The following is a 56,190-nucleotide window of genomic DNA, read 5'->3' as shown; positions in this document are numbered from 1 at the left end:
GACGATGGTGCCGATGCTCATGCGATGGCGCCGCGCCAGACGCGCATCCGGCACGCGCCAGACGCCGTGTTCGTCCGGCTCGACCCGGCGGTAATCCGGATACGCTGTAAGAGACATCCCGCCATGGCGTACGAATGCCAGCGCCCAGGCCCAATCCGCCGCTGTCAGGTCCCGATAGGCCCAGGCGCCGCGGACTTCTTCGTACAAGTCTTCAGGAATAAAGCCACCGCCAAGGGCCATGCTGACCAAATGCTGGACCAGTACATCCAGCGGCTTGTGCGGTGACAGCCGCGGCTCGATGCGCCGTTGCTCGACGGCATCGCGGGCGGCGACCGCTTCGATCAGTTCAAGGCTGTGGGTCGGCACCAGCGTCACCCGCGAGGTGCGCCCCGGCGCGTGGCCGGAGCGCCCGGCACGTTGCATCAAACGCGCGACGCCTTTTGCCGAGCCGATCTGCAGCACGCGCTCGACCGGAAGAAAATCCACGCCCAGATCCAGGCTCGAGGTGCACACCACGGCTTTCAATTGGCCATTTTTCAGCGCCTGTTCGACCCAGTCGCGGGTCTCACGGGACAGTGAGCTGTGGTGCAGCGCGATCAATCCGGCCCAGTCCGGCCGCGCTTCGAGCAGCGCCTGATACCAGATCTCCGATTGCGCGCGGGTGTTGGTGAACACCAGGCTGCTGGCGCAGGCGTCAAGTTCGGCCACCACTTGCGGGAGCATCTTCAGACCGATGTGCCCGGCCCACGGAAAACGCTCGGTGGCGGGTGGGAGCAAAGTGTCGACCTGCAGGGTTTTTTCGCTTTTGCCCTGAACACTCACGCCGCCGCCCTGTGGGATCAGCACTTGCTCGGCGTGGGATTGATTACCGAGGGTGGCGGAAACGCCCCAGACGATCAGTTCCGGCTGCCAGTGACGCAGGCGGGCGAGGGCCAGTTGCAGTTGCACGCCGCGTTTGTTGCCGAGCAATTCGTGCCATTCGTCAACGACGATCATGCGCAGGGTCGACAACGCCGTGCGCGCATCGGCGCGGGCGAGCAGCAGGGTCAGGCTTTCGGGTGTGGTGATCAGCGTGGTTGGCAGACGCCGGCCCTGACGGGCGCGTTCGCTGCTGCTGGTGTCGCCGGTGCGCAGGCCGATGGACCATGGAATCTGCAAATCATCGACCGGGCTTTGCAGCGCGCGGGCAGTGTCGGCGGCGAGGGCGCGCATCGGCGTGATCCACAGCACCGTCAGCGGTTCGGCCGGCGGTTTGCGTTTGCGTGGCGTGGCGACGGGCGGCTGCAAGCGGGCGAAGCGATTGAGCGCGGCAAACCACACCGCATAAGTTTTGCCGGCGCCGGTGCTGGCGTGGAGCAAGCCGGATTCGCCGTTTTTCACCGCCGCCCACACCTGTTTCTGAAAGGCGAACGGCTTCCAGTCGCGGGCGCTGAACCAGGTTTTTGCAAAGTCGGGGGATTTCGCCATGCCGGCTGCGTGCGCTCTGGAGGTGTTGTTTCAGAGACAGCGAAGCGGGGCGACAAGTTTAACTTTGTCGGTCGATGGAATTCCCCCTGTGGGAGCGAGCCTGCTCGCGAATGCGATTGCACATTCAACAATGATGTTGACTGATAAACCGCTTTCGCGAGCAGGCTCGCTCCCACACAGGGTCGGGTGCCAACCTTATTTAAGGTTACCGCTGAGGAACTGCTTCAGGCGTTCACTCTTGGGATTGCCCAGCACTTCCTCGGGCGCGCCTTCTTCTTCCACCAGACCCTGATGCAGAAACAGCACCTGATTCGACACCTTGCGCGCAAAACTCATCTCATGCGTCACCATGATCATCGTCCGGCCTTCTTCGGCCAGGCCCTGAATCACTTTCAACACTTCACCGACCAGTTCCGGATCGAGCGCCGAGGTCGGTTCGTCGAACAGCATGACTTCCGGTTCCATCGCCAGTGCCCGGGCGATCGCCACGCGCTGTTGCTGGCCGCCGGAGAGAAACGCCGGATATTGATCGGCCACCCGCGCCGGCAAGCCGACCTTGTCCAGATAACGCCGGGCGCGATCCTCGGCCTCCTGCTTGCTGCAACCCAGCACCCGGCGCGGCGCCATGGTGATGTTTTCCAGCACGGTCATGTGGCTCCACAGATTGAAATGCTGGAACACCATCGCCAGCCGTGTGCGCAGGCGTTGCAGTTCGTTGGCGTCGGCGACGTGCATGCCGTGGCGGTCAGTGACCATGCGGATCGCCTGGCCATCGAGGCTCATGGCGCCATCATTCGGTTGTTCGAGAAAATTGATGCAGCGCAAAAAGGTGCTTTTGCCCGAGCCGCTGGCGCCGATCAGGCTGATCACGTCGCCGGTTCTGGCCTTGAGCGAAACGCCTTTGAGCACCTGATGATCGCCATAGCTTTTGTGCAGGCCTTCAACGGTCAGTTTGTACATGGACGAGCATCCTCAAGGCGAAAGTAGGTAGCCGCTGCGATAGGCTTCGGCGCCCGCGACGTGGGCGATGACCATGCCGGCAGTGGCCATGCGCCGCAGCGAGCGCGCGTACAGCAGGCCGGCGGCGGTGCAATGAATGGGGGTGACCTTGTCGTGGATCGGGTCGATGACTTCGGCGATCTGCTGCCCGGCTTCCAGGTATTGACCGGGCGTGGCGCAGTACACCAGCAGGCCGCCGACGGGCGTCGTGACCGGTTCGACACCGGCCAGCGGCGTGGCCGGGTACGGCAGCGGCGGTTGCGGTTTGGTCTCGCCGACGATAGCGTCGAACTGGATCAGGTAATCGATCAATGCCTGACAATCGCGGCTGGCCAGCGGGTGATTGACGTCACCCTGGCCGCGCAATTCGACGGTCACCGAGAAACTGCCCAGGGGAATCTCGAAGTGCTCGCCGAAGCGCTCGCGCAATTGCCACCAGAGCAGGGTGAAGCATTCGTCGAAGGATTGGCCGCCGGAGTCGGTAGCGAGCAGGCTGGCCTGGGCTTCGATGTAGCGCGCCAAAGGTTCAACCTGCGGCCATGCCTCGGGCGTGGTGTACAGGTGCACCACCGATTCGAAGTCGCAGTGCAAATCCAGCACCATGTCGGCATCGCAGGCCAGGCGTTGCAGGGTCAGGCGCTGGGACTGCAGTTGCGTGGTTGGCGTCTGGCGGGCAAGGGCGTTGCGCAGGCTGGTGCGGATCAGTTCGAGGTTGTGCTGCGCATCGTCATTCAGTTGGCCTTCGATAGCGTTGCCGATTTCTTCGCTGAGGTCGACGAACCAGCGGTTGAAATTCTGCCCGCTCTCCAGTTCGTAACGGCCCAGCGGCACGTCCATCAGCACTTGTTCGAGGCCGACCGGGTTGGCCACTGGCACCAGGACGATTTCGCTACGCAGGCGGCCAGTGGCTTCCAGCTCGGCCAGACGCTGCTTGAGGTGCCAGGCGACCAGCATGCCCGGCAGTTCATCGGCGTGCAGCGAAGCTTGAATGTAAACCTTGCCCTTGGCCTGCTGTGGGCCGAAGTGGAAGCTGTGAATCTGCCGTGCGGTCCCCGGCAGCGGGGCCAGCAAGTCATGGATCTGGTGGCGCATTTTTCTCTCTTTATCTCTGAACCCGGTGCTAGTGAGTTGGCCCGAGGAAGGCCAGCCAGCGGCGTTCGGCGAGGCGGAACAGGCCGACCAGCGCAAAAGTGATGGTCAGGTAGATCAGCGCGGCGATGCCAAACGACTGGAAGGTCAGGAAGGTTGCCGAGTTGGCGTCCCGCGCGACTTTCAGAATATCCGGAATGGTCGCGGTGAATGCCACGGTGGTCGAGTGCAGCATCAGGATCACTTCGTTGCTGTAGTAAGGCAACGAACGGCGCAGGGCTGACGGCATGATCACGTACGCGTACAACTTCCAGCCGGTCAGGCCGTAGGCCTTGGCCGCTTCGACTTCGCCGTGGTTCATGCTGCGAATCGCCCCGGCGAAAATCTCCGTGGTGTACGCGCAGGTGTTGAGAGCGAAAGCGAGGATCGTGCAGTTCATCGCATCGCGAAAGAAGCTGTCGAGGATCGGCTGTTCGCGCACGGCGGCGAGGCTGTAGATGCCGGTGTAGCAGATCAGCAACTGGATATACAGCGGCGTGCCACGGAACAGGTAGGTGTAGAACTGCACCGGCCAGCGTATGTAGAAGTGCGGCGAAACCCGGGCGATCGACAGCGGAATCGAGACGATGAAGCCGATGCCGATCGAGGCGGTCAGCAGCCACATCGTCATCGCCAGCCCGGTGATGTTCTGGCCGTCGGTATAAAGGAAAGCTTTCCAGTATTCCTGCAGGAGTTCGATCATCGTACGGCCTCCCGGGCACCGGCGGCGTAGCGGCGTTCGAGCCAGCGCAGGATGAAGTTCGAAGCACTGGTGATCAGCAGATAGATCAAGGCGGCGAGAACCAGGAAGTAGAACAGTTGATAGGTGCTTTTACCGGCATCCTGGGCGGCCTTGACCAGATCGGCCAGGCCAATGATCGACACCAGCGCGGTGGCCTTGAGCATGACCATCCAGTTGTTGCCGATGCCCGGCAGGGCGAAGCGCATCATCTGCGGAAACACCACGAAGCGAAACCGCTGGCCGCGTTTGAGGCCATAGGCGGTGGCGGCTTCGACCTGACCTCGCGGCACCGCGAGGATCGCGCCACGAAAGGTCTCGGTGAAATACGCGCCATAAATGAAGCCCAGCGTCAGCACGCCAGCGCTGAACGGGTCGATCTCGATGTATTCCCATTCCATGTAGTCGGTCAGCGAGGTCAACCAGGTTTGCAGGCTGTAGAAGATCAACAGCATCAGCACCAGGTCCGGCACGCCGCGAATCAGGGTGGTGTAGAGCTGCGCGGGCAGGCGCACCAGTTTGACTTTCGACAGTTTGGCACTGGCGCCGAGCAGGCCGAGCAACACGGCCACCAGCAGCGACATCGCCGATAATTTGATGGTCATCCAGGTGCCTTGCAGCAGCAACGGGCCGAAGCCCTGCAGACTGAACGAGGCCAGCCCCAGATTTTGCAGGAGGGTTTCAAACATAAATCAGCAACCTGAGCGGATGGAAAAGGCGCCCATCGAGGATGGGCGCCGGGGCATTATTTGCCGCTGTACAGATTCAGGTCGCCAAAGTGTTTCTTTTGAATCTCGGCGTATTTGCCGTCGTCGTGTAACGCTTTGATACCTTTATCCAAAAGCGCCTTCAGCTCAGTGTTACCTTTCTTGATACCGACAGCCGTCTTGGCGGGCAGCAATTCGCTGTCGACAGGCTGGCTGATTTCGTAATCGGCGCCTTTCGGCGACTTCAGAAAGCCCAGTTCGGCTTGCAGCATGTCCTGGATACCAGCATCGAGACGGCCGGAAGTCAGGTCGGAATACACCTGATCCTGGTTCTGATAGGCCTGGGTTTTCACGCCGGCCTTGTCCAGCACGGCTTTGGCGTAGGCTTCCTGAATGGTGCCTTGCTCATAGCCAACGGTTTTGCCCTTGAGCGAAGCGACGTCGGCGGTGATGCCGGAGCCCTTTTTGAATACGTAAGCGGTCGGGCCGGAAAACAGCTCGCTGGAGAAGTCGATGACCTTCTCGCGGGCCGGGGTCACGGTCATCGACGAGATCACACCGTCGAACTTGTTGGCCTTGAGGCCCGGAATCATGCCGTCGAAATCGCTTTCGACCCACTTGCACTTGACCTTCAGTTCGGCGCAGATCGCGTTGCCCAGGTCGATATCGAACCCGACCAGGCTGCCGTCGGCCGCTTTCGACTCGAACGGTGCGTACGAAGGGTCAACGCCAAAGCGCAGCTCTTTGTATTCCTTGGCCAGCGCCGAGCCGGCGGCCATGCACAACGCCAGTGCAGAAAGGGTCAGCAATGCTTTTTTCATTATTCAATCCCTAAGAACCAATATGAGCGCTTGTGGCGCAGAATTAATGTTACTGCAACGCTTACGACCTATAGAAAGTAGCAATTTCCGAACCAGAGTGCCGAACAGGTGTTTTAAAAGGTTGTAGCACAGGGGCAGGAGAGTATTTGGTGCGGCGGGAAGGTTGACTGAAAATTTCTGCACTGTTTTGGCGCCCGGATGACTGATCGTTCCCACGCAGAGCGTGGGAACGATCCATTGCGTCCAGCGTTGTCTGGGATATGGATTACGCCAACAGGTCTTGCAGGGTAGCGAGGCTGTCGGCTTCTTCGACGGTCTTGTCCTTGCGCCAGCGCAGCATGCGCGGGAAACGCACGGCGATGCCGCTCTTGTGGCGGCGCGACAGGGCGATGCCCTCGAAGCCCAGTTCGAATACCAGACTCGGTTTCACGCTGCTCACCGGGCCGAATTTCTCCACCGTGGTCTTGCGCACGATGCTGTCGACCTGGCGCATCTCTTCATCGGTCAGCCCCGAATAGGCCTTGGCGAACGGCACCAGCGAGCGTTGGCTGGATTCGGGCGGGCCATCCCACACGGCGAAGGTGTAATCGCTGTACAGACTGGCGCGGCGGCCATGTCCGCGCTGAGCGTAAATCAGCACGGCGTCGACGCTGAAAGGATCGACCTTCCACTTCCACCACACGCCCATGTCCTTGGTCCGACCAACCCCATACAAGGAATCGCGCGCCTTGAGCATCATGCCTTCGACGCCGAGTTTGCGTGACGCCTCGCGCTGGCGGCCGAGGTCGAGCCAGTCTTCGCCGGTGAGTACAGGGGAGGGCAGCAGCACCGGGCTGTTGCAGCGCGCGATCACTTCCTCGAGTTGCGTACGGCGTTTGACCTGCGGCTGATTGCGCCAGTCCTCGCCCTGCCATTCCAGCAGGTCGTAGGCGAGCACCACCACCGGCACTTCTTCAAGAATCTTCTTGTCCAGCGTCTTGCGACCGATGCGCTGTTGCAGCAGGGCGAACGGTTGCACCGCTGGCGGCTCATCGGATTGCGGATCGAAGGCGTCTTCGGTGGTCGGATGGGTGCTCTTCCACACGACGATTTCACCGTCGATCACCGTGCCATCGGGCAAGCCGTGCACCAGCACATCGAATTCGGGGAAGCGCTCGGTCACCAGTTCCTCGCCGCGCGACCACACCCACAGCTTGCCGTCGCGTTTGACCACTTGCGCACGGATGCCGTCCCACTTCCATTCCACCTGCCAGTCGCTGGCCGGACCGAGCAGGGCTTCGAATTCCTCGACCGGTTGCGCCAAGGCGTGGGCGAGAAAGAACGGGTAGGGCTGACCGCCGCGCTGGGCGTGTTCGTCAGCCGATTCAGGAGCGATGAGTTTCAGGTAACTCGCGGCGTTCGGCCGGTTCGACAGATCGGTATACCCGACCAGACGCTGGGCCACGCGTTTGCTGTCCAGTCCCGCCATTGAGGCGAGGGCGCGGGTGACCAGCAACTTCGACACGCCGACGCGGAAGCTGCCAGTGATCAGCTTGATACACAGCATCAGGCTCGGCCGATCCAGCTGTGCCCAAAACATCGGCAGTTGCCGCGCCAGATACTCCGGCGTTTCACCGCGCAATGGCAGCAGCTTGTCTTCGATCCATTCGGCTAGACCGGCCTCGGAGCTGTGCGAATTTTCCGGTAGCACCAAGGAAATCGTCTCGGCCAGATCGCCGACGGCCTGATAGCTTTCTTCGAACAACCACGGCTCCAACCCCGAAACTTCCACCGCGAGTTCACGGAGGATGCGCACCGGCACCAGCTGGCGCGGCCGACCCCCGGAGAGGAAATACACTGCCCATGCGGCATCTTCCGGCGCGGCCTGCGCGAAGTAGGCCTGCATTGCCGCCAGCTTGGCGTTGCTCGACGTGGTCGCATCGAGTTCGGCATATAACTCGGCGAAGGCTTTCATGGGGAAGTCTCGGCAACGGTGGGTTCGACGGCGATGTCTTCTTCGTCATCGCCGTATTCGGTGGTGAAGCCTTGGGCATCGAGGCCCTGTTCGCGCAAATGGCGCACGAGCACGCCGATCGAGCCGTGGGTGACCATCACCCGTTCTGCGCCGGTCTGGTTGATCGCCCAGAGCAGACCGGGCCAGTCGGCGTGATCGGACAGCACGAAACCGCGATCGACGCCGCGCCGCCGCCGGGTACCACGCAGGCGCATCCAGCCGCTGGCAAAGGCATCGCTGAAATCGCCGAAACGGCGCATCCACGTGCTGCCGCCCGCCGACGGCGGAGCGATGACCAGCGCCTGACGCATGATCGGATCGCTTTTTTTCACGTCACCGGCGTAAAGCGTCGGCGGCAGGTACACGCCAGCGTCGCGGTAGACGCGGTTCAACGGTTCGACCGCACCGTGGCTGAGGATCGGCCCGAGGGTTTCGTCGATGCCGTGGAGAATCCGCTGGGCCTTGCCGAAGGAATAGCAAAACAGCACGCTGGCCTTGCCGGAGGCGATATTGGCCGCCCACCACTGATTGATCTCATCAAAGATCTGCGCCTGCGGCTGCCAGCGATAGATCGGCAGGCCGAAGGTCGATTCGGTGATGAAAGTGTGGCAGCGCACCGGTTCGAATGGGGTGCAGGTGCCATCCGGCTCAACCTTGTAATCGCCCGATGCGACCCAGACTTCGCCGCCGTATTCCAGACGCACCTGCGCCGAACCGAGGACATGCCCGGCGGGGTGAAAGCTCAGGGTGACGCCGTGGTGGGTCAGGCGCTGGCCGTAGTCGAGGGTTTGCAACTGGATATCCTGACCCAGACGCGCACGCAGAATCCCGGCGCTGGCGCTGCTCGACAGATAATGCTGGTTGCCGGTGCGCGCGTGATCACCATGGGCATGGGTGATCACCGAACGCTCGACCGGCCGCCACGGATCGATATAGAAATCCCCGGCGGGGCAGTAGAGACCTTCAGGTCGGGCGATAACAAGATCCATGTCGTGACCGGAATGGGGGGCTTGTTAGCTATGAGGCGGGCGTGAGGCTGGAAGTTCGATCGGCTTTGAAGCGCTACCCTCACCCCAGCCCTCTCCCGGAGGGAGAGGGCTGGGGTGAGGTGTATAGCGAGTGATATCGACCTGAAAAACCGAGTCGATTATGGCTTCGGCACGGCAAGAGCCGAGCAAATCCGGATGTGGAAAAACACGAACCGAGCCAGTTCCGGATTCGGCGCTGCACGTTCAGGTCGGCGTAAGTCTGCAGCATCCCCCAATCAGTCCCCTCTCCCTCCGGGAGAGGGTTAGGGGCTGTTGATCTTCGCTCTATTTTCCAGGAGTCAGGGTCAACCGCGTCTTGCCATACACCCGATCAAAATTCTGCGGCTGCATCGGCAAGCCGATGTACTGACCCTTGAGCCAGGCATCGATCCCGTTCAGGTAATTCGGACTCAGCGGATTGCCCGACTGACCCGTTCCGTTCTGCGCCATCAGTGGTTCGCTCTGGCCGAAGTCGACGATAAAACGCATCGACGGCGCACGCGTGGTGACGAAGTCCTGGCCCCAGGCAAACGCCGAGCTGTTCAGCGTGGTGTGATCGCCGCCGGCCGCCAACGGCCCGCGCACGGTCTGGCCATTGCTGTTCTTCCACGCGTAGCTGTGCAATTTGCCCCACTGCCAGGCGCGATGATCGCCGCCCAATTGACTGTCGCCGGCAGTGATTGCCGCAGCGAGGCTGCGGGCAAGAATCACGGATTTGTCTTCTTTCTGCGGCGTACGGACATCGTCCCAGAACGGACTGTCCTCACGACCCAGCAGATGATCGGCCTGCGCCGCGTACGACAGATCGCTGCTGGCAACAAAGGCTTTCCACGCCGGGCTCGACTTGGGCCCCAGTTCGTCGAGGAAAATCTGCTTCATGCTTTCCTGCAGAAACAGTTCATAAATCGCTGCATCAGCTGAGGTCGGGCTGAGCTTGCCGTCGAAGGCCATCAAGCGCGTGAAGGCTTCGCGAGCCTTGCTGCGTTCGGCGTCCGGCAGGGCGTCGATCGCCTGTTTCAGCGGTTGCTTCATCCCCGGTGCTTCGAAGACTTTTTTCAGCTTGGCGGCGAACGTGGTGGTCTGGTCGTACTGCATGGCGATCACGCTGCGGCTGTCGTGCTTGCCGCCTCCCGCCATTTCCGCCAGGCGTTCGCCGCGCTCCGGTGCCGCCCAGGATTTCGACAACTGCATGCCGTAGCCGTCGGGGATCACACGCTGGTTGGCGGTGCCGAGCCAGCCTTGGGCCGGGTCCTGATCGTAGGGGTGCAGCATCGGGTCGGCGTAACCGTCCCAGTCGTAGCGACCGTCCCAGCCCGGCGAGGGCAGCAGGCCTTCGCCTTCGCGACGGTTGGGGAAGCGCCCGGTGACTTGCCAGCCGATATTGCTCGCATCGGCAAACACCAGATTCAGGGTAATGGCACGGATTTCGCGGCTGGCGTCCGAAGCGCGCTCGACATTCTGAGCGCGGGTCAGATCGAAGAAGGCATCCAGCGTTTTGTCGTCGGTGAAGCTTGGCGTCTGCAAGGCGAGGCCGAAACCGCTGCCCTGCGCCGCTGCCTGGGCACTGTTGAGCAGGGCGCCGTGGCGGGTTTCGTAAACGGCTTCGCGAATTGGCCGCTGGCCTTTGACGAAGTAGGTTTCGTTGCGCACGCCCAGCGGCTGCCATTTGCCGTTGACCTCGTAGGTCAGGCTGCTGCCCTGACGGCGGATTTTCTCCAGAAACAGGTCCTGATTGTCGCCGAGCACGCTGGTCATGCTCCACGCCACTTTGCCGTTGAAGCCGCCGAGCACCATTGGCAAACCGGCCACGGTGACGCCGGCAGCCTGATATTTCGGCGCGCGGATCTGCACGAAACTCCACAGCGACGGCGCGGCCAGTGGCCCGTGCGCATCGCTGGCCAGCAGGCTTTTGCCGCTGCGGCTGCGTTGCGGGGCGATCGCCCAGTTGTTCGCAGTCGGTGTGCCGAGCAGGTTCAGCGCCGACAGTTGCTGGCTGGCGCTGCTCAGCTCTGTCAGGCCGGGAATCTGTCCGTTGAGCTTGAGGCCTTGCAGCTTGTCGGCCTCAGCCACGGGCAGATTTTCGTCAGGCGCCGATGGGCTCAGCCAGGCGAGTTTGTCAGTGGTCACGGTTTGCGCGAGCACCAGCGACTGGATTTCCTCCGGCAGGTTGGCCGACTGGCTGAAATTCAGCAGGGCAAAGATCAGCGCGGAATCTTCCGGTTTCCAGTATTCCGGCTTGTATCCGCTGGCGGCGAGGTCGCCCGGCAACTTTTCGGCGTAGCGGAACAGGTAGGCATTGACGCCCCGTGCGTACACCTCGAAGAAGCGTTTGAGGCGTGGCGACGAGGCCTTGTACAGCTCGCCGGCGCTCTTCTTCAGATTGACCGCGCGCATGTAGCGGTCGGCATCGAGCATCGACGCGCCGGACATTTCCGCCAACCGGCCCTGAGCCAACAGGCGCAGGGTGACCATCTGGTTGATGCGGTCACTGGCGTGAACATAGCCGAGGCTGAACAGCGCGTCATGGAAGCTGTTGCTTTCGATCAACGGCATTCCCATCGCATTGCGCCGCACCGACACGTTCTGCGCCAGCCCCTTGAGCGGTTGCACGCCCGAGGTCGGCGGCAGGCTGTCCTGGGCATTCCAGGTCTGGCAACCGGACAGGCCGAGGACACCGGCCACTGCTGCGGCAACGCCGAACCGGGGAAGAAAATGTGTAAGGGCTGGCGAGGCCATGGCGAAGCTCCTGCGGGGGTATAAGGCTGGGGGCGCAATAAAGCCGCTACGTTAGTGACGGCGCGAGGGCCGCGCAAGCGGGGCGAGTGGTTATTTGTGCAGTTGTCGGCTGATCGGTCAGAGGCTTGGCAGTTGCCTGTGGGAAAGCGCTGATGGTGAACTGCAGAAAAATCCCGATACCTTGCAGGAGAAAGATTGTCATGGAGCTGCAAAGCAACGCTGCGCTGATCATCATCGACCAGCAGAGAGGCATTCTGCATCCGCGTCTGGGGCGGCGGAATAATCCTCAGGCCGAAGAGCGAATGCTTGAGTTATTGACGCTGTGGCGCCTGCGCGGGCGCCCGGTAATCCACGTGCAGCATTTGTCGCGCTCACCAGATTCGGTGTTCTGGCCGGAGCAGGACGGGGTGGAGTTTCAAGAGCGATTTGTTCCTCGGGACGGGGAATGGCTGGTGCAGAAACAGGTGCCGGATGCGTTTTGTGTCAGTGGGCTTGAGGCGCAGTTGCGTGAGGCTGGGATCGGGCAACTGATCATCGTTGGTGTGGCGACCAATAACTCTGTTGAGTCGACGGCGCGCACTGCGGGCAACCTGGGGTTCGATACGTTTGTGGCGGAGGATGCGTGCTTCACCTTCGACAAGGCTGATTATTTCGGCACGTTGCGTACCGCTGAAGAGGTGCACGGGATGTCGCTGGGGAACCTGCATGGGGAGTATGCGACGGTGGTCGGCTCTTCGCAGATTCTGGCGGCGGGCTGAAGTTTTGTAGTGGAGGCGCCGCCGCCTTCGCGAGCAGGCTCGCTCCCACACTCGACCGCATTTCGTCAGAATAAATGCAATTCACTGTGGGAGCGAGCCTGCTCGCGAAAGCGGCGTGTCAGGCGCCAACAATGTTGAATGTGCCGGCCCCATCGCGAGCAGGCTCACTCCTACAAGGGATCGCATTTCAAATGACGGAACGCGGTCGAATGTGGGAGCGAGCCTGCTCGCGAAGGCGATGTGTCAGGCGAAGACGATCTCCGCCCGAACCATCAAGCGCCGTGGCACTTCTTGAATTTCTTGCCGTTGCCGCAGGGGCAAGGGTCGTTGCGGCCGACGTCTTTCAGGGCGTTGCGCACCGGTTCCTGGTGGGCGTGGCCGCAGTTCGGGCCGTGGACATGGCCATGGTCGTGATCGTGATGGTGGTCATGATCGTGGTTGCAGTCAGGGCCATGGACATGAGGTTGCTGGGTCATCGAGGTCACTCCGGAGTTAGATCGGCGGGGATTATCACGCCATTGCGCTCCAGGTGCACGTAGTGGGCGATGAATAAACCGGTTTCCATTTCCCCCTGCAATCGATAGGGAATCTGCTGGTTAGGATTTTTCAGCAGTTTCACCACCTGTTTGACCTTCGGCCACAGGTTGGTGCGGATCGGTACTTTGAAGTAAGCGCTGCGCTTCGGCCCCACGGTAAACCAGTGCTCATGCTCGCCCTCGGTGAGCAGCATGTCGGCCAGGTGAATCCGGTATTCGAGGCCGCGCACGGTCAGATCGCTGTCGTTGGGATTGTCGACGCGAAAGTGCAGGATGAATTTCTGTTCGAGCAGCTTGGCCCGCACTACTTCGACTTTCACCAGATGCACGGCGGGCTCGACGCTGTCATCGCTGAACCACGAGGCACAGCCGCCGAGGTTTCCGATCAGCATCAACAGCAGGAAATGTAATGTGCGCCGGCGACCGAGCATGGTTGTACTCCCTTTGTTGCCAGTCTAGACGCTAAAAGATCGCAGCCTTCGGCAGCTCCTGCAGAGCGACCGCAAATCCCGCGTAGGAGCTGCCGAAGGCTGCGATCTTTTGATCTTCAGCTCAAGCGCCGAAATAACCCGCACAGCATTTCTTGAACTTCTGCCCGCTGCCGCAAGGGCAGCCGTCATTGCGCCCCAGTTTCATCTGCACCGTCGGATCGATGAAATACCAGCGTCCGGCGTTCTGCACGAATGATGAGCGCTCGCGATGGCTGTGCTCGCCCTGGCTGTCATGCCAGCGCGCGGTGAAGGTCACAAAAGCGTGCTCCGGCTGGCCGCCGAACACTTCCGAGCTTTCAACCTCAAGGCCGAGCCAGGTGCTCTGCGCACTCCAGTCACTGATCGATTGTCGGTTCAAACCCTCTTGTTGCGCGGGCAGGGTAGTCGCCACCAGATAGTCGACCAGGCCCAGCACATAAGCGCTGTAGCGCGAGCGCATCAAGGCCTCGGCACACGGTGCCGGGTGGCCGTCATGATAAGGGCCGCAGCAGGCATCCAGCAGATTGCCGCTGCCGCATGGGCAAATGGCTGTACTCATTGCATTACCACCAGTATTTCCCGAAGTTTTCCGGATTGGCCCAGAAGCGTGAGTTGAGCCAGTCGGGGACTTGTTTGTAATCAAGCAGATCGTAGGTGAACAGGGTCAGCACCTGCGCGTCGCGCTGGAAACGCTCGCTGGCCTGCAGTGCCAGCGAATAGAAATCGGTTTCCTGCCAGCCGCTGGCCGCAAGATCGGCCAGCACCGCGATGCGACTGGCGTTGAGATTGCGGATCCCGCCCAACAGATTCAGGCCATCGCGCTTGGGCAAATGTTCCAGGCAATCGACCACCAGCGCCAGATCGAAACGTTGCGCGGCGAGTTCGGCGGGCAATGCGCCGGGCGCGGCATGGGCGACTATGGTATCTGGATGCGCGTCCTTGAAAGCGCTCAAGGCGGGAAACTCGCTGGCACCGATCAGCAGCAGACGGGCCGGGGCGTAGCGATCCAGCAAAGCGGCCAGCGCCTGTTGTGGCGTGCGCGAAGAAATGGCGACGTTCATCGAAGCTCCTCAGTCAGACCGCCAAGACTAGCCTGCCAGACTGCGGCGGCAAAGCGCCCGGTTGCGTTGGTTTGCGCTGAATGTGGCAAACCCCTGTGAACACGGTCGCAAACAGCGGTGGCCTATTGCTGGCGGAGATTAAAACTCCGGTCTTTACTCCCTGAATCGGTTTTAAGCCGATCCCTCAGGAGAAAACTAGATGAGCATAGTTCGGACAGCATTACCCTTGGTTCTGCTAACCAGTGTGTTGACTGGTTGTGCAGGTTTGCAGAAAACCGACTGGCCGACCTGTGCGGCGGTCGGTGGCGTGGTCGGCGCCGGTCTCGGTGCAACGGAAAGCGCTTCGTGGGCCGGTTACGGTGCGCTGCTGGTCGGCGGTACGGCGGCGGCTTATTGCTGGGTGCATGGTGATGGCGATGAAGACGGCGATGGCGTGCCGGACAGTCGCGACAAGTGCCCGGGCACGCCAAAAGGCGTGCAGGTCGACGCTGACGGTTGCCCGCCACCAACCCCTGCGCCAGTGGTCGAAGAAGCGGTTGTGGTCAAGGAAGAAACCATCGTGATTCGTGATGTGCACTTCGAGTTCGACAAAGCCACGCTGACCGGCCCTGACAAGCAAGTGCTGGACAAGGTCGCCGATCGCCTGAAACAGGAATCCTCCACCGCACAATTGACCGTGACCGGTCACACCGACAGTGTCGGCAGCGATGCCTACAACAAGAAACTCTCGGATCGGCGTGCGCACTCGGTGGTGGAATACCTGATCCAGCAGGGCGTACCGCGTGCCAGCTTCGTTTCGGTGTCGGGCCTTGGTGAAAGCCAGCCTGTCGCTGACAACAAGTCGGCCGATGGTCGCGCGCAGAACCGTCGCACCGAAATCAAAATCGTCCGCTAGCCCCTCTCGCATCCGCGGCTTGTGCAGTCGCGGATGCGGGTCTTTACTCCTGAGTAACCGGTATGGGCCGGTACACAGGAGCGTTCACAAATGCGTGTTTTCTCAAGGTCCGTCTTGCCGGTGCTGCTGCTTGGCAGCTTGCTCACCGGTTGTGCCACTCACAGCGATGGCACCGCCCCCCTCAATCAACGTACGTGGCCGATTTGCAGCCTGCTTGGCGGCCTGGTCGGCGGCGGTCTTGGCGCCATTGAAAGCGCCGGCTGGGCCGGTGGTGGCGCGGCCTTGGGCATCGTCACCGGTGGCCTGATCTGTTACGCCCAGGATGGCGACGAAGACAGCGACGGTGTATTCGACCGCCGCGACCGCTGCCCGGACACCCCGGAAAACACCGAAGTCGATCACCGTGGCTGCCCGCGGCCGCAATATCCGGTCGCAGTAAAACCGGTCGAACCGGCGCCGCAAACCGAAGTGATCACTCTGAGCGATGCTGGCAACGTGTTGTTCGATTTCGACAAATCCGATCTGACCCCTGCGGCAAAAGCCCAGCTCGACACCTTGATGGAGAAGCTGCGCAACGCCGATGTGGTCAGCATCAAAGTCATCGGACATACCGACAGCAAAGGCTCCGACGCCTATAACCAGGCATTGTCGGAACGCCGCGCGAGCAGTGTCGCCGCGTACCTGCTGAGTCAGGGACTGGCGCCGAACAAGCTCACCAGCGAAGGACGAGGCGAGAGTGAACCGGTGGCCGATAACGCCAGCGATGAAGGCCGCGCGGAAAATCGCCGGGTCGAGCTGCACATCAATCGCTAGGAAAGGTCTGTAGTCCGCAGGCTAGAGCTGCCGGGCCAAAATCATCGGCTCGGCAGCCTTTTACCCGGTGTTTGTGGAAATTTCATTTTTCCCTCTGGCTTATCCCCCGCAGAAGCCGGTACTGTGCGTGCAAAGAATAATTCGCAACACGGGGGAGCGTATGAAGGTGTTCTGGGGGCTGGGGCGTTTGCTGACCCTGCTGTTCTGCTGCGTGGTGCTGGCCAATCAACTGGTGCCGTTCGTCCATCCGCTGCATCTGCTGGTCAATCTGGCCGGCGCTCTGTTGTTGCTGATTCATGTACTCGAAGTGCTGCTGTGCAATCGCAGTCTCAAGGGGCGTCCGCATCCTTGGCGTGATCGTGGGCGCATTCTGTTGTTCGGCGTTTTCCATCTGCAAACCATCCCGGCCCCGGCCGCTCCGGAGGCTTCTTCCCATGCGTAAACTCTGCCTGCTCGCTGCATTCATCAGTCCACTGGCCTGCGCCCAGGTGGTCAACGTGCAAAGCAATTCGCTGATGCGCTTGCCCAATACCACCAGCACTCTGCAACTGGAGAAGCTGGAAGTCGCCGATTACGGCACCTTGCTGATCCCCTCCAACGTGACCGAATTGAACATCGATGAACTGCGCCTTGGCCATGAAGCGCGCATCGCCATCGTTCCGGCCGAGCAGGCTCTGGAGCTGAAGGTCAAGCGCGCTGAATTGAGCGACGGCAGCCAGATCACCGCACGCGGCGCCCCCGGCACTTATGAAAAAGCTGCCCGCGCCGGGCGCAATCTGAATCTGCAATTTCAGGCCCTGACCGCGCCGCAACTGACCGTCGATGCCCGTGGCGGCACCGGCGCGCCGGGTTTCGTCGGGCTCGACGGCGGCAACGGTGAAGATCCGGGCTGCACCTATGGCTCGGCCGGCCACGGGGCCGATGGCAGTGGCGGCAGCGATGGCCAGCCGGGCGCGCCGGGGGCGCTGGTGCGCCTGGCCGTGCCACGGGATTTTCCTGCCGAGCTGATCAAGGTTAACGTGGCTGGCGGTGCCGGTGGCCCGGCGGGTGTCGGTGGCAAAGCAGGCAAGGGCGGCAAGTCCAAGGGCTGCCTGGTGTACCGCGCCGATGGCGGCAAGAACGGCAAGGCCGGCGCGGATGGTCAGCCGGGGCCGGTGGGGGCGGCGGGTTCGGTTACCGTGCAACGTCTCTAACAGCTACCCTCTCCCCAGCCCTCTCCCGGAGGGAGAGGGCCGACCGAGGTGTCGTGAGTTGAACGTCGACCTGAAAAAACCAGTCGATTATGGATTCAGCGCACATCTTTCAAGTCGGCGTAACGCCTCAATATCCCCCAATCAGTCCCCTCTCCCTCCGGGAGAGGGCTAGGGTGAGGGGCTTTTGATTTCAGTCCCCAATCTTCAGAATATCGGCCGAGCCGCAGCCACCGCCACCAGTACCAACCCAACCAGCAGATTAAGCCCCACCACCCGCCGAATCCGCCCCAGCACCGCCGCCCCCGCCGGCCAATCCTTCGCCTCAACCGCCTTGCGCAACTCCGGCAGCATCAACCCCTGAATGCGGATAAACAGCGCGGTCATCACCACGTACAAACCGATCATCACCTGCACGTACTTCGGCGCGGTTTCAAATCCGACCTGCTGCAGATGCAACATGCCCACGCCGCTGATCGGCAACAGGATCACCGCCACCCAGACCCAACGGAAAAAACCTTGAAACACTTCCACCCACAGGGTCAGGCGAGCGGGGCCCTCGAGAGCCTTCACAGCCGCGGGGCGCAAGACCATCCAGGCGAAAAACATGCCGCCGACCCACACCAGAGCGGCTAGGACATGCAGGGGATAAACGAGGCTAAAAGGTGTCATTCGGGCACTCCGTTCTGCGCAGGATCGATTAGGCAGGTATGATAGCCGGCGAACCAAACTACTGAAAATTTATCCAGCGTTTTTAGCGCCCGACACTCAATGATCAGCACTGAACTCAAAACCACGATCCAGGGCGCCTATTCGCGTTTTCTAGAGGCCAAGAGCCTCAAGCCGCGTTATGGCCAACGCCTGATGATCGCTGAAATCGCCAAAGTCCTCGGAGATATCGACACCGACGATGAAGGCCGGCGCAGCGGCGACCCCGCGATTGTCGCGGTGGAAGCCGGCACCGGTACCGGCAAGACGGTGGCCTACAGCCTCGCGGCGATTCCCACGGCGAAACTGGCCGGCAAGCGTCTGGTGATCGCCACCGCGACCGTCGCCCTGCAAGAGCAGATCGTCTACAAGGACTTGCCTGACCTGATGCGCAACAGCGGGCTGAATTTCAGTTTCGCCCTGGCCAAGGGCCGTGGCCGCTACATGTGCCTGTCCAAGCTCGACATGCTGCTGCAGGAAGGCCACGCGCAAACCGCCACCGCGCAACTATTCGAAGAAGAAGGCTTCAAGATCGAAGTCGACGAGGCCAGTCAGAAGCTGTTCACCAGCATGATCGAAAAGCTCGCCGGCAATAAGTGGGACGGCGATCGCGACAGCTGGCCGAACGCGCTGGAAGACGCCGATTGGGCGCGCCTGACCACCGATCACAGCCAGTGCACCAACCGGCATTGCCCGAACTTTGGCCAGTGCGCCTTCTACAAGGCCCGCGAAGGCATGGGCAAGGTTGACGTGATCGTCACCAACCACGACATGGTCCTGGCCGACCTGGCGCTGGGCGGCGGCGCCGTGCTGCCGGATCCGCGCGACACCATTTACGTGTTCGACGAAGGCCACCACCTGCCGGACAAGGCCATCGGCCACTTCGCCCATTACACGCGCCTGCGCTCCACCGCCGACTGGCTGGAAACCACCGCGAAGAACCTCACCAAACTGCTCGCTCAGCATCCGCTGCCCGGCGATCTCGGCAAGCTCATCGAGCAGGTGCCGGAGCTGGCGCGGGAGATCAAGACCCAGCAGCAGTTCATGTTCACCGCGTGCGAGCAGATCGCCGATTTCAAACCCGGCGAAGACGTCGAAGGCCGCGAGCGCCCGCGTCATCGCTTCGTCGGCGGGGTGATTCCCGAGCACATGCGCGAGATGGGTATCGAGCTGAAGAAGGGCTTTTCCCGTCTCAACGACCTGTTCCAACGCCTGACCGACCTGCTCAAGGAAGGCATGGATGGCGAGGTCAACATTGGTATCGCCAGCAACCAGGCCGAAGAATGGTATCCGCTGTTTGGCAGCCTGTTGTCCCGTGCGTCCGGCAACTGGGAGTTGTGGACAGCTTTCACCGCCGAGGACCCGGAAGATAGCCCGCCAATGGCGCGCTGGCTGACCCTGGCCGAAAGCGGCTCGCTGTTCGACATCGAGGTCAACGCCAGCCCGATTCTGGCTGCGGAAACCTTGCGTCGCAGCTTGTGGAACGTCGCTTACGGCTGTCTGGTGACCTCGGCGACGCTGACGGCGCTGGGCACTTTCGACCGCTTCCGCATGCGTGCCGGCCTGCCGAAAAAAGCCGTCACAGCGGTGGTGCCGAGCCCGTTCCATCATGCCGATGCCGGCGTACTGCGCGTGCCGGATCTCAAGGCCGACCCGCGCGATGCCGCCGCCCACACGGCAGCGATCATTCGCGAACTGCCGGATCTGGTCGAAGGTTCGCGCGGCACGCTGGTGCTGTTCTCCTCGCGCAAGCAGATGCAGGACGTGTTCGACGGCCTCGACCGCGACTGGCGCAAACAAGTGTTCATTCAGGGCAACCTGTCGAAGCAGGAAACCCTGAACAAGCACAAGGCGCGGGTCGATGGCGGTGATTCCAGCGTGCTGTTCGGGCTGGCCAGTTTCGCCGAAGGTGTCGATTTGCCGGGAGCTTATTGCGAGCACGTGGTGATCGCCAAGATTCCGTTCTCGGTGCCCGACGATCCGGTCGAGGCTGCGTTGTCGGAGTGGATCGAGGCGCGCGGCGGCAATCCTTTCATGGAGATCTCCGTGCCCGACGCCTCGCTGAAACTGGTTCAGGCCTGCGGCCGTCTGCTGCGCACCGAAGAAGACCGCGGCACCATCACCTTGCTCGACCGGCGGCTGGTCACCCAGCGCTACGGCAAGGCGATCCTCAATGCGTTGCCTCCTTTCCGTCGTGAAATATCCTGAGACACGGGTGGGCCGATTGGCTCGCCGCGTTGTCTATCTCTCTGCCATTGCTTTTCCACTGGCCTTGACTGGTCGTTAGGGAGAACTCCGTTCATATGATCCGCCGTTCGTTGCCCGCTGTTTTCGCCTTGTTCTTCGCCGCGCCGTTGCTGGCCGCGCCCGCCGGTCAGCAGACGCTGTTCAATTTCGTGCGCCCGGCCGACGTGGTCAAGGTCGCCACGGAAAACGCCGACCTGCCGCAGGCCAATGCCGAACAGACCGCGGAAGGTGAAGTGCTGCGTCGGGTGACGTTCAACCCGGTCGCCCGGCCCACCTTGCGCCTGACGCCACAGACCGGCGCCTGGGACTGGTCGCAGTCCGGCATGATGAGCCTGCGTCTGCAGAGTGCGATGAACTGGGCGGTGACGGTTTATGTGCAGATCCAGAGCAACGATGGCCGCACGCTGGTCAGCCGCGTCGATCTGCCGGCCGGCCCCGCGCAAACCTTGCTGGTGCCGTTGGTGGCTTCGACGCCGCTGAGTCAGGGCATGAAAGCCGGACCGCCGATGCCGATGACCGTTGATGGTCAGCGCATCCTGCTGGCCAGCAGCACGGGCGAGATCGACCGCAGCCAAGTGGTTTCGGTGAGCCTGTCGATGGATCAGCCGAAAGTTGCGCAGAGCCTGTTGCTCGAGCGTTTCGGCGTGCAGGACGGCGAGTCGGTGACCCAGGCCGTGTACGGCAATTTGCTCGATGCTTACGGGCAGTCGACCCGCAGCAAATGGCCGGAAAAAGTCAGCAGCGATGAGCAACTGAAAAGCGCCGCCAGCAAGGAGCAGCAACAACTGAACAGTTGGCTGGCCGAGCGCGAGAAATCCTCGCTGGATAAATTCGGCGGCTGGAACAAAGGCCCGGCGTTCAAGGCCAGCGGGTTCTTCCGCACAGAAAAACGCGATGGCCGCTGGTATCTGGTAACCCCCGAAGGCCATCCGTTCTACTCGCTGGGTGTCAACACAGTCAGCCCGCAGGTCAACCAGACCTACGTGGCTGGTCGCGAATACATGTTCGAATCACTGCCGAAGAACGACGACCCGCTGGCTGCGCATTTTGGTGAGGGTGACAACCGTGGCGGCAACGGCGCCGATCAGGGCCGTGGCTACGGCAACGGCCGCTGGTACGACTTCTATGGCGCCAATCTGCAACGCCTGTACGGCGAACCGTGCAAGGCGGACAGCGACAACAAGGCCGGGATCGCCGAAGCGGCGAAGGCGGGCGCGGCTGAGGCCAGTTCGGTGCAGGCGGCTGAGTCTGTGGCGGCGCCTGCCGAGCCGAAGTCAGGTATCGCCGAAGCGGCGCAGACCGACGCGGTGCAAACGTCCAGCGCGCAAGCCGCTCCGTGTACAGCTACGATTGATGAAGAACGCTGGACCCGCCATACCCTCGATCGGCTGCAAGCCTGGGGTTTCAACACGGTTGGCAACTGGAGCGCGCCGTCGCTGGCAGACGCTGAACGTGTGCCGTACACCTTGCCGCTGTCGATCGTCGGCGATTACGCCAGCATCAGCACCGGTAGCGACTGGTGGGGCGGCATGCCGGACCCGTTCGATCCGCGTTTCGCCATGGCCACCGAGCGCGCCGTAGCCATTGCCGCCCGCGATCACCGCGACGATCCATGGCTGATCGGTTATTACGCCGACAACGAACTGGCCTGGGCCGGTCCCGGTGACGATCCGAAGGCTCGCTACGCGTTGGCCTATGGGACGTTGAAAATGACCACCGACGTGCCGGCCAAACGCGCCTTTCTCAAGCAACTACGCGACAAGTACCGCAATCAGGCCGGGCTGTCCAAGGCCTGGGGCATCGAGCTGCCGGCATGGGAATTGATGGAAGACCCGGGCTTCGTGCCGCCGCTGCCCAATCCTGAGCACCCGGAGATCGAAGCGGATTTCAAATACTTCCAGAAGGTCTTCGCCGACACCTATTTCAAGACCATTTCCGATTCGCTGAAATGGCACGCGCCGAACCAGATGCTCCTCGGCGGTCGCTTCGCTATCAGCACGCCTGAGGCCGTGGCGTCCTGCGCGCAGTATTGCGATGTGTTGAGCTTCAACATGTACACGCTCAAGCCGCAGGACGGTTACGACTTCGCCGCGCTGGCAGCGCTGGACAAACCGGTGCTGATCACCGAGTTCAACTTCGGCTCGGCCGACCGCGGCCCGTTCTGGGGCGGCGTGACGCAATTGGCGAAGGAAGAAGATCGCGGCCCGGCCTATGCCAAATTCATCAAACAGGCGCTGAGCGAACCGTCGATTGTCGGCGTGCACTGGTTCCAGTATCTCGACCAACCGGTTACCGGGCGGTTGCTCGACGGCGAGAACGGCCATTTCGGACTGGTCGGCGTCACCGATCTGCCGTATCAGGGATTTGTCGAGGCAGTGCGCAAAAGCAACCTGCAAGCGCTGGAGCAGTTGGGCAAGGAGGCGCAGAAAACGCCGAATACCGAGGCTGAAGGCGGGCGCAAGGCCGAGGCTGGCAAAGCGGCGGGGGCTGCGCAGGCGGGCGGGCATTCGGGGAATGGTCACTAGGTTTCAGGCCGCGTTATCGTTCTTCGCGAGCAGGCTCGCTCCCACAGGGGATCTTCGCTGCTGTTGAGATCCAGTGTGGGAGCGAGCCTGCTCGCGAAGGGATCAACACAAATTGCCGATCAACCGTCTGGCCCGCGCCTGTTCCCAAATCCCTCAAGGGCTGGAACAATGCGGACCACTTTGTAGAGCGTTTTCGCGGGGGAGTTGCGGGTGCAGATTCAGGGACATTACGAGCTTCAATTCGAAGCGGTGCGCGAGGCTTTCGCCGCACTGTTCGACGATCCCCAGGAACGCGGCGCAGCCCTGTGCATCAAGGTCGGTGGAGAAACCGTCCTCGACCTCTGGTCCGGTACCGCCGACAAGGACGGCGCCGAAGCCTGGCACAGCGACACCATCGCCAATCTGTTCTCCTGCACCAAGACCTTCACCGCCGTCACCGCGCTGCAACTGGTCGCCGAAGGCAAGCTGCAACTGGACGCCCCGGTTGCCCGCTACTGGCCGGAATTCGCCGACGCCGGCAAAGAATCAGTAACTCTGCGCCAATTGCTCTGCCATCAGGCCGGCCTGCCGGCGCTGCGTGAACTGCTCGCCCCTGAAGCCCTTTACGACTGGCAAACCATGGTCGACGCCCTTGCGGCCGAAGCACCGTGGTGGACGCCGGGCACCGGTCACGGTTATGCCGCGATCACTTACGGCTGGCTGGTTGGCGAATTGCTGCGCCGCGCCGACGGGCGTGGGCCGGGCGAGTCGATCGTCGCTCGGGTCGCCAAACCGTTGGGCCTGGATTTCCATGTGGGCCTGGCCGACGAAGAGTTTCATCGCGTGGCGCATATCGCCCGTGGCAAGGGCAACGCCGGCGACGCCGCGGCTCAGCGCCTGCTGCAAGTGACCATGCGCGAACCGACTGCCATGACTACCCGCGCCTTCACCAATCCGCCGTCAGTGCTGACCAGCACCAACAAGCCGGAATGGCGCCGCATGCAGCAACCGGCGGCCAACGGCCACGGTAACGCGCGCAGCCTCGCCGGGTTCTACGCTGGCTTGCTTGACGGCAGTCTGCTCGAAAGCGAGATGCTCGAAGAGCTGACCCGCGAGCACAGCCTCGGCGACGACAAGACCTTGCTCACCCGCACCCGTTTCGGTCTTGGCTGCATGCTCGATCAGCCGGACGTGGCCAACGCCACCTACGGCCTCGGCCCGCGCGCCTTCGGCCATCCGGGGGCGGGCGGCTCGATCGGTTTTGCTGATCCCGAGCGCGATGTCGCCTTCGGTTTCGTGACAAATACCCTGGGGCCTTACGTTTTGATGGATCCGCGTGCGCAAAAGCTGGCGCGGGTGCTTGCCACTTGTCTGTAAAGCTTCGACTGAGGTTCCAGGGTCGGAACCTCGAAGGGATTTTCGTTTCAAAACGGCTGTTTATCCGGGCGAAAGTGCTCTGATTTTTCATTACTTCATTTTGTGGATTTTCAATGTCATCTAAAAAGACCCTCGCCCTGGCCCTGTGTGTAGCGATCACCGGTTGCGCACAGACCCCGAAAAACGATGCGGATGGCGGCAGCTGGTGGTCGTTCGGTTCCTCCGACAAAGTCGCGGCCAAAGATCCGGCTCCGGCCCCGGCTCCGTTGAAACCGGCGGCGACCGCGCCAGTGGCCAAAGCCGAGAGCAGCAACCCGTGGTACTGGCCGTTCGGTTCCAGCGATGAAGCGGTCAAGGCTGATCTGAAAGCCGAGGTCAAACCTGACGCCAAACCGGTCGAGGTGGCCAAAGCCGAGGCCGAGTCCAATGGCAAATGGTGGTGGCCGTTCGGCGGTAAGGACCAGCCAACCGTCAAAGCCGTGCCGATGCCGGATCCGAAGGTCACTCAGGCCTGGCTCGACGACTACGAGCCGCGTCTGCGTGAAGCGGTGAAGGACAGCAATTTGCAACTTGAGCGTCGCGACAACGTACTGGTGGTGACGGCGCCGGTCGAAGGCTCGTTCAACCCGGACCGCCCGGCGATGCTGCTGCCGGTTACTCTTGGCCCGTTTACTCGCGTGGCGAAAATCCTCGAAGCCGACCCGAAAACGGCGGTGCTGGTGCTCGGTCACAGCGACACCAGCGGCGCTGCGCCGGCCAACATCAAGCTGAGCCAGGAACGTGCGCAATCGGTGGCGGCAATCTTCCGCCTCAGCGGCTTGCAGCGTGATCGCCTGATGCTGCGCGGCATGGGTTCGGAAGCGCCGCGTGCGGCCAACGACAGTGTTGAGGGCCGCGCCTTGAACCGCCGTGTCGAACTGTTGGTGACTCCGCAAAACACCATGGTGGCACTGCTGAGCAAATACAACATGCCAGCGCCGAAGCCGGTAACGATGGTCGCTGTGCAAGACGTCAAACCAGTGGCCAAGCCGGTTACCCCGGCGCCTGCTGCGAAAAAAGCCGCTGTGCCGGCGGCGAAAAAGGCGCCAGCCAAGAAAGCTGCCGCCAAGGCTCCAGCGAAAAAGGCTCCGGCCAAGGCTGCGGCGAAAAAGACTGCGCCAGCCAAAGCCGCCGCGACCGACAAGAAAGTCGCCGCAGCCGACGCCGCGAAGAAGTGATCCGCTAACGAAAAGGAATCCGCCATGACCCAGGCTCTGGCCGATATGCGTCGCGATTACACCCGTGACGGTTTGACCGAGGCGCAAGCCCCGGCCGAGCCGTTTGCGTTGTTTCATCAGTGGTTCGCCGATGCGGTGAAAACCGAGCAGGCGCCGGTGGAAGCCAATGCGATGACCCTGGCTACGGTCGATGCCGACGGTCGTCCGCATTGCCGCATTCTGTTGCTCAAGGGCCTGGACGAGCAGGGCTTCACCTTCTTCACCAACTACGACAGCGCCAAGGGCCAGCATCTGGCGGCCAACCCGTTTGCTGCCATGACCTTCTTCTGGCCCACCCTGGAGCGCCAGGTGCGCATCGAAGGGCGGGTGGTCAAGGTCACGGCGCAAGAGTCCGACGCGTATTATCAGGTGCGTCCGCTGGGCAGCCGCCTCGGCGCCTGGGCCTCGCCGCAGAGCCGGGTCATCAACGGTCGTGGCGAGCTGGAAGATTTGCTCAAGGCCACCGAGCAGCGCTTCAGCGACTCCCAACCGCATTGCCCGGAACATTGGGGCGGTTACCGCTTGTTGCCCGAGCGCATCGAGTTCTGGCAGGGCCGTTCGAGCCGCCTGCACGATCGCCTCAATTACCGCCTGAAGGGCACCGAGTGGATTCTTGAACGACTGGCACCCTGAGCAGTCTACCGAGCGGGATGAAGGGCAATAGCGCAGGATCGGTGATTTCGCGCTACTTTGAGTGGACGCTCGCGGGCATCTGTACCCAGCCTGAATGGAAGCCAATTTTATCCGGAGGGTGTCGTGACAGACGCCAGGCCACGGAGTTTAATGAACACATGTTCTTTTGGAGTTGATGCTATGCGTAAGTCTGTTCTGCTGGTTGCTTCCTTTTCCACGATGGCGATGTTGCTGACCGGCTGCCAATCGAGCCTCACCGGCGACTCCTACTCCCGTGACGAAGCGCGTCGTGTGCAGACGATTCGCATGGGCACCATCGAATCCCTGCGACCGGTCAAAATCGAAGGCACCAAAACCCCGATCGGCGGCGCAGCAGGCGCAGTGGTCGGCGGCGTCGGCGGTAGCGCCATCGGCGGCGGCAAGGGCAGCATCGTCGCTGCGGTCATCGGCGCAGTGGCTGGCGGCCTGCTCGGTTCGGCCACCGAAGAAGGCCTGACCCGCACCCAGGGCGTGGAAATCACCGTCCGCGAAGACGACGGCAGCATGCGCGCCTATGTGCAGCAGGTTCAGGAGAATGAAGTGTTCCGCGTTGGCGAGCGGGTACGGATTTCCACCGTTGGCGGAACCAGCCGCGTATCGCACTAAGCGGGAAGCGGGAAGCGGGGTAAAGAAAACCCCGATCAGGAGACTGGTCGGGGTTTTTTATATTTACTGCGTGCGCAGGTTACACGTCAGCTGGAAAAAGCACATAGGGTCATGAACTTTTTTGGCGAGTAATTTCTCCAACGCTTCAAGCTGATGCCGTTCAAGATCGTACCCTTCCCAGCCCCATTGTTCTTCCGTCCAACCCATGATGAGTTTTATTTTTTCATCATGTCCGCGCGGAATTTTTTCCTCGAATACGAGAAGGTCAGTCGTTTTGTCGAAAGCCTCAATGACGTAGATCATGTGAAGCATTACCAGTTGTCGCTGTACTCAAAAGCAATTTGATAGTCGTATATGTCAATGGCGATAGGGTGTTGAAAAAAAGGCTGGATAATGTCCACCCAGTGTCCTAGGACATCGAATCCGCCATTATTTATATTGTTTTCCACTGGGATCCCCAATGCATTTAGTACGGACTCATCGTCGCCTAAATCGTTGGAAAATTCCTCGCCTTGGCCAATGGCGGTTCTCTTGTGGTACCACTCCAAAACTATTTTCAGTCCCATCATTACCTCACAAGTATTTCCTTCGGATGCTTCTCTCAGGTTTGGGATCTTCTCGTCGTTCCCCTGTCGCCGGGTCAAACGCTCCCAAGTGGGCTCCATCACTTGCACGATATTCTTCCAGTTCACCGTGCATTGAGTCCCATTCGTAAATTCTCTTGCCCTTGGCATCTGTCCATCGTTTTCGAAGTCCTCCACCGCCTTGTACCGGATTCATTTTTTTTGCGATCTTCAGACCGGGGAACGCAGTGATTTCTTCAGTTCTGGGAGCTTTATGGTAGCTATGTCCTGCGGCCGCTAAACCTTTACGCGCCTCGTTGATTACGATGTAGAGAGGTTTAACACCCGACCCCATCGGAAACACCAGAATAAAATCCCGATACTCCGGCGGATAAACCGGATTCACCAGAATTCCATCCGCCGCTTTCGTCGGTGGATAGACCAGATATGCGGTGCCTGCGGTGCGGCCTCCAGTGCTGGAATGCCGAGGATGTCCGAGCCATCCACCGCCGGTGTCCAGAGCAGTTCGACGCCTTCACCCAGATCGGCAACGAACCGGTCGCCGCGTGCAGTGAACTGCACGACATCGACCATTTCCCAATCGCGGTTCTTGCCGGTGTAGAAGCCGTAACCCTTTAGGCTGCCATCGGCCTGTTGCTCGACGCGCAGGCGCACGCGGGTTCGGGCTTGTTTGAGTGTGCTCAGTTGCTCGTCGGTATAGAGCGCGCTGTCGCCCAGGCTGGACGGCATCAGCAGCGCAACCAGCCCGAGCAAAGGCGCAGCTGCGGCACTGGAGACGAGCGCCGGCAGCGCTTCGAAAGCCGAACCTGCCAAAGCCAGACTGCCGAACCCGACCGGGATGGCGTTGGCGCTGATTTTCTTGAGAGGAATGCCGCCGCTTGGGTCGGCTTCGCGAGCGCCGAGCAGAATCAGCTCGCCGTAATCCTTCAGGCTGTCGGTCGGGACCATGCCGGAAGGATTGCTGTAATCGATGATCGCATCCGGCAACTTGCAGGACTTGGCGAATACGCACCCGGCACGCACAGACAGCTTCAGGTTTTTTCGCCGCCACTTCCCGGCTGCGCTCGAAAGCCTCCTGCCGCGCCAGCATCGCATCGTAGGCATTTTGCCCGGCTTCGCGCGCGGCCAGTTCGGCGGCCGTCATATACCGCCACGTAACTTGATGTCCGTCGCCCTCCGGTGGGTTTTGCACCCGGGGAATGTCCTTGTACCGCGCCACTGATCGTCCCTTCGTTCACCATCGACAGCCCCTCGAAAGGAGTTGCACGACGTTATCGAAGCGGGGAAAGCGCGGCTGTAGGACGCGTCGCTAAAGACGTGGGGATTGTTCGACGTGGGCGAGGTAATCACGGAGAGCGGGGGGCTGTCTGTTATTCACATTCAGCGTAACCAATCGGCAAAATGATTTTAGAACCAATCTAAAGCAATTTATCCAGCACGAACTGCTTGAACCACGGCGGCTGAGTGTCGGATTTGATTTCGATCAGTTCTCCATCCGTAATTTCAGCTATCTGCGTCAGACCTTCACTGCCTTCATCAGAGTTATCGAAGATATAGGCTCGGTTGGAGGTCAGGATAGCTTCGGATAAAAGCTCTAGAGATCGCCAGTATCGAGCCTCAATCTTTTCAGCAGGAACGTTATGCCCGCCTCGGGAAACGCGGTATGCAACTCTCGCAATATTGATCTGCGGGTCCGCTGTTGCGACGTAATAGACGTAGACCCTATAGCCGGATTTATTCGCTTCAGCGAGAAGGCTGACTTTGTCTGCGGAGGACATGACGGTTTCGAAAGTAAAGCTGATGCGCTCTTTTATCAGCGATCTACGGATGAAGTCGCAGAGTGCTGACGCCACGTACGAGTCGATTTCAGTATTCGAAAAGTTGAGCCGGACTCCGTCAATTGCGAGGTCATCAAGCTTTGCCTGCGAACGAGGCGATTTTTTCAGAAGGGGGTGAGCACGTAGAAAGTCGAACAGCTCGGCTTTGTGTGCTTCGATGCGATAAGAAGTGAAATCAAAATATCCGGTATCTTTGATTGAGCGTTCGATGTCGTCAGGATTTATGTAGTTGCCCAGCAGATGCGCAGGGACAAGTCGATTGAATGTGCTTTTCCCGGATCCGTTCGGTCCCGCAAATATCCGTATTCTCGGTGTGCTCAAGAAGTAACCTGTTTTGATGATTTTTTGATGTGCAGACGCGTTCCGCTTTTCAGATTGCCGTAGGCGCCAATCGACCGCAAAACGATGGAAGTCTTCTCGGTCACTTCAAGCAGCTGACCATCTTTAGCGACAAGCACCGCTGCGCCGTTTGCAAGTGCCATTTTATAGGCGTTGCTGAAGGCCTTTAGAGCGATGTCAGGAATTCGCGACTCCTGAACGGCAATCTGATCGTCAGTCAATGGGCGTTTTTCGGCTTTGCGCGACATGAATGACTCCAAGCTGTGCTGAGTAGATGGCTGTTTGATGCGCAAGATATAGCACATTTGCAAGGCTTGGAGCCAAGCCCCTCGTCTGTTGAGGGGCTATGCCATTGGCCGCAATAAACCTCAGGACGTTTGTATCGTGCCCCTGCGACTCGCCGCCGCCGTCACCGCATAACCAATCAGCGCCGCGAGAATCGAGCCGGTGAGGATACCCATGCGATCCATGCCGGCGTAATCACTCACGCCGGGCTCGAAGGCCAGCGAGCCGACGAACAGGCTCATGGTGAAGCCGATGCCGCAGAGGATTGCCACGCCGAGGATCTGGCCCCAGTTGGCGCCTTGGGGCAGGGCGGCGATGCCGATCTTCACCGCCAGCCAGGTCAGGCCGAACACGCCGATGGTTTTGCCCAGCAGCAGGCCGATGGCGATGCCCATCGGTACGTCGTGGGTGAAGCTTTCGACAGTGACGCCGCTCAGCGACAGGCCGGCATTGGCGAAGGCGAACAGCGGCAGGATGCCGTAGGCGACCCATGGGTGCAGCGCGTGTTCGAGGGTCAGCAGCGGCGATGGCTCGGCGTTTTTCGTGCGTAGCGGAATGCAGAAAGCCAGGGTCACGCCGGCCAATGTGGCGTGGACACCGCTCTTGAGCACGCAGACCCAGAGGATCAGACCGATGATCATGTACGGCCCGAGCTTGACCACGCCGAGCCGGTTCATCGCCACCAGCGCGGCGATGCAGGCCGCCGCCAGGCCCAGCGACAGCGTCGAGAGTTCGCCGGAATAGAAAATCGCGATGATGACGATGGCGCCGAGGTCATCGATGATCGCCAGGGTCATCAGGAACAATTTCAGCGACACCGGCACGCGCTTGCCGAGCAGCGCCAATACGCCGAGGGCGAAAGCGATGTCGGTGGCGGTCGGAATGGCCCAGCCACTGAGGGCGGCGGGGTTGTCGCGGTTGAGGAACCAGTAGATCAGCGCCGGCACCAGCATGCCGCCGATCGCCGCTGCGCCGGGCAGGACGATCTGCGAGGGCTTGGACAACTGGCCGTCGAGCACTTCGCGTTTGACTTCCAGACCGATCAGCAGGAAAAACATCGCCATCAGACCGTCGTTGATCCATAGCAGCAGGGGTTTGGCGATTTTCAACGCGCCGATCTGCGCCACCACCGGGGTGTCGAGCAGGCCGGTGTACAGCCACGACAGCGGTGAGTTGTTGATGATCAGGGCGAGGATGGCTGCGGCGATCAATAACAGACCGCTGGCAGCTTCCAACTGAAAGAAACGCGTGAAAGTGCTACGCAGAGGCAAGGTTGCTCTCCATCGATTGGTGAAAAAGGTGGGCTACCCTAACCCGTACCGTTAGTTGTTAAAACAAAAGTTATATTCTTTTTTGTTATATGTCGTTACAAGCTGTCTGGCTCGAGCAGCACTGAGCCTAGCAGTTGCATGACACATTGAGACTCAGCTGTATCTTTGCCGCTTGCAGGATATTTCCTAAGCTTGCGCAAGACCTTTTTCAGGAGACCCATCTCCCGTCCGATTCAATGAGAAACGAGACCATGAGCGACAACCGACAGTGGGCCCGCGAAGCCATCCGCATCATCGAGGCGGACTTCCAGCGCAGCGCCGACACCCACCTGATCCCTTTGCCGCTGCCCGGTTTTGTCGGCATCGAGTTGTATTTCAAGGACGAATCCAGCCACCCGACCGGCAGCCTCAAGCATCGCCTGGCCCGTTCGCTGTTCCTTTACGCGTTGTGTAACGGCTGGTTGAAACCCGGCGCGCCGGTGATCGAAGCGTCCAGCGGCTCGACGGCGATTTCCGAAGCGTATTTCGCGCGCATGCTCGGTTTGCCGTTTATCGCGGTGATGCCCGCGACCACCTCGAAAGAGAAGATTGCCCAGATTGCCTTCTACGGTGGCCAAAGCCATCTGGTGCAGGATCCGACGCAGATCTATGCCGAATCCGAGCGCTTGGCGCGTGAGCATGGCGGTCACTTCATCGACCAGTTCACCTACGCCGAACGCGCCACCGACTGGCGGGCGAACAACAACATCGCCGAATCGATCTTCCAGCAGATGCGCTACGAAAAGCACCCTGAGCCGACCTGGCTGATTTCCAGCCCCGGCACCGGCGGCACCACCGCGACCCTCGGCCGTTACGTGCGCTATCGCCAGCATTGCACCCGCGTGTTGTGTGCCGATGCCGAGCGTTCGGTGTTCTTCGATTTTTATCAGAGCGGTGATGCCAGCCTGCGTCTGGACTGCGGCTCGCGCATCGAAGGCATTGGCCGGCCACGGGTGGAAGCGTCATTTCTGCCCAAGGTCATCGATGCGATGGTCAAGGTGCCGGACGCCTTGTCGCTGGCCGCCATGCATTATCTGGCGCAGCGTTTGGGGCGGCATGTCGGCGGGTCGAGCGGGACCAATCTGATCGGCGCGCTGATGGCGGCGCAGCAGATGAAAGCGGCGGGGCAGTCGGGGTCGATCGTAGCGATCCTGTGCGATGGCGGCGAGCGGTATGCCGACACGTATTACGATCAGGATTGGCTGCGGGCGCAGGGGTATGAATTGGATGATTTGATTGCAGCGGTGGCGGCGAGTGCCGAGCGCGGAGAGGCGCTGCCGACCTCGGTGCTGCGCGCGAATATCTAAAGCCAAATGCAGACACCACTGTGGGAGCGAGCCTGCTCGCGAAGGCGGAATCACATTCAACAACTTCGTTGAATTACAGACCGCTTTCGCGAGCAAGCTCGCTCCCACAGGGTTTGTGTTGTGTCAGCTTATGGGGGTCAGGCTTCCAGGCCGAGCATATCCCGCGCCACTGCCTCGGCAATGCGAATCCCGTCGACGCCCGCCGAGAGAATTCCGCCGGCATATCCCGCGCCTTCACCGGCCGGGAACAGGCCCTTGACGTTCATGCTCTGCAGCGACTCATTGCGGGTAATGCGCAGCGGCGACGAGGTACGGGTCTCGATCCCGGTCAGGACTGCGTCGTGCAGCGAATAACCGCGAATCTGCTTCTCGAACGCTGGCAAGGCTTCACGGATCGCCTCAATGGCAAAGTCCGGCAGCGCCAGAGCCAGATCGCCCAACGCCACGCCCGGTTTGTACGACGGTTCGACTTCGCCCAGTTCGGTCGACGGCTTGCCGTTGATGAAGTCGCCGACCAATTGCGCCGGGGCCTTGTAATCGCTGCCGCCGAGGATGAAGGCGTGGGACTCGAGGCGTTCCTGCAACTCGATACCGGCGAGGGGGCCGCCCGGGTAGTCGACTTCCGGGGTGATGCCGACAACAATGCCAGAGTTGGCATTGCGCTCGTTACGCGAGTACTGGCTCATGCCGTTGGTGACCACACGATTGGGCTCGGACGTCGCCGCGACCACGGTGCCGCCCGGGCACATGCAGAAGCTGTACACCGAACGGCCATTCCTGGCGTGGTGCACCAGCTTGTAATCGGCAGCGCCGAGTTTCGGGTGGCCGGCGTATTTACCCAGGCGCGCGCGGTCGATCAGCGATTGCGGGTGTTCGATGCGGAAACCCACCGAGAACGGCTTGGCTTCCATGAACACGCCACGGCTGTGGAGCATGCGGAAGGTGTCGCGGGCGCTGTGGCCGAGGGCCAGAACCACGTGTTTCGACTGCAGGGTTTCGCCGCTGGCCAGTTGCACGCCGACCAGTTGACCGTCTTCGATCAGCACGTCGCTGACGCGCTCCTGGAAGCGCACTTCGCCGCCCAGCTCACGGATCTGCTCGCGCATGTTTTCGACCATGCCGGTCAGACGGAACGTACCGATGTGCGGCTTGCTGACGTAGAGGATTTCTTCCGGCGCGCCGGCCTTGACGAACTCGTGCAGGACTTTGCGGCCGAGGAATTTCGGGTCCTTGATCTGGCTATACAGCTTGCCGTCGGAGAACGTCCCCGCCCCACCTTCGCCAAACTGTACGTTGGACTCGGGATTGAGCACGCTTTTACGCCACAGGCCCCAGGTGTCCTTGGTGCGCTGACGGACTTCGGTGCCGCGTTCGAGAATGATCGGTTTGAAGCCCATTTGCGCCAGCAGCAGACCGGCGAAGATACCGCACGGGCCGAAACCGACGACGATCGGGCGCTGGCCGAGATCGCTCGGGGCCTGACCGACGAATTTATAGCTGACATCCGGCGCCACGTTGACGTTACGGTCGTCGGCGAACTTGCCCAACACCCGGGCCTCGTCGCGTACGTTGAGGTCGATGGTGTAGATGAAGCACAGTTCGGAGGACTTTTTGCGCGCGTCATAGCTGCGCTTGAACAAGGTGAAATCGAGCAGATCATCGCTGGCGATGCCCAGGCGCTGCACGATGGCCGCGCGCAGGTCTTCTTCGGGATGGTCGATTGGCAGCTTGAGTTCGGTGATTCGTAACATGGCAGGATCCGGATTCGCGGGGCGCACAACTGCGCCAGGGCGTTTGAAGGCGGCGATTATAAGCCGCCGCGAGCGGATCCGTGGCGGAAAAACGATCAGTCGTTGCGCGCGCCGCCGAAATAGCCGCAGCCGCGCTGCACCTGACCGTCGATACGCAACTCGGCGCTCATGTGTTGCACGCTGCCGGTGCTGCTGTCGAGGCAGCGCTGCGGCGCGACCCACAGTTCGATGCGCTGATTGTTGGCTTCGCTGCTGAGATTGAAGCGGCCGTCGCCCAGTTGCTCTTCCACATAGGGCACGGCCAGCGGGGACTGGCCGTCGCGCTCGATGACCATGCCTTTGCCGCTGACCTTGACGTTCCACTCCGGGCCATGGCCGGCGGCGCGCAGGATCAACAGTTTGAAATTCGGGTCATCGCAGGCTGTGCCCGAGCGTTCGACGCGATACAACTGGCCCAGGTCGAGGCGGTCGCCGGAAACCTTGCCGCGCACATCGGCAAACAACTTGCCCTGCTCGTCGGCCAAGGTGGCGGCCTCTTGCAGGACGCTGGTGCCGCCGATGTCGTTGACCACCAGTTGCCGCTGATCCTGGCACGGCTGGAACACCAGCTTGCCGTCGGCGGCGGTCAGTTGCCCCTGCATCCGCGTCTGCCCGGCATGGGAAACACTTTCACGCTGGCCGTCGAACAACTGGCAGGCGGCAAACAACGGCAGCAGGGCAACGAGGATTAACGGACGGGCAACACGCATCTTTGGCTCTCCAGACAAGTGCTGCCACGTTACGCAGCCTGACCGTTCATCACAAGGGCTTAGCCCACGTGAAATGTCTGACCATTCTGCAGGCCTTCGACACTTTTCGCGTAGGCCAATGCCACGTCCGCTGCGGGAACCGACTTGAAGCCACGGAAGTAGGGCGCGTATTTGCCAAGGGCTTCAGTCAGCACGGTCGGGCTGACCGAGTTCACCCGCAGCCCGCGTGGCAGTTCGATGGCGGCGGCGCGGACGAAGCTGTCGAGGGCGCCGTTGACCAGTGCTGCCGAGGCGCCGCTGCGAATCGGGTCGTGGCTGAGCACGCCGGTGGTGAAGGTGAACGAGGCACCGTCATTGGCGAATTCGCGACCGATCAGCAGCAGGTTGACCTGGCCCATCAGCTTGTCTTTCAGACCGAGGGCGAAGCTGTCTTCGGTCATCTCGTCCAGCGCTGCGAAGGTCACGTTGCCCGCGGCGCAGATCAGCGCATCGAACTTGCCGGTCTGTTCGAACAGCTTGCGGATCGACTCGCTGTCGCTGATATCCACCTGCAAGTCTCCGCTGTTGCGGCCGATGCGAATAACTTCGTGACGCTGCGACAACTCTTTGTCCACCGCCGAACCGATGGTGCCGCCGGCGCCTATCAACAGAATCTTCATCGAGCTGTACCCCAAGTGAATGAATGAGGTTTCAGTCTAGAGTGGTTTTTTCAGCGGATAAGCGCACTAATAGGCAACCTTTGGTTTTCAAATGGAAACAATCCATGAGCGAAATGGATGACCTTGCTGCGTTTGCCGTACTGATCGAGGCCGGCAGTTTCACCCTCGCGGCGCAGCAGTTGGGCTGTAGCAAGGGCCAGTTGTCCAAGCGCATCAGCCAGCTCGAAGCGCAGTTCAGTGTGGTGTTGCTGCAACGCACCACCCGGCGTTTGAGCCTGACGGCGGCGGGGGCCGCGCTGCTGCCGCAGGCGCAGGCACTGGTGGTTCAGGTCGAACGTGCACGGCAGGCGTTGGCGCGCTTGAAGGACGACATGGCCGGCCCCGTGCGCATGACGGTTCCGGTGTCGCTCGGCGAGACGTTCTTCGATGGCCTGTTGCTGGAGTTTTCCGGGCAATACCCCGAAGTGCAGATCGAGCTGGAGCTGAACAACAGTTATCGCGATCTGTCTCGCGACGGTTTTGATCTGGCGATTCGCGCCGAAGTCGCCAATGACGAGCGGCTGGTGGCCAAGCCGCTGTTGGCCTGGCACGAAATGACCTGCGCCAGCCCGGCCTACCTTGAACGTTTCGGCGAACCGCAGACGCCGCAGGCCCTGGCCGAGCATCGTTGCCTGCTCAACAGCCATTACAGCGGGCGCGAAGAATGGCTGTATCACCAGCAGCACGAACTGCTGCGGGTGCGGGTGTCAGGCCCTTTCGCCAGTAACCATTACAGCCTGCTGAAAAAAGCTGCGTTGACCGGCGCCGGCATCGCTCGTTTGCCATCGTATCTGCTGCAAGCGGAACTGGCTGACGGCCGCTTGCGCTGGCTGCTGCGCGATTACCAGACCCGACGGATGCCGATGTATCTGGTGCATCCGTATCAGGGCGGATTGCCGAAACGCACGCAGGTGCTCGCGGATTATCTGATGGGCTGGTTCAAGCGCAGTGGCGAGGCGCTGGATCGACTCCAGCGCTGACACCGAACCTGTGTAGGAGCTGCCGAAGGCTGCGATCTTTTGATTTTTAGAAGCAAGATCAAAAGATCGCAGCCTTCGGCAGCTCCTACAGTTTCAGGTCAGCCTTGGAAACGGCGGGTGATCAGGTGATCAATCGACAACCTGCCCGGCCCCGTCGCCATCAGGTACAGCAACACCGCCGCCCAGGTGCCATGGGTCGGGTAGGCATCCGGATAGACGAACAGTTGAATGGTCAGGGTCATGCCGAGCAATGCCAGCGCCGAAAACCGTGTAGCAAGACCGAGCAGAATCAGTAGCGGGAACACATGCTCGGCAAACGCCGCCATGTGTGCGGCGAATTCCGGCGACAACAGCGGCAAGTCGTATTCGCTCTGAAACAGCGGAATAGTCGAATCGGCCAAACGCGGCCAGCCCAATTCAAACGTCCCGTCAATCAAGTCGATGGCCAGCCCCTCGACCTTGGTTTGCCCGGATTTCCAGAACACGGCAGCAATGGAAAAACGCGCGACCAAAGCAATCAGGCTGTGTGGGATTTTTTCGAACAACGCGATGACGCGCAGGATAAAAGCGTTCATGGCAACTCCTTGTAATTCAGCCGGGTGATGGCGTTGTGCGCAATCAACACTGCGAGGATTTGGGCGAGATCGAACGGCGGGCTGTTTTCTGCCGCCGCGAGCAATGGCGAGCCCTCGAGCAAATGACGAATAAACACGCTCGCACCCGGTTCAAGAGCAAACACCTCAACGTCGAGACCGTTGCGCAGCACCAAGGCATGCTGGCCTTGATTGAGGCCAATGCCCGCCAGACTTGACTCCTGCTGATGCGCAGCCCAGATCGCCACCACCGCAAAAGCGGAGTCGAGCAGGTGCAGCGAGGGATGCAGTTCGAAACACAGCTCACTCAGCGACTGCGGATCGGCCAGCGCGGCACTGACTTGTTCAGACCGGATCGGCTGCGCATCAGCGGCGTGGTAGGCGACAGTACGCAAGTGCTCGAGTCGCGCGACATCAGCGACATAAGGCACGCCGGCGATGGGTTCAAACTCTGCGATGAAGTCGGCGAAGTTCTCGCCATAGCGGCTCAGCAACGGACTTTTTGGCGGCTGACTGCGTACGAAAATCGCTGCCATCGCGCGAAAGAATTCCTCACCGACCAATTGCTGCACCACCGGATAACTGTCGGCCAGGGCATTGATCAGCGAGCTCTGCACATTGTTGCGATAGACCGCGAAACGCCGCGACGGATCGGCGCCGTTGCGGCTGCCCAGGCCCTTGGGGCAGGGCAGGTGCACATCGAGCAGGGCGGCGGCGAAGTCCGCTTGCGTGCTCATGCCGCACGCTCCGCTCGACGCAATAGCGTCTCGGCTTGCTGCGCTTCGGCGAGCAACACGTCGAAGGCCGGCACTTGATTGTCGCGTTCGATCAGCGTCGCCACCGGGCCGATACGTTGCAGCACTTGCCGGTACAGATCCCAGACGGCCTGATCAATCGGCGCGCCGTGATCGTCAATCAGCAAGCGATCGCCGAGGTTGTCGCAATCTTCAGCGAAGCCGGCCAGATGAATTTCGCCGACTGCGTGCAGCGGTAACGCATCGAGATAGGCCAGTGGATCGCGTTGATGATTGACGCACGACACGAAGACATTGTTGACGTCGAGCAACAAGCCGCAGCCGCTGCGCCTGATCACTTCGGCGATGAACTCGGCTTCGTCGATCGTCGAATGCACAAACGTCAGATAAGTCGCCGGATTCTCCAGCAGCATCGGTCGTTTCAGGGTGTTCTGCACTTGGTCGATGTGCGCGCAGACGCGGTTCAGCGTCGGCGTGTCGTAGGCCAGTGGCAGCAGATCATTGAGGAACACCGGGCCGTGGCTCGACCAGGCCAGATGTTCGGAAAAGGCTTGTGGCTGATAGCGCTCGATCAGCTCGGCAAGGCGTTTGAGGTGCTGGCGGTCCAGCGGGCCTTCGCCACCGATCGACAGTCCCACACCATGCAATGACAGTGGGTACTGCTCACGAATCAAACCAAGAAAATGATGAAACGGGCCGCCGGCCACCATGTAGTTTTCGGCGTGGACTTCGAAGAAACCGAGGTCCGGTTCGCAGCCGAGCACTTCGAGGAAGTGCCCGGTCTTGAGCCCCAGCCCGGCGCGGGCAGGGAGCTCGGTGCGAGCTGCCTGAGTGCGCGGCAGGGACGGTTCGTGATGACTGAACATGGGCGTCACTCAGGCAGGCCGTGGATCAGGACTTGGCTTTGAAGGCTTCGAGCTGACCGAAACCGGTCGGCGAGGTTTTGCTCTCGGTGGTGGCGCAGGTGCCCTTCGGAACGAGCTTCCAGGCGTTGGCCTGATAGTCCATTTTCGCCGTGCCGGCGCAGGTGGTCCCGGCACCTGCAGCGCAATCATTCTTGCCCTTGAGGGCCACACCGAAGCATTTTTCCATGTTGGCATCGGCGGCCTGGGCGGTGGAGACAGTGGCGATGCTCAGAGCGGAACCGAGGGCCAGAACCAGGGCGGTGGCGGACAGGGTGCGGGTGGTTGCAGTCATGATGTTTCTCCAGATTTATCAGGGTTTTTGCAAGCGGTTTGCGCTTGCTTGTCCCTCTAGAGAACGGGTGGGGGGATGCGTTACACGCGGGGCGAGAAATTTATAAAAAAATTCGGATTCAGCTGTATCCCTGTGGGAGCGAGCCTGCTCGCGAAGGCGGTATGTCAGGCACCCATAATGTTGAATGACAGACCGATTTCGCGAGCAAGCTCGCTCCCACAGGGTTAGCTTGGTGATACTCAGGAAATAAAAAAAACGGCCCGAAGGCCGTTTTTTTGTCCAGCGATAACACTCAACCGCCGAGGTACGCCTCGCGTACTTTCGGGTCGGTCAGCAGCGCTTCACCGGTGCCTTGCATGACCACGCGGCCGTTCTCCAGAACGTAGGCGCGGTCGGCGATTTTCAGCGCCTGGTTGGCGTTCTGCTCGACCAGGAACACCGTCACCCCGTCCTTGCGCAGCTGTTCGATGATGTCGAAGATCTGCTGGATGATGATAGGCGCCAGGCCCAGCGACGGCTCGTCGAGCAGCAGCAGCTTGGGCTTGCTCATCAGTGCACGGCCGATGGCGAGCATCTGCTGTTCACCCCCGGACATGGTGCCCCCGCGCTGGTTGAAACGCTCTTTCAGGCGTGGGAAAAGTCCGAGAACCTTGTCCATCTGTTCCTGATAGTCGCCCTTGTCGGTGAAGAATCCGCCCATGGACAGGTTTTCTTCCACGGTCAGACGGGCAAACACCCGACGACCTTCCGGGACCACGGCGATGCTCTTGCGCATGATTTGCGACGAGTCCTGGCCGACCAGTTCCTCACCCATATAGCGGATGCTGCCGCTGTGCGCCTGCGGCGAACCGCACAGCGTCATCAGCAGCGTGGATTTGCCGGCACCGTTGGCGCCGATCAGCGTCACGATTTCGCCCTGACGGACTTCGACGTTGACGCTGTGCAGGGCCTGGATCTTGCCGTAGAAGGTGGAAACGTTTTCGAACTGCAGCATTTACGCTTCCCCCAGGTAGGCTTTGATCACTTCAGGATTGTCGCGGATCTGCTCCGGCGTGCCGTCGGCCAGCGGTGTGCCCTGATTGATCACGACGATGTGGTCAGAGATGCTCATGACCAGCTTCATGTCGTGTTCGATCAACAGCACGGTGACGTTGTGCTCTTCGCGCAACACACCGATCAGCGCCTTGAGGTCTTCGGTTTCCTTCGGGTTCAGGCCGGCGGCCGGTTCGTCGAGCATGAGGATCCGCGGGCGGGTCATCATGCAGCGGGCGATTTCCAGGCGTCGTTGCTGGCCGTAGGCGAGGGTGCCGGCGGTGCGGTTGGCGAACTCTTTGAGGTTGACCTTTTCCAGCCAGTACTCGGCAAACTCCATGGCCTCGCGCTCGCTTTTGCGGAACGCCGGGGTCTTGAACAGGCCGGACAGGAAGTTGGTGTTCAAGTGACGGTGCTGGGCGATCAACAGGTTCTCGACCGCGGTCATGTCCTTGAACAAACGCACGTTCTGGAAGGTACGCACCACGCCTTTGAGGGCGATCTTGTGGCCCGGCAGGCCCTGGATGGGCTCGCCGTCAAGCAGGATGCTGCCGCCGGTAGGCTGATAGAAACCGGTCAGGCAGTTGAACACGGTGGTCTTGCCGGCGCCGTTCGGCCCGATCAGGGCAACCACCTGTTTTTCCTTGACGGTCAGCGCCACGCCGTTGACCGCCAGCAAGCCGCCGAAGCGCATGCTCAGATTTTCGACTTTAAGGATCTCGCGGCTCATTTGCGCAACTCCATGTGTGGGCGTTGCATCGGCAGCAGACCTTGTGGACGCCAGATCATCATCAGCACCATCAGCGCACCGAACATCAACATGCGGTACTCGCTGAACTCACGCATCATTTCCGGCAACAGGATCATCACGATCGCCGCCAGAATCACACCCAGTTGCGAGCCCATGCCGCCTAACACGACGATGGCAAGAATGATCGCCGACTCGATGAAGGTGAACGACTCCGGGGTCACCAGACCCTGACGCGCGGCGAAGAAGCTGCCGGCGAAACCGGCGAACGCAGCGCCCAGGGTGAACGCGGAGAGCTTGATCACGGTCGGGTTGAGGCCCAACGCGCGGCAGGCGATTTCGTCTTCACGCAGCGCTTCCCACGCACGGCCGATCGGCATGCGCAGCAGACGGTTGATCACGAACAACGCGGCCAGTGCCAGCAACAGCGCAACCAGGTAGAGAAAGATCACCTTGTTGATCGAGTTGTATTGCAGGCCGAAATATTCGTGGAACGTCTGCAGGCCTTCGGCGGCCTTGCGCTCGAAGGTCAGGCCGAAGAACGTCGGTTTCTCGATGTTGCTGATGCCGTTCGGGCCACCGGTGATATCGGTCAGGTTACGCAGGAACAGACGGATGATTTCGCCGAAGCCGAGTGTCACGATCGCCAGATAGTCACCGCGCAAACGCAGCACCGGGAAGCCCAGCAGGAAGCCGAATGTCGCCGCCATCAGGCCGGCAATCGGCAGGCAGATCCAGAAACTCAGCCCGTAGTAGTGCGACAGCAGCGCGTAGCTGTAGGCGCCGACGGCGTAGAAACCGACGTAACCGAGGTCGAGGAGACCGGCCAGACCGACGACGATGTTCAGGCCCAGGCCGAGCATCACGTAGATCAGGATCAGCGTTGCGATATCCACCGCGCCACGGGAACCGAAGAACGGCCAGACCAGGGCGATCAGAATCAGCGCAATGATGAAATAGCGCTGGGTAGTCGGCAGGGTCAGGAAGTTGCTGGCCTTGGCCGGGATCAGCGGCATGCCCGGCGAGGAGCGCCAGGCCTTGCTGATCTGCTGGTTGAACAGCACGCGCAGGAACATCAGCACCGAGCAGATCGCGATGGTCGCGAGGATGGCCGGGCTGGTGTTGTGCACTTCCAGATTGATGCCGACGATGGTCAGTTTCAGACCCAGTACCGGATAGGCCACCGCCCACACCAGCAAGGCACTGAACAGTGCCTGTTTAAGATTCCTAGTCATACTTTCTCAACCTCCGGACGGCCTAGAATGCCGGTCGGACGGAACAACAGCACCAGAACCAGCAGGCCGAACGCGACGACGTCCTTGTACTGGTCGCCGAAGATATCGGCACCGAACGCTTCCGCTACACCCAGCACCAGACCGCCGAGCATGGCCCCGGGGATGCTGCCGATGCCGCCCAGTACCGCAGCGGTGAAGGCCTTGAGGCCGACGAGGAAGCCGGCGTTCGGGTTGATCACGCCGTATTGCATGCTCAGCAGCACTGCTGCAACAGCTGCCAGTGCAGCACCGATGACGAAGGTCAGGGCGATGATGTTGTTGGTGTTGATGCCGAGCAGGTTGGCCATCTTGATGTCCTCGGCACAGGCACGGCAGGCGCGGCCCAGGCGGGAACGGGAGATGAACAGGGTCAGGCCGAGCATGGCGATCAGGGTAACGACGAACACCACGATCTGCATGTAGGAAATCAGCACTTCTTGTGCGCCACCCGGACCGAAGGCGAAGTTGCCCGGGATCAGGTTGGGGATAGCTTTGTCCTTGGAGTCTTGCGCCAGCAGAACGGTGTTCTGCAGGAAGATCGACATACCGATGGCGGAAATCAGCGGGATCAGACGGTTGCTGCCGCGCAGGGGGCGGTAGGCGATCCGTTCGATGCTGTAACCGTAGGAACTGGTGACGACGATGCTGGCGATGAACGCCGCGGTCATCAACAGCGGGACACTGTCGAGTCCCATCATGGTCAGCCCGGCAATGGCGATGAACGCCACGTAGGAACCGATCATGTACACCTCGCCGTGGGCGAAGTTGATCATTCCAATGATGCCGTAAACCATCGTGTAGCCGATGGCGATCAGGGCATACATGCTGCCAACGTTGAGGCCGTTAACCAGCTGTTGGAAGAAGTGATAGAGGTCAGGCATTACAGCGCTCCTAAAAACCTGTACGCATTTCACTGGTGGAGTCATTTTCCCGCCCGGCCCCGTGGATCTCTATCCACTTCGAATCCGGGTTTTGCCAGCGAACCGCTGATGACGGTTTTGAGATTTTCAGGTGGGCAGACTGGCGGATCACGCCAGCGCGGCCCTTACATTCGCAAAACAAAGCCCACGGCACGCCGTGGGCTTTATTGGCAGTCAGTCGGGCAAGGCCTTACTGAGGCGAAACTTCGGTTTTAGGTTTGCCGTTGTGCCACTCGTACACGACAAATTTGAAGTCCTTCAGGTCGCCCTTGTCGTCGAAGCTCAGGTCACCGGTCGGGGTCTTGAACGAACCGGCGTGGATGGCTTCAGCCACTTTGGTCGCGTCTTCGGACTTGGCCGCCTTGATGCCTTCGGCAATCACGGTCACCGCCGAGTAGGACGGGAACACGAACGGACCGCTCGGATCTTCTTTCTTGGCTTTGAAGGCGTCAGCCAGAGCAACGTTGGCCGGATCCTGGTCGAAGGATTTCGGCAGGGTCACCAGCAGACCTTCGGACGCGTCCTTGGCGATCTGGGTGATCGAGTCGTTACCCACGCCTTCCGGACCCATGAAGCGGGCTTTCAGGCCTTTTTCCTGAGCCTGACGCAGGATCAGACCCAGCTCCGGGTGGTAGCCGCCGTAGTAGACGAAGTCGACACCGGCTTGCTTGAGCTTGGCGATGATTGCAGAGAAGTCCTTGTCGCCAGCGTTGACGCCTTCGAAGACGGCAACCTTGGTGCCTTTCTTCTCGAGGGTCGATTTGACGGCGGTGGCGATGCCTTCACCGTACTGCTGTTTGTCGTGCAGCACGCCAACCACTTTCGGTTTGACGTGATCGGCGATGTAGTTGCCGGCGGCAGGGCCCTGGGCGCTGTCGAGACCGATGGTGCGGAAGATCATTTTGTAGCCACGGGCGGTGATGTCCGGGCTGGTGGCAGCCGGGGTGATCATGATCACGCCTTCGTCTTCGTAGATGTCCGAAGCTGGCTGGGTGGAGCTGGAGCACAGGTGACCGACGACGAACTTGACGCCGTCGTTGACGACTTTGTTCGCTACCGCTACCGCTTGTTTCGGATCGCAGGCATCGTCGTATTCAACGGCTTGCAGTTGCTTGCCGTCGACGCCGCCCTTGGCGTTGATCTGCTCGATGGCCATTTTTGCGCCACTGAACTGCATGTCGCCGTACTGGGCTACTGGACCGGTCTTGGGGCCGGCGATACCGATTTTAATGGTGTCAGCTGCGAACGAATGGCTGGCAACCCCGGCCAGAACCATAGCGGCAAACAGTTTGGAAATCTGCTTAGTAGCCTTAGTCATAGTGCTCCACTCTTACTGTTGTATTTTTTAGAGTTCTGGCGCCGTAGCAGCAGAACCGGGTCAGATATCTTTGCGATACCCTCCGGAAAATGCCCCGGCAACTGTACCGGTACAGTGTAGAGCGCCGCTTGATCAACTGGGAAGCAGGCGCCACGGGGCAAAACTTGAGGGTGTCGCATTTTTGAATGAAAGAGACAGAATTGCGGCGGGGCAATCGGGGGCATATATCCCAAAAGGCAGCATTCCCTGGCCTTCCTGCTTTTTTCGTTCGGTGAAGCCATTTGCAACCGGGTTTTTCTGACGGACCACCGACGTTATCATTCGCGTCGATTTCTTTTCCGGACAGCTCCCATGAATCAAGAACCTAGCACCCTCTATGCCAAGCTGCTTGGTGAAACGGCATCAATTACCTGGAAAGAGCTGGAGCCGTTCTTCGCCAAGGGTGCCCTATTGTGGGTCGACCCTGACCTCGATTTGATCGCTGCCGCCGAGGCCGTAGCCTCGGACGAGGACGAGAAAGTCGCGGCCTGGCTGGCCGAGGACAAGGTCGCCAAGCTGTCTGAAACGCGGGCGCTGGATATTTTCGAACGTGATCCGCAGCTCTGGGCCGTAGTGGTTTCGCCGTGGATTCTGATCCAGGAAAGGGCGGCTGTTTGAGTTGGAGCACCGTTTTGGTGCTTCCATCGCTACCACGCAAGTGTGTAGCGGAGTAGCGTGATGGCACGTTGCCGTAGAGAAACACCACGCATCACGGTGACGTAAACGTAACGGGAACAGTTTATTGAGCGGCCTGAGGGTCGCTTAATTGTTTCTGGATGTTGGTTCAGCAAGATTTTCGGTGTTCGAAAGGGCCTCATCGCGAGCAGGCTCACTCCTACAGGGGAACGCATTCCAAATGTAGGAGTGAGCCTGCTCGCGATAGAGGCGACTCGGTTTTGATCAGACCGAGTAAGTCTTCCCGGTATGGTTATTCAGCGAAATCACCTTGGTCTTGCCAATCCGGTGGCGATAGATCTCGCGCAAATACTTGATCGACTTCTTCACGCAATCACGCGACAGGCGAATGTCATTGATCGAGACGAACTTGTCTTTGTCGTTGATCAGCTCGCGGTACTTCTTCTCGTACATCGGTTTGATCGCATACCAGTTGGTGTCGAGGATCTTCGCCGGGTTTTCGAATTCGTTGAGCAGGTCGTCGATCCGCTCTTCGTCGAAGTCTTCATGAATGATGAAGTCGAGAATCGAGTTGTCCAGCGTCTCGTCGAAACGGTACGGGTTTTTCGCAAAGCAGCGCTTGATGAACGCCACGATCAAGGTCAGGAAGTCGTCCGACAGGCACGGGCTTTTGGCGATCAGGGTGGTCAGCGACAGGTTGGCCGAAGCGCCGATCACCAGCGCGTAGCGCTTGAGCGTGGTGTTGGGGAACAGGCTGTTGAGGTGGGTCTTCAACCGGTTCAGATCCATGTACGACAGTTTGTAGTCTTTCGGCAGCGAGACGATCGAGACCACCGACGAGCAGTTCTTGAAGAAGTGCAGATCGTGCAGCGCGGCGGCGTCGTAACCGGAATTCTTGTACTGCTCAAGCGAGGCGCGATAACGCTTGGATTCGATCGGCAACAGACTGATGCCTTCGATCGCCTGGGTGACCTTGTTGAAGTGCGGCAGGTCGATCGAGCGGAAGAACAGGTCGTCGATGTTCAGGCGCTGCGGCTCTTTATCGAAGACCTTGAACTTGTCGCTGCTTGGCGGCGGGGTTTCTGGCACCACCGACTCGGCGTAGGCAATCGCCACCGGCCCGGCCAGACTCATGAACAGGTCGTTGGCATCCAGGCGAATGGTTTCGCCGATGTCGATGCCGGCGCGGCGGAAGTAGTTCTGGTCGTAGTCAGTGGTGACTGCCTGCGCCGTCAGAATGTTGAAGATCTGCTGGGAGATGTACTGGTTGGCATGCTTCTCCATGGCATTGACATCAATGTTCTGGATGTTGCCGTCATCGCTTTCTTCGGCGTAACGCATGATGTCGTTGGAGATCAGCATCATCGCGTTCCACGGGCGGATACGCCCCATGACGCTGGCTTCGCTGCTGTCTTCGTTGGCGAAGTTGTAGGAGAAATCCCATTCCTCCGACAGGTATTTGCACAGCAGGCGCCCGGCATTGATGTGCAGGGCTTCGGACATTTCGCTGCGGTGGTCGGAAATGTTCGGCAGCACGCAGATGCCGCTGGTGAAGATCGGTTCGAAAACAAACGAATGGCCGCTCTTGCCGTCGTGCTCATCCATCGGCTTGGTGTCGAACGTCTTGTTCATGTACGAGTGCTGCTGCGCCAGACCGAACTCCGAGGCCATGCCGGAACCGGTACCGCCGCCGGCACTGAAGATCGAGAAGTACAGGCGCGACTGGTTGGCCTTGATCCCGCAGCTGTCGATCAGGTACGAGTGGATCATTTTCCAGTCCGGGCTGGAGAAGCGCTGGGTGTCCTTGTTGAGGATGATCTTCGCCAGGTACTGGCCGAGGATCGGCGCGTTACCGGCGCCACCGGCGTGGACTTCGGACAAGTCCATGATCTTCATTTTGCTGTAGTCGCGCAGGAAGCCGCTTTTCTCGCCCTTGCGCGAAAAACGGATGCGCCCGGCAATGTCCTTGTCGAGATCGCCGAGCATCACCAGCGGTTCGACCAGGAATACCGGTTTGGTCGATTTGCTGGTGCCGATGCGCAGGTTGTTCTTGATCCACTGCGCCGGGCTGTAGCCCTTGTCGGCCAGACGCCGGTCAGCCGGGCGGTCTTCGTTGTTGAATTCGTTGAGGTAGAACTTGCGCGCGTTGTACACCAGCTCCGCCACGTCGAGGGCGATGTTGGAGCCGCAGCGACCGAGGCCGATCAGGCACACCGAAGGGAATTCCTGATCGTTGTGCTGCTCGTTGTCCCCTTCCTGATGCGCCGGGCGCGGGAATACCGAATCGCGCAGGCCGTCGAGGTTGTCGAGAATGCGGTCGGTGTTGGTCTCGGTGAAGTACAGGTACTGCTGGGTCGACAGCGGGCGTGAAGGCTGCACGGGTCGGGACAATGACGCGCTGTTCGCGGCGGGGCTCAGGGTCAGATCGGCTGTTGCACTGGCGGGATTGTTTTTGGAGGTCATGGTGCGCCATTTACCTGGACTGGGTTGGCTCGCCGCACAGTGTCGGCGAACCTCACGGAATAAGATCTCGCGTCTTGTGTGCGCGAATACGGCCCGGGCGTCGTGGTGCTGGCTGCTTTGATCGCCGGGCGGAATCCTTTCCTGATCGTTGATGAATCGGCCATGATTCGGTGATCTTTAATGGAAAAGAGGCAAAATGATGTCAACGCTACCTTCGTTGGGGTTTGCCGGAATCGGCCTGATGGGCCTGCCGATGTGCCAGCGTTTGCTGGCGGCGGGTTACCCGCTGACGGTGTGGAACCGCAACCCGGACAAGTGCGCGCCACTGGTTGCGGCCGGCGCCCGACAAGTGACGAGCCCCGCCGAACTGTGTGCACACGCCGACATCGTCATGCTGTGCCTGGCCGACACCGCCGTGGTGCGTGAAGTGGTGTTTGGCGCCGGCGGTATTGCCGAAGGAGCGAAAAGCGGACAGTTGCTGGTGGATTTTTCCAGCCTTGAACCGACCGCCACTCGCGAGATGGCCGCTGCGCTGGCCGAGAAAACCGCCATGGCCTGGCTCGACTCCCCGGTGTCCGGCGGTGTGGTCGGGGCCGAGGCCGGCAGCCTGGCGATCATGGTCGGTGGTGCGGCGGCGGATCTTCAGCGCGTGCGCCCGGTGCTGCTCGATCTTGGCCAGCGCGTCACGCACATGGGCGGCGTTGGCGCCGGGCAAGTGACCAAGGCGTGCAACCAGATGATCGTCGCCTGCAATGCGCTGGTGATCGCCGAAGTGGTGGCGTTGGCCGAACAGGCCGGGGTCGATGCCAGTCTGATCGCCGAGGCGCTGGCCGGCGGTTTTGCCGATTCGAAGCCGTTGCAGATCCTCGCCCCGCAAATGGCCGAGAGCCGTTTCGAGCCGATCAAGTGGCATGTGCGCACGTTGCTCAAGGATCTCGACACGGCAGTGAAATTTTCTCGTGAGCAGGGCTCGGCGACGCCCATCAGCGGATTGGCCGCACAATTGATGCGCCTGCATGGGGCGCAAGGCTTTTTGGCGAAGGATCCAGCGACGCTGGTGCAAATGTATCGCGCGCCAGACTCAACGGATTGACCCCGAGCACGGGTTTGCGCTGGTTGATTTCATCGAGCACCGCGCGCAATTCGTCCAGCGGCACCGGGCGGCTGAGCAGATAGCCCTGAATGAAATCGCAGCCCGAACGCTCGAGAAACTCATATTGCTCCAGGCTCTCGACGCCCTCGGTGACCACTTGCAGATGCAGAGTGTGGGCCATGACGATGATCGCCTGGACGATCTCCATGTCCGCCGTGGCGGTGGGGATATCGAGGATGAACGAGCGGTCGATCTTCAGAGTATTCAGCGGCAGGCGCTTGAGGTAGGCCAGCGACGAATAGCCGGTGCCGAAATCATCAATCGACAGCGACACACCGAGGGCGCGGATCTGCCGCAGCAGCACCAGAGTGTTGGCGATATTGCCCATCAAGGCGTTTTCGGTGACCTCCAGTTCCAGGCGTTCCGGCGCTACACCGGCGGTGCGCAACGCCTGCTCGATTTCCTCGGCCAATTCTTCCCGCGCCAGATTCAACGGCGAACAGTTCCAGGCGATTTTCACCTCGGCACAACCATGCCGCGACAGCTCGCCAAGATCCTTGCAGGCGCGGCGCAGCACCCAGTTGTCCAGTTCGGCGATCAGACCGTTGTTCTCGGCGATACCGATAAAACGGTCCGGTGTGAGCAAACCGTGGACCGGATGCTGCCAGCGAATCAGCGCTTCGAGCTTGGTCACGCGCCCGGTTTTCAGTTCGAAGATGGGCTGGTAGTAGAGCACCAGCGCGTTGTCTTCCCGTAGCGCACCGCGCAGTTCTTCTTCCAGCTGCAGCTCGAAGCTGGCGCGGGTTTTCAGGCTGGAATTGAAAAAGTGAAGGCCGTTGCGCCCGGCGCCCTTGGATTGGTACAGCGCCAGGTCGGCGTGCTTGAGCAGTTCTTCGCAAGTGGTGCCGTCTTCGGGAAACAGACTGATGCCGATGCTGGTGGTCATCACCATGCGCCGACCGGCCAGTTCAATCGGCTCCTTCATTTTGTGCATGATGCGCTGCGCCATGCCGCGCGCTTCTTCGCGGTCGCGCAGGCTGATGAGGATGCAGAATTCGTCGCCGCCGAACCGCGCGACCACGTCTTCGTGGCTGCGCACCGAGCTTTTGATGTGCTGCGCGATGACTTTGAGCAGCGCGTCGCCAGCGTCATGGCCGAGGCTGTCGTTGATGCGCTTGAAGTGGTCGATGTCGAGAAACATCACCGCGAGCATGCCGCCCTCGCTGGTTTTCTGGCTGAGTTTTTCGGCGAACATCTGGTTGAAGCCACGGCGGTTGATCAGGTTGGTCAGCGCGTCGTAATTCGCCGCTTGCTGGAGGGACATGCGCGCCTGATCGAGCTGACTGAGCAGGGCGTTGACCCGGCGCAGATCGTTTTCCTTGTTCTGCAACTTCTTGTCGGCGAGGGCGGCGCTGATCGCACTGCCGAGGATCAACAGGATGATCAGCGCCACGGTCAGGCCCAGTTGCAGATGCCCGGTATCGCCGCCACTCGCTGCCAGAGCGCCTTCGGGAAGCACCAGATCCAGCGCAGCCATGCCGGTGAAGTGCATGCTGATGATGCCGGCACCGAGGATCAGCGCCGCGCTGTATTTGAGCAATTGGTGCGCGACGCCGCTGCCTTCGCTCAGATAGCGCGCCACCCACAGCGCGGCGAAACTGGCGCCGATGGCAATCAGCACCGACAGCGCGAACAGTCCTGGCTGATAGTAGGCGGTGGCGCTCGACTTCATCGCTGCCATGCCGACGTAGTGCATCCCCGCGATGCCCAAGCCGATGACAAACGCAGTTTTGAGGCAATGCAATGCGCTTGGCTGGACCTCGCTCAGGGTGTGCATGGCCAGCCATGAGGCGAGCAGGGCGATCAGCAAGGAGAAGAGGGTGATGCCGAGGTCATACTGAATGTCGATGGGGGTCTGGAAAGCCAGCATGCCGATGAAGTGCATGGCCCAGATGCCGCCGGCCAGGCAGGTCGCGCCGATCCAGCGCCAGATTCGCCGCGACCCCGGATCTTCGGCATGCACCACGCGCTCAGCCATATCCAGGGTGGCGAAACTGGCCGCGCAGGCGACCAGATAGGCCACCATCACCAACAGCGGGTTGTGACTGCAATCGAGGAGAATCTGCCCGCTCGCCGGCAGCTCGGCAACAAACTGCAAACCAAGCCACTCCATAGCGTGCCCCGTCTCGGATTCATTTAGCCCGTGCGTCAATCAACGCAGGCGAATGCAGGGAGTATAGAGGCGGTTTTCCGGCTGCAAGGCGTAGTGGCACATTGGTGGTAACGATTTTGCCATTAGCCTCATAGCGATTCGCGCTAAGGCTCAGGCAATGCGCTCCAGCGGCAGGTCGTTCCAGTGTGGCGGCAAGGGTGACAGGCCGTGGGCGGCGCGGGCCTTGTCGCAGTCAGGGTTGTGCTCGCCGTTCTCCCATGACGCCTCGAACTCGCGGCAGGTGCTCGAGCGTTTGTCATAGATCGTGCAGGCCACTGCGCTGCCGACCTCACCCGCCAGAGACGTGCAACGCGTCGGCTTGCGGTCGGTGCCGATCATTGCCACCCGGCTCGGGGTGATCTGTGCGACCAGTTCATCGGGCACCGTCCCGCCAGCGGATGAGCACTCACCCCAGAAAAAAGATACGCGAAAATGGGAACAGCAGGCACCGCAATTCAGACACGGACTGGCTTCGGACATGGGCGGGGGTATCAAAGGGATTGATCGGAAGATCCGGACGGATCCGGCGGCCATTCTAGGCTTTGCCATGGCGTTGGGAAGGGGGGCGCGAAACTATTTTTTTGTCGCCGGATTTTGCCGCGAAAGCCCCGGATGGCGGGGGATTCCAGACTTATCAAGGGCTTACGTTTCGTTACAGTGCGATGGGCCGATATCAGGCTGACGAATGATGACAGACAGCCCCCGCGCGGCTGACTAGATTGCAGGTTCCGGGCTCGACGCGCTGGCAGTGAAGCCCTCATAACAATAAAGAGACGGACCCATGCAGAACTCGACCCAAGCGGCGAATGCCTGGCGCATTCTGTTCCTGCTGTTCCTCGCCAACCTGTTCAATTTCTTCGACCGCACCATCCCGGCGATCATCATCGAACCGATCCGCATGGAATGGCACCTCAGTGACTTTCAGCTGGGCATCATCGGCACCGCGTTCACCGTCGTTTATGCGATTGCCGGCCTGCCGCTGGGGCGTATGGCCGACACCGGTTCGCGCAGCAAACTGATGGGCTGGGGCTTGGCGACGTGGAGCGCGCTGACTGCGGTCAACGGTCTGGTTGGCAGTTTCTGGAGCTTCCTGATCGTGCGCATGGGCATCGGCATCGGCGAAGCCAGTTACGCACCCGCGGCCAACTCGCTGATCGGCGACCTGTTTCCCGCGCACCGTCGGGCACGGGCGATGGGTATCTTCATGCTTGGCCTGCCGCTGGGGCTGCTGTTGGCGTTCTTCACTATCGGCGCAATGGTCAAGGCCTTCGACAGCTGGCGCGCGCCGTTCTTCATCGCCGCTGTGCCGGGGCTGATCCTGGCGATTTTCATGTTCTTCATCAAAGAGCCCAAGCGCGGTGCGGCGGAATCCGTGCAGGTTTCGCAAGAGAAAGTCGACAAGCCGATCCGCCGCGTTCTCGCCGTGCCGACCTTCCTGTGGTTGGTGATGGCCGGGCTGTGCTTCAACTTCGCGACCTATGCCTGCAACTCGTTTCTGGTGCCGATGCTGCAGCGCTATTTCCTCATGCCGTTGCAGGAGGCGGCGGTGGCCACCGGATTTATCGTCGGCGTCACCGGGCTGGTCGGGCTGACCCTCGGCGGCTGGATTGCCGACAAGATTCATCAGCGGTTCGCCAGTGGGCGCCTGCTGTTTGCGGCGTTCAGTCTGATCATCTCGACCTTGTGCACGGCGTGGGCGCTGCATGCCGGGCGCGTCGAGATCGGCGTGTTCGTCGCGGTGTTCAGCGTCGGCTGGCTGTTCGCCTACAACTTCTACACCTGCGTGTACACGGCGATTCAGGACGTGGTCGAACCGCGCCTGCGGGCGACGGCGATGGCGTTGTTCTTTGCCGGTCTGTATTTGCTTGGCGGCGGGTTAGGGCCGGTGGTCGTGGGTGGATTGTCGGATCACTTCGCGCACACGGCGATGCTGTCGGCGGGCGCTGAGCAGATGACCGAAGCGTTCAAGGCTGTCGGCCTGCATGACGCGATGTACCTGATCCCGGTGGCGCTGTTTTTGACCATGGTCTTTCTGTTTCTCGCATCGCGCTGTTTCGTGCGGGATGCGCAGCGGATGAAGGAGGGGTTGGTGGCGGTGGTTGAGCCAGAAATTTCTGCGGCGACTGCTTAAGATCAAAAGATCGCAGCCTTCGGCAGCTCCTACATGTGAATGCGTTCCCCTGTAGGAGCTGCCGAAGGCTGCGATCTTTTGCTTTTGCTTCTAGAACAAAAAGGCCCGCATCGCTGCGGGCCTTTTCTTTTTCAGCGGTGGAGCGGGGCGGTTAGCCCGCCACCAGCACCCGAATCGCTTCCAGGCGCAACGCCGCTTTGTCCAGCATCGCCAGACCCTGCTCACGCTGAGTGCGCAACGCCTCCAGTTCGCTGTCGCGCACGGTCGGGTTGACCGCTTGCAACGCGGTCAGGCGCGCGAGCTCTTCGTCGGTGTCGGCGGCCAGACGGCGGCGCGCTTCGGCCACACGTTCGGCGTGACGCGGGGCGATCTTTTCTTCGCCGGCGTTGATCCGTGGCGTCAGCTGATCGCGCTGGGCCTGGATGAACTTGTTGGCGCTGGCGCGGGGCACGCTTTCCAGTTGGTCGTTGAGGGTTTCGAAGGACACCCGTGGGGACAGGTCATTGCCGTTGGCGTCGAGCAGGCAACGCAGCGCCGCCGGTGGCAGGTAGCGCCCCAGTTGCAGCGAACGCGGTGCGACCACTTCGCTGACGTAGAGCAATTCGAGCAACACGGTGCCGGGTTTCAGCGCCTTGTTCTTGATCAGCGCGACGGCGGTGTTGCCCATCGAGCCGGACAGCACCAGATCCATGCCGCCCTGCACCATCGGGTGTTCCCAGGTGATGAACTGCATGTCTTCACGCGACAGCGCCTGGTTGCGATCGTAGGTGATGGTCACGCCTTCGTCGTCGCCCAGCGGGAAACTGGCGTCGAGCATCTTTTCGCTCGGCTTGAGGATCAGGGCGTTTTCCGAGTGGTCTTCGCTGTCGATGCCGAACGCGTCGAACAGGGTTTCCATGTAGATCGGCAGGGCGAACTGGTCGTCCTGCTCAAGGATCGCCTCGACCAGCGCTTCACCTTCGCCAGCGCCGCCGGAATTGAGTTCCAACAGACGGTCGCGGCCGGTGTGCAGCTCGGCTTCGAGACGTTCACGCTCGGCGCGTGCTTCGTCGATCAGCGCTTGCCACTCGCCGTCATCGGCTTCTTCGAGCAGCGGCAGCAGGCGCGGGCCGAACTGATGCTGCAAGGCGTTGCCGGTCGGGCAGGTGTTGAGGAACGCGTTGAGCGCTTCGTGGTACCACTGGAACAGGCGCTCTTGCGGACTGGTTTCCAGGTACGGCACGTGCAGTTCGATGATGTGCTTCTGGCCGATCCGGTCGAGACGGCCGATGCGCTGCTCGAGCAGGTCCGGGTGCGCCGGCAGATCGAACAGCACCAGGTGGTGAGCGAACTGGAAGTTGCGACCTTCACTGCCGATTTCCGAGCAGATCAGCACCTGTGCGCCGAACTCTTCGTCTGCGAAGTAGGCGGCGGCGCGGTCACGCTCGAGGATGTTCATGCCTTCGTGGAACACCGTGGCCGGGATGCCGGAGCGCACGCGCAAAGCGTCTTCCAGATCCATCGCGGTTTCGGCGTGGGCGCAGATCACCAGCACTTTGGTGCGCTTGAGCATTTTCAGCTGATCGATCAGCCACTCGACGCGCGGATCGAATTTCCACCAGCGTTCTTCTTCGCTTGCGTCCGGCTGCGCCTGGAAGCTGACTTCCGGATACAACTCGGCGTGTTCGCCCAGCGGCAGTTCGAGGTATTCGTCCGGGCAAGGAAGCGGGTAGGGGTGCAGTTTGCGCTCGGGGAAACCCTGCACGGCGGCGCGGGTGTTGCGAAACAGCACGCGGCCGGTGCCATGGCGATCGAGCAGTTCACGGACGAGGCGGGCACTGGCTTCTGTGTCGCCATCGTTGACGGCAGTGAGCAGGGCTTCGCCTTCGTTGCCGAGGAAACCGTGAATGGTCTTGTGTGCTTCGGCCGAGAGGCGGCCCTTGTCGAGCAGTTCCTGCACGGCTTCGGCCACCGGGCGATAGTTGTCGCTCTCGGCGCGGAAAGCGGCCAGGTCGTGGAAACGGTTCGGGTCGAGCAGGCGCAGACGGGCGAAGTGGCTGTCCTGACCGAGTTGTTCCGGGGTGGCGGTGAGCAGCAGCACGCCGGGAATCACTTCGGCCAGTTGTTCGACCAGCGAATATTCCGCGCTGGCCTTGTCTTCGTGCCACACGAGGTGGTGCGCTTCATCGACCACCATCAAGTCCCAACCAGCGGCGAACAATGCGTCCTGCGCCTTTTCATCATCGACCAGCCACTCCAGCGCGACCAGCGCCAGTTGCGTGTCTTCGAACGGGTTGGTGGCATCGCTTTCGATGAAGCGTTCTTCGTCGAACAGCGCAACCTGCAGATTGAAACGGCGGCGCATCTCCACCAGCCATTGATGCTGGAGGTTTTCCGGGACCAGGATCAGCACGCGGTTGGCGCGGCCCGAGAGCAGTTGGCGATGGATCACCAGACCGGCCTCGATGGTTTTACCCAGACCCACTTCGTCCGCCAGCAGTACGCGCGGGGCGATACGGTCGGCGACTTCGCGGGCGATGTGCAACTGGTGCGCGATCGGCTGCGCACGCACGCCGCCTAGGCCCCACAGCGACGACTGCAACTGGCGGCTGGTGTGTTCAAGGGTGTTGTAGCGCAGGGAGAACCACGGCAGCGGGTCGATCTGCCCGGCGAACAGACGGTCGCTGGCCAGGCGGAACTGAATGAAGTTCGACAGCTGCGTTTCCGGCAGAGTGACGACTTCGTTCTGCCCGTTGAGGCCGTGATAGACCATCAGCCCATCGACGTCGTCGACCTGCTGCACGGTCATCTTCCAGCCTTCGAAATGGGTGATGGAGTCGCCGGGCGAGAACCGCACGCGGGTCAGGGGCGCATTCCGTAGCGCGTACTGGCGGGTTTCGCCAGTGGCCGGGTAAAGCACGGTCAACAAGCGGCCGTCCTGTGCCAGAACGGTGCCTAAACCAAGCTCTGCTTCGCTGTCACTGATCCAGCGTTGCCCCGGTTGATACTGCTGCGCCATGCTGCCTGACTCCCACCTTGAAAAAGCGGGCTATCTTAACGGAATGCGGGCTTCAGGCCAAAGAAATACTGGGGTAGGAGCTGCCCAAGGCTGCGATCTTTTGATCTGTGGGAACACTTGGGTTTTGCGTTGTCCCATGAAAGATCGCAGCCTGCGGCAGCTCCTACGGGTGCGAGGTGCATCACACAATTACGACAGGCGGCTCAAGGCGCCTGCACCCCAGCCGATA

Annotated in this window: 52 protein-coding genes and 1 pseudogene (1 of these 53 cut by a window edge); 16 read left to right on the top strand and 37 right to left on the bottom strand. The window is 60.9% G+C overall.

Features of this window, described 5'->3' with window-relative positions:
* The 9 genes from AC0Z4S_RS11110 to AC0Z4S_RS11070 all read right to left on the bottom strand — a co-directional run.
* Window positions 1-1,467: the 5' portion of a ligase-associated DNA damage response DEXH box helicase gene (locus AC0Z4S_RS11110; protein ID WP_485623011.1), read on the bottom strand. 1,023 nt of this gene lie to the left of the window's left edge; the window shows 1,467 of its 2,490 coding nt (coding positions 1-1,467); it begins with the start codon at window positions 1,465-1,467; its stop codon lies off the left edge, out of view.
* Between the two features lie 195 nt (window positions 1,468-1,662).
* Window positions 1,663-2,427 (bottom strand): ABC transporter ATP-binding protein, encoded by a 765-nt coding sequence (locus tag AC0Z4S_RS11105; protein ID WP_042608235.1) that lies wholly within the window; start codon window positions 2,425-2,427, stop codon window positions 1,663-1,665.
* 12 nt (window positions 2,428-2,439) lie between these two features.
* Window positions 2,440-3,558: a succinylglutamate desuccinylase/aspartoacylase family protein gene (locus AC0Z4S_RS11100; protein WP_253499772.1), complete on the bottom strand. Its 1,119-nt coding sequence runs from the start codon at window positions 3,556-3,558 to the stop codon at window positions 2,440-2,442.
* Between the two features lie 28 nt (window positions 3,559-3,586).
* Window positions 3,587-4,297, bottom strand: coding sequence for an ABC transporter permease (locus AC0Z4S_RS11095; protein WP_042608233.1), 711 nt, complete (start codon window positions 4,295-4,297; stop codon window positions 3,587-3,589).
* Window positions 4,294-5,022: an ABC transporter permease gene (locus tag AC0Z4S_RS11090; protein WP_016771383.1), complete on the bottom strand. Its 729-nt coding sequence runs from the start codon at window positions 5,020-5,022 to the stop codon at window positions 4,294-4,296. Before AC0Z4S_RS11090 ends, AC0Z4S_RS11095 begins: the two co-directional genes overlap by 4 nt.
* A 56-nt stretch (window positions 5,023-5,078) precedes the next feature.
* Window positions 5,079-5,861, bottom strand: a complete 783-nt coding sequence (locus AC0Z4S_RS11085; RefSeq protein WP_042608231.1) for a transporter substrate-binding domain-containing protein — start codon at window positions 5,859-5,861, stop codon at window positions 5,079-5,081.
* A 265-nt stretch (window positions 5,862-6,126) separates the two neighbouring features.
* Window positions 6,127-7,815 (bottom strand): ATP-dependent DNA ligase, encoded by a 1,689-nt coding sequence (locus AC0Z4S_RS11080; RefSeq protein WP_485623009.1) that lies wholly within the window; start codon window positions 7,813-7,815, stop codon window positions 6,127-6,129.
* A complete protein-coding gene (locus AC0Z4S_RS11075; RefSeq protein WP_485623007.1) occupies window positions 7,812-8,843 on the bottom strand; it encodes a ligase-associated DNA damage response exonuclease in 1,032 nt (343 codons plus the stop codon). The genes AC0Z4S_RS11080 and AC0Z4S_RS11075 overlap by 4 nt, the downstream gene beginning before the upstream one ends.
* Window positions 8,844-9,167: 324 nt before the next feature.
* A complete protein-coding gene (locus AC0Z4S_RS11070) occupies window positions 9,168-11,618 on the bottom strand; it encodes a penicillin acylase family protein (protein WP_485623006.1) in 2,451 nt (816 codons plus the stop codon).
* Window positions 11,619-11,818: 200 nt separating this feature from the next.
* Here AC0Z4S_RS11070 and AC0Z4S_RS11065 point away from each other — a divergent pair, with 200 nt between their 5' ends.
* Window positions 11,819-12,376: a cysteine hydrolase family protein gene (locus AC0Z4S_RS11065; RefSeq protein ID WP_485623005.1), complete on the top strand. Its 558-nt coding sequence runs from the start codon at window positions 11,819-11,821 to the stop codon at window positions 12,374-12,376.
* A 272-nt stretch (window positions 12,377-12,648) separates the two neighbouring features.
* Here AC0Z4S_RS11065 and AC0Z4S_RS11060 read toward each other — a convergent pair whose 3' ends face one another.
* The 4 genes from AC0Z4S_RS11060 to AC0Z4S_RS11045 form a co-directional block, all read right to left on the bottom strand.
* Entirely contained in the window at window positions 12,649-12,852 is a 204-nt protein-coding gene (locus tag AC0Z4S_RS11060; RefSeq protein ID WP_003198420.1) for an SEC-C metal-binding domain-containing protein, read from the bottom strand.
* A 5-nt stretch (window positions 12,853-12,857) separates the two neighbouring features.
* Window positions 12,858-13,343 carry an LEA/WHy family protein gene (locus AC0Z4S_RS11055; RefSeq protein WP_485623004.1) on the bottom strand — a complete coding sequence of 162 codons (486 nt, stop codon included), beginning with the start codon at window positions 13,341-13,343 and terminating at the stop codon, window positions 12,858-12,860.
* 121 nt (window positions 13,344-13,464) lie between these two features.
* Window positions 13,465-13,941, bottom strand: coding sequence for a YchJ family protein (locus tag AC0Z4S_RS11050; protein WP_253499790.1), 477 nt, complete (start codon window positions 13,939-13,941; stop codon window positions 13,465-13,467).
* Between the two features lie 4 nt (window positions 13,942-13,945).
* A complete protein-coding gene (locus tag AC0Z4S_RS11045; protein WP_485623003.1) occupies window positions 13,946-14,443 on the bottom strand; it encodes a DUF6231 family protein in 498 nt (165 codons plus the stop codon).
* Between the two features lie 199 nt (window positions 14,444-14,642).
* Here AC0Z4S_RS11045 and AC0Z4S_RS11040 point away from each other — a divergent pair, with 199 nt between their 5' ends.
* The 4 genes from AC0Z4S_RS11040 to AC0Z4S_RS11025 all read left to right on the top strand — a co-directional run bounded on the left by AC0Z4S_RS11040 (window position 14,643) and on the right by AC0Z4S_RS11025 (window position 17,344).
* Window positions 14,643-15,338: a PA1041 family peptidoglycan-binding anchor lipoprotein gene (locus AC0Z4S_RS11040; protein ID WP_024011908.1), complete on the top strand. Its 696-nt coding sequence runs from the start codon at window positions 14,643-14,645 to the stop codon at window positions 15,336-15,338.
* 90 nt (window positions 15,339-15,428) lie between these two features.
* Entirely contained in the window at window positions 15,429-16,151 is a 723-nt protein-coding gene (locus AC0Z4S_RS11035) for a PA1041 family peptidoglycan-binding anchor lipoprotein (RefSeq protein WP_281922763.1), read from the top strand.
* Window positions 16,152-16,311: 160 nt separating this feature from the next.
* Window positions 16,312-16,593, top strand: coding sequence for a DUF1145 domain-containing protein (locus tag AC0Z4S_RS11030; protein WP_042608223.1), 282 nt, complete (start codon window positions 16,312-16,314; stop codon window positions 16,591-16,593).
* Window positions 16,586-17,344 carry a collagen-like protein gene (locus tag AC0Z4S_RS11025; RefSeq protein ID WP_485623001.1) on the top strand — a complete coding sequence of 253 codons (759 nt, stop codon included), beginning with the start codon at window positions 16,586-16,588 and terminating at the stop codon, window positions 17,342-17,344. Before AC0Z4S_RS11030 ends, AC0Z4S_RS11025 begins: the two co-directional genes overlap by 8 nt.
* 204 nt (window positions 17,345-17,548) lie before the next feature.
* Here AC0Z4S_RS11025 and AC0Z4S_RS11020 read toward each other — a convergent pair whose 3' ends face one another.
* Window positions 17,549-18,013, bottom strand: coding sequence for a CopD family protein (locus AC0Z4S_RS11020; RefSeq protein ID WP_485623000.1), 465 nt, complete (start codon window positions 18,011-18,013; stop codon window positions 17,549-17,551).
* A 99-nt stretch (window positions 18,014-18,112) separates the two neighbouring features.
* On the opposite strand from AC0Z4S_RS11020, the gene dinG reads away from it, so the two are divergent.
* The 6 genes from dinG to AC0Z4S_RS10990 all read left to right on the top strand — a co-directional run bounded on the left by dinG (window position 18,113) and on the right by AC0Z4S_RS10990 (window position 26,711).
* Complete coding sequence (gene dinG / locus AC0Z4S_RS11015; RefSeq protein ID WP_101158381.1) at window positions 18,113-20,257, top strand: ATP-dependent DNA helicase DinG; 2,145 nt, start codon at window positions 18,113-18,115, stop codon at window positions 20,255-20,257.
* A gap of 95 nt (window positions 20,258-20,352) precedes the next feature.
* The gene (locus AC0Z4S_RS11010; protein WP_485622998.1) at window positions 20,353-22,821 is read left to right on the top strand and encodes a beta-galactosidase; all 2,469 of its coding nucleotides are present in this window, start codon (window positions 20,353-20,355) and stop codon (window positions 22,819-22,821) included.
* A 210-nt stretch (window positions 22,822-23,031) separates the two neighbouring features.
* Window positions 23,032-24,177, top strand: a complete 1,146-nt coding sequence (locus AC0Z4S_RS11005; protein ID WP_485622997.1) for a serine hydrolase domain-containing protein — start codon at window positions 23,032-23,034, stop codon at window positions 24,175-24,177.
* A gap of 113 nt (window positions 24,178-24,290) precedes the next feature.
* Window positions 24,291-25,394, top strand: a complete 1,104-nt coding sequence (locus AC0Z4S_RS11000; RefSeq protein ID WP_485622996.1) for an OmpA family protein — start codon at window positions 24,291-24,293, stop codon at window positions 25,392-25,394.
* A 24-nt stretch (window positions 25,395-25,418) separates the two neighbouring features.
* Window positions 25,419-26,066: a pyridoxamine 5'-phosphate oxidase gene (pdxH, locus tag AC0Z4S_RS10995; RefSeq protein WP_485622994.1), complete on the top strand. Its 648-nt coding sequence runs from the start codon at window positions 25,419-25,421 to the stop codon at window positions 26,064-26,066.
* Window positions 26,067-26,246: 180 nt separating this feature from the next.
* A complete protein-coding gene (locus tag AC0Z4S_RS10990) occupies window positions 26,247-26,711 on the top strand; it encodes an outer membrane lipoprotein (RefSeq protein ID WP_016771369.1) in 465 nt (154 codons plus the stop codon).
* A gap of 63 nt (window positions 26,712-26,774) precedes the next feature.
* Here the strand turns inward: AC0Z4S_RS10990 and AC0Z4S_RS10985 are convergent, their stop codons facing one another.
* The 7 genes and pseudogenes from AC0Z4S_RS10985 to nhaA form a co-directional block, all read right to left on the bottom strand.
* Window positions 26,775-27,014, bottom strand: coding sequence for a DUF7683 domain-containing protein (locus AC0Z4S_RS10985; RefSeq protein WP_485622993.1), 240 nt, complete (start codon window positions 27,012-27,014; stop codon window positions 26,775-26,777).
* 8 nt (window positions 27,015-27,022) lie between these two features.
* Entirely contained in the window at window positions 27,023-27,280 is a 258-nt protein-coding gene (locus AC0Z4S_RS10980; RefSeq protein ID WP_485622991.1) for a colicin E3-like toxin immunity protein, read from the bottom strand.
* A gap of 4 nt (window positions 27,281-27,284) precedes the next feature.
* Window positions 27,285-27,491: a colicin E3/pyocin S6 family cytotoxin gene (locus tag AC0Z4S_RS10975; protein ID WP_485623125.1), complete on the bottom strand. Its 207-nt coding sequence runs from the start codon at window positions 27,489-27,491 to the stop codon at window positions 27,285-27,287.
* Between the two features lie 165 nt (window positions 27,492-27,656).
* A pseudogene (locus AC0Z4S_RS10970) lies at window positions 27,657-28,024 on the bottom strand (S-type pyocin domain-containing protein); the annotation flags it as partial.
* A gap of 689 nt (window positions 28,025-28,713) precedes the next feature.
* Entirely contained in the window at window positions 28,714-29,454 is a 741-nt protein-coding gene (locus tag AC0Z4S_RS10965; protein WP_485622990.1) for an ATPase, read from the bottom strand.
* A complete protein-coding gene (locus AC0Z4S_RS10960) occupies window positions 29,451-29,720 on the bottom strand; it encodes a hypothetical protein (protein WP_329516208.1) in 270 nt (89 codons plus the stop codon). The genes AC0Z4S_RS10965 and AC0Z4S_RS10960 overlap by 4 nt, the downstream gene beginning before the upstream one ends.
* A gap of 120 nt (window positions 29,721-29,840) precedes the next feature.
* Complete coding sequence (gene nhaA, locus AC0Z4S_RS10955) at window positions 29,841-31,028, bottom strand: Na+/H+ antiporter NhaA (RefSeq protein WP_485622989.1); 1,188 nt, start codon at window positions 31,026-31,028, stop codon at window positions 29,841-29,843.
* A gap of 251 nt (window positions 31,029-31,279) precedes the next feature.
* Here nhaA and AC0Z4S_RS10950 point away from each other — a divergent pair, with 251 nt between their 5' ends.
* On the top strand, window positions 31,280-32,374 hold the full coding sequence (locus AC0Z4S_RS10950) for a PLP-dependent cysteine synthase family protein (RefSeq protein WP_485622988.1): 1,095 nt from the start codon (window positions 31,280-31,282) through the stop codon (window positions 32,372-32,374).
* 137 nt (window positions 32,375-32,511) lie between these two features.
* On the opposite strand, the gene AC0Z4S_RS10945 is transcribed toward AC0Z4S_RS10950, so the two are convergent.
* From AC0Z4S_RS10945 to AC0Z4S_RS10935, 3 genes are all read right to left on the bottom strand, one after another.
* Window positions 32,512-34,125: an NAD(P)/FAD-dependent oxidoreductase gene (locus AC0Z4S_RS10945; protein WP_485622987.1), complete on the bottom strand. Its 1,614-nt coding sequence runs from the start codon at window positions 34,123-34,125 to the stop codon at window positions 32,512-32,514.
* A 95-nt stretch (window positions 34,126-34,220) separates the two neighbouring features.
* Window positions 34,221-34,874: a COG3650 family protein gene (locus tag AC0Z4S_RS10940; protein WP_471877263.1), complete on the bottom strand. Its 654-nt coding sequence runs from the start codon at window positions 34,872-34,874 to the stop codon at window positions 34,221-34,223.
* Between the two features lie 59 nt (window positions 34,875-34,933).
* On the bottom strand, window positions 34,934-35,533 hold the full coding sequence (locus tag AC0Z4S_RS10935; protein WP_485622985.1) for a short chain dehydrogenase: 600 nt from the start codon (window positions 35,531-35,533) through the stop codon (window positions 34,934-34,936).
* Window positions 35,534-35,637: 104 nt separating this feature from the next.
* On the opposite strand from AC0Z4S_RS10935, the gene AC0Z4S_RS10930 reads away from it, so the two are divergent.
* Window positions 35,638-36,552, top strand: coding sequence for a LysR family transcriptional regulator (locus AC0Z4S_RS10930; protein ID WP_485622984.1), 915 nt, complete (start codon window positions 35,638-35,640; stop codon window positions 36,550-36,552).
* A gap of 98 nt (window positions 36,553-36,650) precedes the next feature.
* Here AC0Z4S_RS10930 and AC0Z4S_RS10925 read toward each other — a convergent pair whose 3' ends face one another.
* From AC0Z4S_RS10925 to AC0Z4S_RS10885, 9 genes are all read right to left on the bottom strand, one after another.
* The gene (locus AC0Z4S_RS10925) at window positions 36,651-37,127 is read right to left on the bottom strand and encodes a DoxX family protein (RefSeq protein ID WP_485622983.1); all 477 of its coding nucleotides are present in this window, start codon (window positions 37,125-37,127) and stop codon (window positions 36,651-36,653) included.
* A complete protein-coding gene (locus AC0Z4S_RS10920; protein ID WP_485622981.1) occupies window positions 37,124-37,882 on the bottom strand; it encodes an HvfC/BufC N-terminal domain-containing protein in 759 nt (252 codons plus the stop codon). Before AC0Z4S_RS10920 ends, AC0Z4S_RS10925 begins: the two co-directional genes overlap by 4 nt.
* A complete protein-coding gene (gene bufB / locus AC0Z4S_RS10915; RefSeq protein ID WP_485622980.1) occupies window positions 37,879-38,766 on the bottom strand; it encodes an MNIO family bufferin maturase in 888 nt (295 codons plus the stop codon). The genes AC0Z4S_RS10920 and bufB overlap by 4 nt, the downstream gene beginning before the upstream one ends.
* Before the next feature lie 25 nt (window positions 38,767-38,791).
* Window positions 38,792-39,097 carry a BufA1 family periplasmic bufferin-type metallophore gene (locus AC0Z4S_RS10910; protein ID WP_041478029.1) on the bottom strand — a complete coding sequence of 102 codons (306 nt, stop codon included), beginning with the start codon at window positions 39,095-39,097 and terminating at the stop codon, window positions 38,792-38,794.
* Between the two features lie 292 nt (window positions 39,098-39,389).
* Window positions 39,390-40,091: an ABC transporter ATP-binding protein gene (locus AC0Z4S_RS10905; RefSeq protein WP_003222380.1), complete on the bottom strand. Its 702-nt coding sequence runs from the start codon at window positions 40,089-40,091 to the stop codon at window positions 39,390-39,392.
* Window positions 40,092-40,859, bottom strand: coding sequence for a high-affinity branched-chain amino acid ABC transporter ATP-binding protein LivG (gene livG, locus AC0Z4S_RS10900; RefSeq protein WP_016771357.1), 768 nt, complete (start codon window positions 40,857-40,859; stop codon window positions 40,092-40,094).
* On the bottom strand, window positions 40,856-42,112 hold the full coding sequence (locus AC0Z4S_RS10895) for a high-affinity branched-chain amino acid ABC transporter permease LivM (protein ID WP_039762648.1): 1,257 nt from the start codon (window positions 42,110-42,112) through the stop codon (window positions 40,856-40,858). Before AC0Z4S_RS10895 ends, livG begins: the two co-directional genes overlap by 4 nt.
* Window positions 42,109-43,032: a high-affinity branched-chain amino acid ABC transporter permease LivH gene (gene livH / locus AC0Z4S_RS10890; RefSeq protein ID WP_016771355.1), complete on the bottom strand. Its 924-nt coding sequence runs from the start codon at window positions 43,030-43,032 to the stop codon at window positions 42,109-42,111. Before livH ends, AC0Z4S_RS10895 begins: the two co-directional genes overlap by 4 nt.
* 229 nt (window positions 43,033-43,261) lie before the next feature.
* Complete coding sequence (locus tag AC0Z4S_RS10885) at window positions 43,262-44,389, bottom strand: branched-chain amino acid ABC transporter substrate-binding protein (protein WP_101158403.1); 1,128 nt, start codon at window positions 44,387-44,389, stop codon at window positions 43,262-43,264.
* 351 nt (window positions 44,390-44,740) lie between these two features.
* Between AC0Z4S_RS10885 and AC0Z4S_RS10880 the strand changes: the two genes are divergently transcribed.
* Entirely contained in the window at window positions 44,741-45,046 is a 306-nt protein-coding gene (locus AC0Z4S_RS10880; RefSeq protein ID WP_485622978.1) for a DUF2288 domain-containing protein, read from the top strand.
* 282 nt (window positions 45,047-45,328) lie between these two features.
* Here the strand turns inward: AC0Z4S_RS10880 and AC0Z4S_RS10875 are convergent, their stop codons facing one another.
* Window positions 45,329-47,527 carry a hypothetical protein gene (locus tag AC0Z4S_RS10875; protein WP_485622977.1) on the bottom strand — a complete coding sequence of 733 codons (2,199 nt, stop codon included), beginning with the start codon at window positions 47,525-47,527 and terminating at the stop codon, window positions 45,329-45,331.
* A gap of 196 nt (window positions 47,528-47,723) precedes the next feature.
* Here AC0Z4S_RS10875 and AC0Z4S_RS10870 point away from each other — a divergent pair, with 196 nt between their 5' ends.
* Window positions 47,724-48,620 carry an NAD(P)-dependent oxidoreductase gene (locus tag AC0Z4S_RS10870; protein ID WP_485622976.1) on the top strand — a complete coding sequence of 299 codons (897 nt, stop codon included), beginning with the start codon at window positions 47,724-47,726 and terminating at the stop codon, window positions 48,618-48,620.
* Here the strand turns inward: AC0Z4S_RS10870 and AC0Z4S_RS10865 are convergent.
* Window positions 48,511-50,793, bottom strand: coding sequence for a putative bifunctional diguanylate cyclase/phosphodiesterase (locus AC0Z4S_RS10865; protein WP_485622975.1), 2,283 nt, complete (start codon window positions 50,791-50,793; stop codon window positions 48,511-48,513). The two genes, AC0Z4S_RS10870 and AC0Z4S_RS10865, sit on opposite strands and share 110 nt — an antisense overlap.
* A gap of 150 nt (window positions 50,794-50,943) precedes the next feature.
* On the bottom strand, window positions 50,944-51,312 hold the full coding sequence (locus AC0Z4S_RS10860; protein ID WP_253499889.1) for a YkgJ family cysteine cluster protein: 369 nt from the start codon (window positions 51,310-51,312) through the stop codon (window positions 50,944-50,946).
* Between the two features lie 301 nt (window positions 51,313-51,613).
* Here AC0Z4S_RS10860 and AC0Z4S_RS10855 point away from each other — a divergent pair, with 301 nt between their 5' ends.
* Complete coding sequence (locus AC0Z4S_RS10855) at window positions 51,614-52,963, top strand: spinster family MFS transporter (protein ID WP_253499892.1); 1,350 nt, start codon at window positions 51,614-51,616, stop codon at window positions 52,961-52,963.
* A 151-nt stretch (window positions 52,964-53,114) separates the two neighbouring features.
* Here the strand turns inward: AC0Z4S_RS10855 and rapA are convergent, their stop codons facing one another.
* Complete coding sequence (rapA, locus tag AC0Z4S_RS10850) at window positions 53,115-55,961, bottom strand: RNA polymerase-associated protein RapA (protein WP_253499896.1); 2,847 nt, start codon at window positions 55,959-55,961, stop codon at window positions 53,115-53,117.
* Window positions 55,962-56,190: the final 229 nt, after the last annotated feature.

Source organism: Pseudomonas sp. 1L-B-1-E-C1, from assembly GCF_057291835.1.
Note: the sequence above shows the minus strand (reverse complement) of the source record. Positions and strands in the feature narration are given on the sequence as shown.

Bases quoted from the DNA above. Each gene is read 5' to 3' on its own strand.
- AC0Z4S_RS10885 (WP_101158403.1), bottom strand. From the start codon at position 44,389: ATGACTAAGGCTACTAAGCAGATTTCCAAACTGTTTGCCGCTATGGTT.
- AC0Z4S_RS11035 (WP_281922763.1), top strand. From the start codon at position 15,429: ATGCGTGTTTTCTCAAGGTCCGTCTTGCCGGTGCTGCTGCTTGGCAGC.
- AC0Z4S_RS11050 (WP_253499790.1), bottom strand. From the start codon at position 13,941: ATGAGTACAGCCATTTGCCCATGCGGCAGCGGCAATCTGCTGGATGCC.
- AC0Z4S_RS10875 (WP_485622977.1), bottom strand. From the start codon at position 47,527: ATGACCTCCAAAAACAATCCCGCCAGTGCAACAGCCGATCTGACCCTG.
- AC0Z4S_RS11095 (WP_042608233.1), bottom strand. From the start codon at position 4,297: ATGATCGAACTCCTGCAGGAATACTGGAAAGCTTTCCTTTATACCGAC.
- AC0Z4S_RS11020 (WP_485623000.1), bottom strand. From the start codon at position 18,013: ATGACACCTTTTAGCCTCGTTTATCCCCTGCATGTCCTAGCCGCTCTG.
- AC0Z4S_RS11025 (WP_485623001.1), top strand. From the start codon at position 16,586: ATGCGTAAACTCTGCCTGCTCGCTGCATTCATCAGTCCACTGGCCTGC.
- AC0Z4S_RS11000 (WP_485622996.1), top strand. From the start codon at position 24,291: ATGTCATCTAAAAAGACCCTCGCCCTGGCCCTGTGTGTAGCGATCACC.
- dinG (WP_101158381.1), top strand. From the start codon at position 18,113: ATGATCAGCACTGAACTCAAAACCACGATCCAGGGCGCCTATTCGCGT.
- AC0Z4S_RS11060 (WP_003198420.1), bottom strand. From the start codon at position 12,852: ATGACCCAGCAACCTCATGTCCATGGCCCTGACTGCAACCACGATCAT.
- AC0Z4S_RS10940 (WP_471877263.1), bottom strand. From the start codon at position 34,874: ATGCGTGTTGCCCGTCCGTTAATCCTCGTTGCCCTGCTGCCGTTGTTT.
- AC0Z4S_RS11055 (WP_485623004.1), bottom strand. From the start codon at position 13,343: ATGCTCGGTCGCCGGCGCACATTACATTTCCTGCTGTTGATGCTGATC.
- pdxH (WP_485622994.1), top strand. From the start codon at position 25,419: ATGACCCAGGCTCTGGCCGATATGCGTCGCGATTACACCCGTGACGGT.
- livH (WP_016771355.1), bottom strand. From the start codon at position 43,032: ATGCCTGACCTCTATCACTTCTTCCAACAGCTGGTTAACGGCCTCAAC.
- AC0Z4S_RS10980 (WP_485622991.1), bottom strand. From the start codon at position 27,280: ATGATGGGACTGAAAATAGTTTTGGAGTGGTACCACAAGAGAACCGCC.
- AC0Z4S_RS11105 (WP_042608235.1), bottom strand. From the start codon at position 2,427: ATGTACAAACTGACCGTTGAAGGCCTGCACAAAAGCTATGGCGATCAT.
- rapA (WP_253499896.1), bottom strand. From the start codon at position 55,961: ATGGCGCAGCAGTATCAACCGGGGCAACGCTGGATCAGTGACAGCGAA.
- AC0Z4S_RS11045 (WP_485623003.1), bottom strand. From the start codon at position 14,443: ATGAACGTCGCCATTTCTTCGCGCACGCCACAACAGGCGCTGGCCGCT.
- AC0Z4S_RS11085 (WP_042608231.1), bottom strand. From the start codon at position 5,861: ATGAAAAAAGCATTGCTGACCCTTTCTGCACTGGCGTTGTGCATGGCC.
- AC0Z4S_RS10855 (WP_253499892.1), top strand. From the start codon at position 51,614: ATGCAGAACTCGACCCAAGCGGCGAATGCCTGGCGCATTCTGTTCCTG.
- livG (WP_016771357.1), bottom strand. From the start codon at position 40,859: ATGAGCCGCGAGATCCTTAAAGTCGAAAATCTGAGCATGCGCTTCGGC.
- AC0Z4S_RS11075 (WP_485623007.1), bottom strand. From the start codon at position 8,843: ATGGATCTTGTTATCGCCCGACCTGAAGGTCTCTACTGCCCCGCCGGG.
- AC0Z4S_RS10895 (WP_039762648.1), bottom strand. From the start codon at position 42,112: ATGACTAGGAATCTTAAACAGGCACTGTTCAGTGCCTTGCTGGTGTGG.
- AC0Z4S_RS11100 (WP_253499772.1), bottom strand. From the start codon at position 3,558: ATGCGCCACCAGATCCATGACTTGCTGGCCCCGCTGCCGGGGACCGCA.
- AC0Z4S_RS10960 (WP_329516208.1), bottom strand. From the start codon at position 29,720: ATGTCGCGCAAAGCCGAAAAACGCCCATTGACTGACGATCAGATTGCC.
- AC0Z4S_RS10990 (WP_016771369.1), top strand. From the start codon at position 26,247: ATGCGTAAGTCTGTTCTGCTGGTTGCTTCCTTTTCCACGATGGCGATG.
- AC0Z4S_RS10925 (WP_485622983.1), bottom strand. From the start codon at position 37,127: ATGAACGCTTTTATCCTGCGCGTCATCGCGTTGTTCGAAAAAATCCCA.
- AC0Z4S_RS10950 (WP_485622988.1), top strand. From the start codon at position 31,280: ATGAGCGACAACCGACAGTGGGCCCGCGAAGCCATCCGCATCATCGAG.
- AC0Z4S_RS10870 (WP_485622976.1), top strand. From the start codon at position 47,724: ATGATGTCAACGCTACCTTCGTTGGGGTTTGCCGGAATCGGCCTGATG.
- AC0Z4S_RS10975 (WP_485623125.1), bottom strand. From the start codon at position 27,491: ATGAATCCGGTACAAGGCGGTGGAGGACTTCGAAAACGATGGACAGAT.
- AC0Z4S_RS10910 (WP_041478029.1), bottom strand. From the start codon at position 39,097: ATGACTGCAACCACCCGCACCCTGTCCGCCACCGCCCTGGTTCTGGCC.
- AC0Z4S_RS11080 (WP_485623009.1), bottom strand. From the start codon at position 7,815: ATGAAAGCCTTCGCCGAGTTATATGCCGAACTCGATGCGACCACGTCG.
- AC0Z4S_RS11040 (WP_024011908.1), top strand. From the start codon at position 14,643: ATGAGCATAGTTCGGACAGCATTACCCTTGGTTCTGCTAACCAGTGTG.
- AC0Z4S_RS11030 (WP_042608223.1), top strand. From the start codon at position 16,312: ATGAAGGTGTTCTGGGGGCTGGGGCGTTTGCTGACCCTGCTGTTCTGC.
- AC0Z4S_RS11090 (WP_016771383.1), bottom strand. From the start codon at position 5,022: ATGTTTGAAACCCTCCTGCAAAATCTGGGGCTGGCCTCGTTCAGTCTG.
- AC0Z4S_RS10860 (WP_253499889.1), bottom strand. From the start codon at position 51,312: ATGTCCGAAGCCAGTCCGTGTCTGAATTGCGGTGCCTGCTGTTCCCAT.
- AC0Z4S_RS10865 (WP_485622975.1), bottom strand. From the start codon at position 50,793: ATGGAGTGGCTTGGTTTGCAGTTTGTTGCCGAGCTGCCGGCGAGCGGG.
- AC0Z4S_RS10905 (WP_003222380.1), bottom strand. From the start codon at position 40,091: ATGCTGCAGTTCGAAAACGTTTCCACCTTCTACGGCAAGATCCAGGCC.
- AC0Z4S_RS10880 (WP_485622978.1), top strand. From the start codon at position 44,741: ATGAATCAAGAACCTAGCACCCTCTATGCCAAGCTGCTTGGTGAAACG.
- AC0Z4S_RS10985 (WP_485622993.1), bottom strand. From the start codon at position 27,014: ATGATCTACGTCATTGAGGCTTTCGACAAAACGACTGACCTTCTCGTA.
- AC0Z4S_RS10935 (WP_485622985.1), bottom strand. From the start codon at position 35,533: ATGAAGATTCTGTTGATAGGCGCCGGCGGCACCATCGGTTCGGCGGTG.
- AC0Z4S_RS10930 (WP_485622984.1), top strand. From the start codon at position 35,638: ATGAGCGAAATGGATGACCTTGCTGCGTTTGCCGTACTGATCGAGGCC.
- AC0Z4S_RS10945 (WP_485622987.1), bottom strand. From the start codon at position 34,125: ATGTTACGAATCACCGAACTCAAGCTGCCAATCGACCATCCCGAAGAA.
- AC0Z4S_RS11010 (WP_485622998.1), top strand. From the start codon at position 20,353: ATGATCCGCCGTTCGTTGCCCGCTGTTTTCGCCTTGTTCTTCGCCGCG.
- bufB (WP_485622980.1), bottom strand. From the start codon at position 38,766: ATGTTCAGTCATCACGAACCGTCCCTGCCGCGCACTCAGGCAGCTCGC.
- AC0Z4S_RS11065 (WP_485623005.1), top strand. From the start codon at position 11,819: ATGGAGCTGCAAAGCAACGCTGCGCTGATCATCATCGACCAGCAGAGA.
- AC0Z4S_RS11070 (WP_485623006.1), bottom strand. From the start codon at position 11,618: ATGGCCTCGCCAGCCCTTACACATTTTCTTCCCCGGTTCGGCGTTGCC.
- AC0Z4S_RS10920 (WP_485622981.1), bottom strand. From the start codon at position 37,882: ATGAGCACGCAAGCGGACTTCGCCGCCGCCCTGCTCGATGTGCACCTG.